The sequence below is a fragment of the Pantoea sp. MT58 genome (genome assembly GCF_014495885.1).
GTDB classification, from domain to species: Bacteria; Pseudomonadota; Gammaproteobacteria; order Enterobacterales; family Enterobacteriaceae; genus Pantoea; species Pantoea eucalypti.
Genome location: NZ_CP061084.1, coordinates 114,463 through 170,955, shown reverse-complemented (window position 1 = coordinate 170,955; position 56,493 = coordinate 114,463). Strand labels below are relative to the sequence as shown.

57 protein-coding genes, 1 pseudogene and 1 riboswitch (2 of these 59 cut by a window edge) are annotated in these 56,493 nt (G+C 51.6%); of the genes and pseudogenes, 29 read left to right on the top strand and 29 right to left on the bottom strand.

The genetic code is table 11. The annotated features are described in order from the left end of the window. The 3 genes from IAI47_RS19715 to IAI47_RS19705 form a co-directional block, all read right to left on the bottom strand. Window positions 1-47, bottom strand: the 5' end (the start) of a protein-coding gene (locus IAI47_RS19715) for a rhodanese family protein (RefSeq protein ID WP_008924603.1). 481 nt of this gene lie to the left of the window's left edge; the window shows 47 of its 528 coding nt (coding positions 1-47); it begins with the start codon at window positions 45-47; the stop codon falls past the left edge of the window. Then, window positions 44-361, bottom strand: coding sequence for a helix-turn-helix transcriptional regulator (locus IAI47_RS19710; RefSeq protein ID WP_003854984.1), 318 nt, complete (start codon window positions 359-361; stop codon window positions 44-46). The genes IAI47_RS19715 and IAI47_RS19710 overlap by 4 nt, the downstream gene beginning before the upstream one ends. A 185-nt stretch (window positions 362-546) precedes the next feature. After that, a complete protein-coding gene (locus IAI47_RS19705) occupies window positions 547-1,518 on the bottom strand; it encodes a D-2-hydroxyacid dehydrogenase family protein (RefSeq protein WP_008924602.1) in 972 nt (323 codons plus the stop codon). Between the two features lie 609 nt (window positions 1,519-2,127). Between IAI47_RS19705 and IAI47_RS19700 the strand changes: the two genes are divergently transcribed. After that, window positions 2,128-3,300 carry an EAL domain-containing protein gene (locus IAI47_RS19700; RefSeq protein ID WP_008924601.1) on the top strand — a complete coding sequence of 391 codons (1,173 nt, stop codon included), beginning with the start codon at window positions 2,128-2,130 and terminating at the stop codon, window positions 3,298-3,300. Between the two features lie 39 nt (window positions 3,301-3,339). On the opposite strand, the gene IAI47_RS19695 is transcribed toward IAI47_RS19700, so the two are convergent. Continuing rightward, a complete protein-coding gene (locus IAI47_RS19695; RefSeq protein ID WP_033742902.1) occupies window positions 3,340-3,882 on the bottom strand; it encodes a GNAT family N-acetyltransferase in 543 nt (180 codons plus the stop codon). A gap of 576 nt (window positions 3,883-4,458) precedes the next feature. Between IAI47_RS19695 and IAI47_RS19690 the strand changes: the two genes are divergently transcribed. Beyond that, window positions 4,459-4,707, top strand: coding sequence for a hypothetical protein (locus IAI47_RS19690; RefSeq protein ID WP_003854978.1), 249 nt, complete (start codon window positions 4,459-4,461; stop codon window positions 4,705-4,707). Window positions 4,708-5,069: 362 nt separating this feature from the next. Next, entirely contained in the window at window positions 5,070-5,561 is a 492-nt protein-coding gene (locus IAI47_RS19685) for a hypothetical protein (protein ID WP_223296429.1), read from the top strand. A gap of 109 nt (window positions 5,562-5,670) precedes the next feature. Here the strand turns inward: IAI47_RS19685 and IAI47_RS19680 are convergent, their stop codons facing one another. Continuing rightward, entirely contained in the window at window positions 5,671-6,090 is a 420-nt protein-coding gene (locus tag IAI47_RS19680) for a cell envelope integrity TolA C-terminal domain-containing protein (protein WP_223296428.1), read from the bottom strand. A 222-nt stretch (window positions 6,091-6,312) separates the two neighbouring features. Between IAI47_RS19680 and IAI47_RS19675 the strand changes: the two genes are divergently transcribed. Together IAI47_RS19675 and map are read left to right on the top strand one after the other, a co-directional pair. Next, entirely contained in the window at window positions 6,313-6,558 is a 246-nt protein-coding gene (locus IAI47_RS19675; RefSeq protein ID WP_003854973.1) for a ParD-like family protein, read from the top strand. Beyond that, complete coding sequence (gene map, locus IAI47_RS19670; protein WP_003854972.1) at window positions 6,555-7,340, top strand: type I methionyl aminopeptidase; 786 nt, start codon at window positions 6,555-6,557, stop codon at window positions 7,338-7,340. The genes IAI47_RS19675 and map overlap by 4 nt, the downstream gene beginning before the upstream one ends. A 36-nt stretch (window positions 7,341-7,376) precedes the next feature. Here the strand turns inward: map and IAI47_RS19665 are convergent, their stop codons facing one another. After that, window positions 7,377-8,471, bottom strand: coding sequence for a diguanylate cyclase (locus IAI47_RS19665; protein WP_008924597.1), 1,095 nt, complete (start codon window positions 8,469-8,471; stop codon window positions 7,377-7,379). Between the two features lie 188 nt (window positions 8,472-8,659). Continuing rightward, the gene (locus tag IAI47_RS19660) at window positions 8,660-8,968 is read right to left on the bottom strand and encodes a hypothetical protein (protein WP_003854970.1); all 309 of its coding nucleotides are present in this window, start codon (window positions 8,966-8,968) and stop codon (window positions 8,660-8,662) included. Window positions 8,969-9,197: 229 nt separating this feature from the next. Here IAI47_RS19660 and IAI47_RS19655 point away from each other — a divergent pair, with 229 nt between their 5' ends. Both IAI47_RS19655 and IAI47_RS19650 read left to right on the top strand, forming a co-directional pair. Further along, window positions 9,198-9,422, top strand: a complete 225-nt coding sequence (locus tag IAI47_RS19655) for a hypothetical protein (protein ID WP_003854969.1) — start codon at window positions 9,198-9,200, stop codon at window positions 9,420-9,422. A 338-nt stretch (window positions 9,423-9,760) separates the two neighbouring features. Beyond that, window positions 9,761-10,447 (top strand): hypothetical protein, encoded by a 687-nt coding sequence (locus tag IAI47_RS19650; protein WP_008924596.1) that lies wholly within the window; start codon window positions 9,761-9,763, stop codon window positions 10,445-10,447. 225 nt (window positions 10,448-10,672) lie between these two features. Here the strand turns inward: IAI47_RS19650 and IAI47_RS19645 are convergent, their stop codons facing one another. After that, window positions 10,673-11,722, bottom strand: a complete 1,050-nt coding sequence (locus IAI47_RS19645) for an NAD(P)-dependent alcohol dehydrogenase (protein ID WP_008924595.1) — start codon at window positions 11,720-11,722, stop codon at window positions 10,673-10,675. Window positions 11,723-11,832: 110 nt separating this feature from the next. On the opposite strand from IAI47_RS19645, the gene IAI47_RS19640 reads away from it, so the two are divergent. Next, window positions 11,833-12,237, top strand: coding sequence for a helix-turn-helix domain-containing protein (locus IAI47_RS19640; RefSeq protein WP_003854965.1), 405 nt, complete (start codon window positions 11,833-11,835; stop codon window positions 12,235-12,237). A 13-nt stretch (window positions 12,238-12,250) separates the two neighbouring features. Here IAI47_RS19640 and IAI47_RS19635 read toward each other — a convergent pair whose 3' ends face one another. Further along, window positions 12,251-13,072, bottom strand: a complete 822-nt coding sequence (locus tag IAI47_RS19635; RefSeq protein ID WP_140034045.1) for a Cof-type HAD-IIB family hydrolase — start codon at window positions 13,070-13,072, stop codon at window positions 12,251-12,253. Between the two features lie 254 nt (window positions 13,073-13,326). Here IAI47_RS19635 and IAI47_RS19630 point away from each other — a divergent pair, with 254 nt between their 5' ends. Next, window positions 13,327-14,592 carry a DUF1479 domain-containing protein gene (locus IAI47_RS19630; RefSeq protein WP_008924593.1) on the top strand — a complete coding sequence of 422 codons (1,266 nt, stop codon included), beginning with the start codon at window positions 13,327-13,329 and terminating at the stop codon, window positions 14,590-14,592. Between the two features lie 76 nt (window positions 14,593-14,668). Beyond that, window positions 14,669-15,418, top strand: coding sequence for a DNA-binding transcriptional regulator YciT (locus tag IAI47_RS19625; protein WP_008924592.1), 750 nt, complete (start codon window positions 14,669-14,671; stop codon window positions 15,416-15,418). On the opposite strand, the gene IAI47_RS19620 is transcribed toward IAI47_RS19625, so the two are convergent. Further along, the gene (locus IAI47_RS19620; RefSeq protein ID WP_003854958.1) at window positions 15,415-16,431 is read right to left on the bottom strand and encodes a LacI family DNA-binding transcriptional regulator; all 1,017 of its coding nucleotides are present in this window, start codon (window positions 16,429-16,431) and stop codon (window positions 15,415-15,417) included. The genes IAI47_RS19625 and IAI47_RS19620 overlap by 4 nt on opposite strands. 257 nt (window positions 16,432-16,688) lie before the next feature. Between IAI47_RS19620 and ascF the strand changes: the two genes are divergently transcribed. The 6 genes from ascF (at window position 16,689) to IAI47_RS19590 (ending at window position 23,029) form a co-directional block, all read left to right on the top strand. Beyond that, window positions 16,689-18,137, top strand: a complete 1,449-nt coding sequence (gene ascF, locus IAI47_RS19615; RefSeq protein WP_003854956.1) for a PTS cellobiose/arbutin/salicin transporter subunit IIBC — start codon at window positions 16,689-16,691, stop codon at window positions 18,135-18,137. Window positions 18,138-18,172: 35 nt separating this feature from the next. Further along, a complete protein-coding gene (locus tag IAI47_RS19610) occupies window positions 18,173-19,603 on the top strand; it encodes a 6-phospho-beta-glucosidase (RefSeq protein ID WP_008924591.1) in 1,431 nt (476 codons plus the stop codon). Window positions 19,604-19,708: 105 nt separating this feature from the next. Next, window positions 19,709-19,811, top strand: a riboswitch (TPP riboswitch). 68 nt (window positions 19,812-19,879) lie between these two features. Continuing rightward, window positions 19,880-20,581 carry a thiaminase II gene (tenA, locus tag IAI47_RS19605; protein ID WP_003854952.1) on the top strand — a complete coding sequence of 234 codons (702 nt, stop codon included), beginning with the start codon at window positions 19,880-19,882 and terminating at the stop codon, window positions 20,579-20,581. Beyond that, complete coding sequence (locus IAI47_RS19600; RefSeq protein ID WP_008924590.1) at window positions 20,578-21,318, top strand: ABC transporter ATP-binding protein; 741 nt, start codon at window positions 20,578-20,580, stop codon at window positions 21,316-21,318. The genes tenA and IAI47_RS19600 overlap by 4 nt, the downstream gene beginning before the upstream one ends. Next, window positions 21,315-22,070 (top strand): ABC transporter permease, encoded by a 756-nt coding sequence (locus IAI47_RS19595; protein ID WP_003854948.1) that lies wholly within the window; start codon window positions 21,315-21,317, stop codon window positions 22,068-22,070. Before IAI47_RS19600 ends, IAI47_RS19595 begins: the two co-directional genes overlap by 4 nt. Before the next feature lie 23 nt (window positions 22,071-22,093). Next, window positions 22,094-23,029 (top strand): ABC transporter substrate-binding protein, encoded by a 936-nt coding sequence (locus IAI47_RS19590; RefSeq protein WP_003854946.1) that lies wholly within the window; start codon window positions 22,094-22,096, stop codon window positions 23,027-23,029. Window positions 23,030-23,062: 33 nt separating this feature from the next. Here the strand turns inward: IAI47_RS19590 and IAI47_RS19585 are convergent, their stop codons facing one another. Beyond that, the gene (locus IAI47_RS19585; protein ID WP_008924588.1) at window positions 23,063-24,835 is read right to left on the bottom strand and encodes an EAL domain-containing protein; all 1,773 of its coding nucleotides are present in this window, start codon (window positions 24,833-24,835) and stop codon (window positions 23,063-23,065) included. A gap of 151 nt (window positions 24,836-24,986) precedes the next feature. Next, on the bottom strand, window positions 24,987-26,213 hold the full coding sequence (locus tag IAI47_RS19580; RefSeq protein ID WP_008924587.1) for an FAD-dependent oxidoreductase: 1,227 nt from the start codon (window positions 26,211-26,213) through the stop codon (window positions 24,987-24,989). A gap of 163 nt (window positions 26,214-26,376) precedes the next feature. Here IAI47_RS19580 and IAI47_RS19575 point away from each other — a divergent pair, with 163 nt between their 5' ends. Beyond that, window positions 26,377-26,685 (top strand): YicS family protein, encoded by a 309-nt coding sequence (locus IAI47_RS19575; RefSeq protein ID WP_008924586.1) that lies wholly within the window; start codon window positions 26,377-26,379, stop codon window positions 26,683-26,685. A gap of 93 nt (window positions 26,686-26,778) precedes the next feature. After that, a complete protein-coding gene (gene clcA / locus IAI47_RS19570; protein WP_003854938.1) occupies window positions 26,779-28,170 on the top strand; it encodes a H(+)/Cl(-) exchange transporter ClcA in 1,392 nt (463 codons plus the stop codon). 17 nt (window positions 28,171-28,187) lie between these two features. Here the strand turns inward: clcA and IAI47_RS19565 are convergent, their stop codons facing one another. Next, complete coding sequence (locus IAI47_RS19565; protein ID WP_003854933.1) at window positions 28,188-28,712, bottom strand: phenolic acid decarboxylase; 525 nt, start codon at window positions 28,710-28,712, stop codon at window positions 28,188-28,190. Window positions 28,713-29,841: 1,129 nt separating this feature from the next. Continuing rightward, window positions 29,842-30,522 carry a type 1 glutamine amidotransferase domain-containing protein gene (locus tag IAI47_RS19560; protein ID WP_187961295.1) on the bottom strand — a complete coding sequence of 227 codons (681 nt, stop codon included), beginning with the start codon at window positions 30,520-30,522 and terminating at the stop codon, window positions 29,842-29,844. Window positions 30,523-30,682: 160 nt separating this feature from the next. Between IAI47_RS19560 and IAI47_RS19555 the strand changes: the two genes are divergently transcribed. Continuing rightward, window positions 30,683-31,600 carry a LysR substrate-binding domain-containing protein gene (locus IAI47_RS19555; protein ID WP_008924584.1) on the top strand — a complete coding sequence of 306 codons (918 nt, stop codon included), beginning with the start codon at window positions 30,683-30,685 and terminating at the stop codon, window positions 31,598-31,600. 109 nt (window positions 31,601-31,709) lie between these two features. Then, window positions 31,710-31,925 (top strand): YdgH/BhsA/McbA-like domain containing protein, encoded by a 216-nt coding sequence (locus IAI47_RS19550; protein ID WP_003848189.1) that lies wholly within the window; start codon window positions 31,710-31,712, stop codon window positions 31,923-31,925. Window positions 31,926-31,988: 63 nt separating this feature from the next. Here the strand turns inward: IAI47_RS19550 and IAI47_RS19545 are convergent, their stop codons facing one another. The 4 genes and pseudogenes from IAI47_RS19545 to IAI47_RS19530 all read right to left on the bottom strand — a co-directional run bounded on the left by IAI47_RS19545 (window position 31,989) and on the right by IAI47_RS19530 (window position 34,890). Beyond that, on the bottom strand, window positions 31,989-33,191 hold the full coding sequence (locus IAI47_RS19545) for an MFS transporter (RefSeq protein WP_008924583.1): 1,203 nt from the start codon (window positions 33,189-33,191) through the stop codon (window positions 31,989-31,991). 163 nt (window positions 33,192-33,354) lie between these two features. Further along, complete coding sequence (locus IAI47_RS19540) at window positions 33,355-34,095, bottom strand: nitroreductase family protein (RefSeq protein WP_008924582.1); 741 nt, start codon at window positions 34,093-34,095, stop codon at window positions 33,355-33,357. A 380-nt stretch (window positions 34,096-34,475) separates the two neighbouring features. Then, window positions 34,476-34,727 (bottom strand): annotated as a pseudogene (locus IAI47_RS19535) (DUF4113 domain-containing protein); the annotation flags it as partial. Continuing rightward, complete coding sequence (locus IAI47_RS19530) at window positions 34,693-34,890, bottom strand: hypothetical protein (RefSeq protein ID WP_003848181.1); 198 nt, start codon at window positions 34,888-34,890, stop codon at window positions 34,693-34,695. The gene IAI47_RS19530 and the pseudogene IAI47_RS19535, both read right to left, overlap by 35 nt. A 1,211-nt stretch (window positions 34,891-36,101) precedes the next feature. Between IAI47_RS19530 and IAI47_RS19525 the strand changes: the two genes are divergently transcribed. Next, a complete protein-coding gene (locus IAI47_RS19525) occupies window positions 36,102-36,446 on the top strand; it encodes a hypothetical protein (RefSeq protein WP_008924580.1) in 345 nt (114 codons plus the stop codon). 47 nt (window positions 36,447-36,493) lie between these two features. Here IAI47_RS19525 and IAI47_RS19520 read toward each other — a convergent pair whose 3' ends face one another. Together IAI47_RS19520 and IAI47_RS19515 are read right to left on the bottom strand one after the other, a co-directional pair. Further along, on the bottom strand, window positions 36,494-36,910 hold the full coding sequence (locus IAI47_RS19520; protein ID WP_008924579.1) for a hypothetical protein: 417 nt from the start codon (window positions 36,908-36,910) through the stop codon (window positions 36,494-36,496). 29 nt (window positions 36,911-36,939) lie between these two features. Continuing rightward, window positions 36,940-38,601, bottom strand: coding sequence for a hypothetical protein (locus IAI47_RS19515; protein ID WP_008924578.1), 1,662 nt, complete (start codon window positions 38,599-38,601; stop codon window positions 36,940-36,942). Between the two features lie 1,269 nt (window positions 38,602-39,870). On the opposite strand from IAI47_RS19515, the gene IAI47_RS19510 reads away from it, so the two are divergent. The 4 genes from IAI47_RS19510 to IAI47_RS19495 all read left to right on the top strand — a co-directional run bounded on the left by IAI47_RS19510 (window position 39,871) and on the right by IAI47_RS19495 (window position 41,666). Beyond that, window positions 39,871-40,062, top strand: coding sequence for a hypothetical protein (locus tag IAI47_RS19510; protein WP_008924576.1), 192 nt, complete (start codon window positions 39,871-39,873; stop codon window positions 40,060-40,062). Between the two features lie 35 nt (window positions 40,063-40,097). Beyond that, window positions 40,098-40,391: a hypothetical protein gene (locus tag IAI47_RS19505; protein ID WP_110411916.1), complete on the top strand. Its 294-nt coding sequence runs from the start codon at window positions 40,098-40,100 to the stop codon at window positions 40,389-40,391. Between the two features lie 442 nt (window positions 40,392-40,833). Then, window positions 40,834-41,214 (top strand): hypothetical protein, encoded by a 381-nt coding sequence (locus tag IAI47_RS19500; RefSeq protein ID WP_008924575.1) that lies wholly within the window; start codon window positions 40,834-40,836, stop codon window positions 41,212-41,214. Window positions 41,215-41,348: 134 nt separating this feature from the next. Next, entirely contained in the window at window positions 41,349-41,666 is a 318-nt protein-coding gene (locus tag IAI47_RS19495) for a hypothetical protein (RefSeq protein ID WP_008924574.1), read from the top strand. Between the two features lie 1,024 nt (window positions 41,667-42,690). Here IAI47_RS19495 and IAI47_RS19485 read toward each other — a convergent pair. Both IAI47_RS19485 and IAI47_RS19480 read right to left on the bottom strand, forming a co-directional pair. Continuing rightward, on the bottom strand, window positions 42,691-44,067 hold the full coding sequence (locus IAI47_RS19485; protein ID WP_008924572.1) for a glycoside hydrolase family 10 protein: 1,377 nt from the start codon (window positions 44,065-44,067) through the stop codon (window positions 42,691-42,693). Between the two features lie 94 nt (window positions 44,068-44,161). After that, window positions 44,162-45,652 carry a PLP-dependent aminotransferase family protein gene (locus tag IAI47_RS19480; protein WP_181162234.1) on the bottom strand — a complete coding sequence of 497 codons (1,491 nt, stop codon included), beginning with the start codon at window positions 45,650-45,652 and terminating at the stop codon, window positions 44,162-44,164. Window positions 45,653-45,762: 110 nt separating this feature from the next. Between IAI47_RS19480 and gabT the strand changes: the two genes are divergently transcribed. Then, on the top strand, window positions 45,763-47,049 hold the full coding sequence (gabT, locus tag IAI47_RS19475) for a 4-aminobutyrate--2-oxoglutarate transaminase (protein WP_003848168.1): 1,287 nt from the start codon (window positions 45,763-45,765) through the stop codon (window positions 47,047-47,049). A gap of 76 nt (window positions 47,050-47,125) precedes the next feature. Then, complete coding sequence (gene gabP / locus IAI47_RS19470; protein WP_003848167.1) at window positions 47,126-48,541, top strand: GABA permease; 1,416 nt, start codon at window positions 47,126-47,128, stop codon at window positions 48,539-48,541. Window positions 48,542-48,632: 91 nt separating this feature from the next. On the opposite strand, the gene IAI47_RS19465 is transcribed toward gabP, so the two are convergent. Together IAI47_RS19465 and IAI47_RS19460 are read right to left on the bottom strand one after the other, a co-directional pair. Next, window positions 48,633-49,052, bottom strand: coding sequence for a VOC family protein (locus tag IAI47_RS19465; RefSeq protein WP_008924571.1), 420 nt, complete (start codon window positions 49,050-49,052; stop codon window positions 48,633-48,635). Between the two features lie 21 nt (window positions 49,053-49,073). Continuing rightward, window positions 49,074-49,970: a LysR family transcriptional regulator gene (locus IAI47_RS19460; RefSeq protein WP_008924570.1), complete on the bottom strand. Its 897-nt coding sequence runs from the start codon at window positions 49,968-49,970 to the stop codon at window positions 49,074-49,076. Window positions 49,971-50,116: 146 nt separating this feature from the next. Here IAI47_RS19460 and IAI47_RS19455 point away from each other — a divergent pair, with 146 nt between their 5' ends. Then, window positions 50,117-50,968 carry a Vmh family MBL fold metallo-hydrolase gene (locus IAI47_RS19455; protein ID WP_008924569.1) on the top strand — a complete coding sequence of 284 codons (852 nt, stop codon included), beginning with the start codon at window positions 50,117-50,119 and terminating at the stop codon, window positions 50,966-50,968. Between the two features lie 81 nt (window positions 50,969-51,049). Here the strand turns inward: IAI47_RS19455 and IAI47_RS19450 are convergent, their stop codons facing one another. Both IAI47_RS19450 and IAI47_RS19445 read right to left on the bottom strand, forming a co-directional pair. Continuing rightward, window positions 51,050-51,721: a hypothetical protein gene (locus IAI47_RS19450; protein ID WP_008924568.1), complete on the bottom strand. Its 672-nt coding sequence runs from the start codon at window positions 51,719-51,721 to the stop codon at window positions 51,050-51,052. A gap of 226 nt (window positions 51,722-51,947) precedes the next feature. After that, the gene (locus IAI47_RS19445; protein ID WP_008924567.1) at window positions 51,948-52,850 is read right to left on the bottom strand and encodes a LysR family transcriptional regulator; all 903 of its coding nucleotides are present in this window, start codon (window positions 52,848-52,850) and stop codon (window positions 51,948-51,950) included. Between the two features lie 97 nt (window positions 52,851-52,947). Here IAI47_RS19445 and IAI47_RS19440 point away from each other — a divergent pair, with 97 nt between their 5' ends. Continuing rightward, a complete protein-coding gene (locus IAI47_RS19440) occupies window positions 52,948-54,006 on the top strand; it encodes an SDR family oxidoreductase (protein WP_008924566.1) in 1,059 nt (352 codons plus the stop codon). A gap of 53 nt (window positions 54,007-54,059) precedes the next feature. Here IAI47_RS19440 and rluF read toward each other — a convergent pair whose 3' ends face one another. The 3 genes from rluF to IAI47_RS19425 all read right to left on the bottom strand — a co-directional run. After that, window positions 54,060-54,938: a 23S rRNA pseudouridine(2604) synthase RluF gene (gene rluF / locus IAI47_RS19435; protein ID WP_003848152.1), complete on the bottom strand. Its 879-nt coding sequence runs from the start codon at window positions 54,936-54,938 to the stop codon at window positions 54,060-54,062. 103 nt (window positions 54,939-55,041) lie between these two features. Then, window positions 55,042-55,512, bottom strand: a complete 471-nt coding sequence (locus IAI47_RS19430) for a GNAT family N-acetyltransferase (protein WP_003848151.1) — start codon at window positions 55,510-55,512, stop codon at window positions 55,042-55,044. 137 nt (window positions 55,513-55,649) lie between these two features. Then, window positions 55,650-56,493 carry the end of an autotransporter domain-containing esterase gene (locus tag IAI47_RS19425; RefSeq protein ID WP_008924565.1) on the bottom strand. The gene runs 1,130 nt beyond the window's last position, so the window shows 844 of its 1,974 coding nt (coding positions 1,131-1,974); its start codon lies beyond the right edge, outside the window; its stop codon occupies window positions 55,650-55,652.

Genomic DNA, 56,493 nt, shown 5'->3' with positions numbered 1-56,493 from the left:
GCAATCATCTCACTGGCTTGCAACGGCGATATCGATTCAGACTTCATTTTAAATCCTCCGGGCAATAGATATCTTTTAGTGTGGAGACAACTTTTTTAACCGCATCGTCTTTTATGAAATAGTTCACCCGCTGAGCCACCTTTGAAGACTCAATCAGACCATCTTCTTTCATTTTCGCCAGATGCTGTGAGGTGGCAGAAGGTGTCAGCCCACTTTGCTGGGCCAACTCCCCTGACGAGGTGCCGGGTTTTTCAATAAGGATGCAGAGGATTAAAAGGCGATTGCTGTTACTCATCGACTTCAGCAACGTTGTCGCCAGCGAAGCGCTTTCCTGCAACCGAACAAGCTGACTGTTTTTCATGTTTACTATTTTAGGATTCTCTAAATTAAGTAAATACTAAAATACAAGCAGGCGGGATGCAATGACTAATTTTTGCCGATGACTGTTGAAGAGGCCTGACGGTAAGCACACAGCCTGCAACTGAATCGTCCGGCATCAGAAATGCACGGTCAGAAAAAGCCTTTATCGCCAGATCACGGGTAAATTTATCGTTCTGATACCCCAGCATTAATCACATGTGATCTATCACCACTAAAGTAACGTACGACATTATCAAAGGCCGTTTTGAAGTAGAGCGCATAGCTGGCCTTCTCGACATAGCCCAGATGTGGCGTGCACAGCACATTTGGCATCTGCAGGTAAGGATGTTGCGCGTCGTACAACGGTTCATCGTCGTAAACATCCAGTGCCGCAAATCCGGGGCGCCCCTGTTTCAGGGCGTTTAACAATGCGCCTTTCGAAACGAGTTCAGCGCGGCTGGTATTCACAAATAACGCATCCGTTTTCATCAGTGCAAGATCGGCCGCCGTGATATTACCTTCCGTCGACGCGACCAACCTTTGATGTACGGTTACCACATCGCTGGTGGCGAAAAACTGCGCCCGACTCTCCGGCACTATCCATCCGTCAGTACGGGCTTCTTCCTGTGCGCGAAGACTTCCCCATACCTGCACTCTCATCCCAAAAACGGCTGCAAAGGAAGCGAGACGTTTTCCTATTTTCCCATAGCCAAGAATGCCGATGAGCTGATTATTGACTGCAGAGCCTATTTCTGTTTGCCATCGTCCTTCGGCCATTGCATTCACCGAAGAGACTAATTTTCTGCGTGATGCCATGATCAGCAGCCAGGTTAATTCTGCAGGCGCGACCGGGGAACCGGTCCCTTCTACAATTGCCACACCCGCCATTGTACAGGCCTCAACATCGACATTCCTCGCCAGCTTACCCGTCTGGCTGATTAATTTAAGACGCGGTGTGCGTCGCAGAAAGGCTGCATCAACCACTGTTCTTTCCCTGATGAGTATCAATGCCTCTGCTGCAGAGAGATGGTGATCAGCCATTGAATCTTTAGTGAGGTCTCCCAGAGCCGAGCAGAGGTATTTGTCGTTGTGCTGAAGAAAGTCACACTGCTGAGTAGCGAGCTGATAATCGTCTGGAATCACTATATGAATGGCCATCAATCATCCTCTTTGTGGAGTATTTTCGAAGAGCATTAACTTTAATCAAATAACGTTATGTCATACTAACGGCTTCCAGACTTTGTGCCATAGCGGATATTTAATTACATGATATGTGAGTTATTTCTGCAGGCAAGCAGATCCGTTTACCCTCATCGCGGGGCTTCCCGCATACCCTCTCAGGAACATTTCAGAACACTCGCTTTTCGAATCCGCGAGGGTTCAATGTTGTGTCCAGAGCTTATTGCATGTGGAGACGAGATTCCGTCAATGGAAGCGAAGTCATTACAGGATGTAAAGGAGGGATTGTGTCAACATCTTACAATCAGAAGGTAATGAAAAGTGAGGCCTAGCCGATAATGACAGGCATCTGGAACGTGAACTTACGTCGTCAGTTATAATTTGAAAATGATAACATCAGAATATCAACCCGTTAATAATGTTAAGCAGGATTGAACATACAACTCTTATTAAACATACATTGTTTGATGTGATCAGGCTGATAATTTAAAAGTTGAAATGGGATGCTCTCATTTTTGTTCAATTTTCATTGTTTAGAATGTATATAGTTTTTTAACCGGCTGAAAATTATGGATTTACAGGAATAAAATGAAACCTGTTGTGAAAAATGACGAGCCGCGTGAAGTTTTGCTACGGCGTATTAACAGCGGTGAGTTTCACCCGTTTTTTCAGCCTATCGTCTCACTGGAAGACCTGCGCGTGATGGGTTTTGAAATGCTCGCACGCCACATTTCCCCGCAAGGAACCGTTACGCCACCAGCAGACTTCATTCCTGCTATGGAACAAAACGGTCTGCTGGACGAGCTGATGCTCAGCCTGATAGCGCAAGGTTTCAAAACGGCAGCTGCATGGCCGGAACAGCAATTTCTGTCGATGAATGTGTCACCCTCTCAGCTCAATGGCAGAGACCTGCCTGAAATGATCAGTCAAACTGCTAATCGATTTCAGTTTGATCTGACAAGATTAAAGATTGAGATAACCGAAACTGCCCTGTTAGATGACATCATAACAGCCCGTGCAGAGGTTGAGGCCTTGTCTGATATGGGCTGTACGATTGCGATGGATGACTTTGGGACAGGCTATTCCAGTCTTTCCTGGTTAATTCAATTACCCGTCAATACTCTTAAAATTGATAGCAGCTTTATTCGCTCCATGCTGGAAAAAAAGGATAGCCGAAAAATTATCTCCAGCGTAGTTGGGCTAGGCCAAAGCCTTGATATGGATGTGATCGCCGAAGGGGTTGAAACGGATGAACAGGCTGAAATGTTACGTGGAATTGGATGCCTGTATGCGCAGGGCTATCTGTTCGGCAAGCCGGTGACCGCGGCAGAAAGCCACCTGATGCTCGCCAGGGCGCCCGAAAAAGGTTTTCTTCGCCGGGTTGTGCGTCTTTCTCTTGACCAGCGGGCGCATCAGATATCATCAATGTACGCAGTTCCTGGTACCTCCATCTGCTTTCTTAACCCGGAGTTGATGATTGTTGATGCAAGCGACACCTTTGCTGAAAGGCTTGGCTGGGCCCCACAGGATGTTATTCACAAATACATTTATGAGGTGATACCCTCTCAGGCGGACAAGTTGCTCTGGCTGCAGGAATTCCGAATAAAAGGGCTACCCTACCCGCCATATGAAGTCGTACTGCCCGACGGTTCATCCGATCTTGTCATGGTTACGCGTGTTGAAGATGAAGCAAAGGACCTGTTAGGCTTCTGCGTTTTCGGTGTCAAACTAACGGGTCGTCACGGCAATGAAGCAAAATAGATTGCTGTCAGGATTACGAATCAGACAGCACTCATCACCTTATTGTCCCCTCCTTCTATCAATCAAAAATGTTTGATGCCAGTCATCCCGGCTCAGCGTAAAAAGCATGCTTGCCGCCGCATCTGGCACATCATAGACATCGCGAATATGCCGAAGTCCGGCGTTAATCAAAACCTTTTGTGACGCCAGATGGTTTGCTCTCACCACTGCAGAGATTTCCGTGAGTTTTAACTCACTAAACCCATATCTGACTGCATATCGGGCAAACTCTGTCGCCAGCCCTTTTCCCCAGGATTCCGTCGAGAATCGATACCCCAGATTATTGATCGTGATATCGGCGAAGTTTCGGATGCTCAGCCCTCCGAAGCCTATGATTCTGTCAGGATCATCCCGAAGCGAAATAGCCCAATTGCCGAAACCCTGTGTTTCCCAGTGGCTTATTGAGCGAGACAAGACATCCCGTGCATGTTCAATATTCGGGTAAGGACCGGCTGGATTAAACACGTTCGTCGCAGGGTCACCATAAATCCTGAAAAGGTCGCCTGCATCTGCTTCGCTGACTGGACGAAGGGCTAACCGCATGACGTCTGGCTGCAAAAGAACCTCCTGTGTTCGGTAAAGAAACGGGCACAACTGATAATAAACACAGTAAAAGGTGCCGGTCACCCAGTCAATACGTCACCTGAACAACGTTGTGATAACGTGATAGCCGTTATTTCATCGTGCTTACGTCCCGGTAAGTCAAATTAACAGACGCCGCTACTGTTCACTATTAATCCTCTTTTTACCATCCGGACTTGTTTTAAGATCGCCGGCGATTAATGACTTAACTCAATCTAAAAAATATGACTAATCGGGCTGAAGATATCGTGATTTTTGTCGAAAACATAATGAGATAATAAAAACATAAAGGGAGGAGTAATAGAAGATATTGCTCCTGCATGTTCATCACGCTCTCTGGCAAGCCAGCCGGGCTTAACGCTCCTGCCTGTTTCCCAGAGCAATGCACTTTAAGTAGTCTGGCAGCACTGGAACAACGATGAACCGATATATTTCAGGAAGCAGAGACGTCCGGAACGTGACCTATAGCATGATGAAGAGCCCACAAAGACGTGACGTCCCGACGGCGTCTGTTTTCACTACTGCGGGAAATGAAAAATGAGCATCGTTTATATACCTGCCCTCATTCCCTTACTGATGAAAAAAGAGAATGAGAAAGGAAGCCCACTGACAGAGGATGAAGTCCGCCACGTCCGGGATAACGCCACGTTTATTGAAGTGCCGCGTGATGTTGCTTTCACGATGGCCGAATGCCGGGGCTATTTTGATATCAATCCTGAGCATTGCTGGTCACAATGGTGCTCCTATCGGCGTGAGAATCTGTTGCCTGCTGCTGGCAACGTGTAACTGCATCGCAGTTCGACATCTGCTTACCGCTTTTAGCAGTCGGTCTCTGGCCGCATAGCGTAATCGTTCAACAGAATGACGCATCCGTCCGAGGCGGACCTGGGCCACGACCGCCAGGCTTTCAGGTTGCTTTGGGTTTCACCCCCCTCGCAAAGGCTTTCCCGTGCAGCGGTCTGGCTGGTCAGTCGTAAACTGAGTGTTGAACACAAGGCGACGTTCGCGTCTGATTCATCGGATGGGCTGCAAGCTGAGAGGGTATAACGTTGTAGTCGTCCTTAAAAGATCAGGCTCATCCGACATACCCTTGTGATATTCTCTGCACTCTGGCGAAACCTGTCCTGTATATTATTCGCTGCGGAGGCATGATGACAGACTCAGATTCCATCAAATTAGCTATGCTGTTTCTTATTGCCTTCTGGATATATTACCTGAAAATTACACGCAGCTTTTCAGGACGATTTATCTATTTTGATAAAAGAAAAAAAGATGTCTCATTACGCCTGTCAGTTTTTGGCACACCAGGAGACACGTCCGATCTTAGCGACGTTATTATTTCACTTAAAAAGTGTTTACAGGATCTTGAAAATAAAAATTATCATAGCGTGACATTTGAATCACACCTCATTACTGCAGAGATGATAGAATCTATTCAGCGCTTTACACAGGAACAGGGTTATTCATTTCAGAACGTCATGTTCTGCTACACCTCAAAATGGCAACGCGTAGTCATTCCACTTAAAACGGCCCTCTGCCGTTTCAACCTGAAATTTGCTAATCCGACAACCACAACGTTCACTGTCGTACTTGATCGAAGCCCAGCTTCCGGCTTTGATAATATTTATATCGGTAAGTGACATTATTCCTGATTCAGCATGTGAGAGCGTAGTCTGGGTTTCAGATGCGTAACACGTAAACAGATCAGCATTGAATCCAGTGCGTTACACTCCGGATAGCTCTCATCCTTTACTGCGGAGCAAAATGGATTGTCATACTGTCCTTCTGGAATGGGCGGCCCACGGGGAAAGTATTGTTATCTACTGCCTGATTAATGGCTTCAGTAGCCGCAACGCACAGATCCGGATCGCCGCCCACCACATTTATATTTACCGGATGATCGCGTTGCGCCAGCTTAATTCTTACGTCACATGTTTTACCGCGATAAGTATCTGCATCGAAGAAGCGATGCTGTATTGATGTTGAGGCCTGGCATATCCAAAGCATCGCCTCGCGTTGTTGCGTTTGCTGAGGTGTCTGAGCTTCACACTGTGATTTAATCTCTGATGCGTCTGGAGACTTAATTCCCTTATGATTGATAGGGTTTGTCCGTGTATTGCATCCGGAAAGGACCAGTGCGAATGTTAAAACAACAATTTTTTTCATCATGGCTTCCCTGTCGATTTTCCTGATTTGTAGCATGAATAGTGCAATTGAGTAGCCACCGCCAATAGACTCTCTTCAAAGCCAATACCACGATCTCCACACCGGCAACCCGACAAAGTCTATAAAACTTGTACGGAAATTCATACAGCCATTCACGCCCTCTTTGCAAATCACATCCGCTACCGTTACTCTATACGAAACGTATACACTTCATATAAGGCTTGTATGGGTATCGTAAAAATTTCCGACCTGATGCATGAGAATCTCCGCATCGCCAGCCAGGCGATGAGCCGCTCGATCAATGCCCAGGCAGAACACTGGCTTAAGCTTGGCATGCTGGCTGAACTCTATCCGCAGCAGACTCAACACCAACTGGCGCAAATGCTGATCCGGCTTGAACTGGAAGGCAGCGCTGATATTCGCAGTATGCTCCCAAAAGAGAGCCTCATCCCACAAGGAGACGTGTCATGAACACCGTTAAAATACATACCGCAGCGGAAATTGAAATGGCGCGCGCAGCCGGACAGGCTGCTGCTCAGGTACTGGCGATGATCACGCCTCATGTGCGTCCCGGTATCACCACGGAAGAACTGGATGATATCTGCCACGACTTCATTGTGAATGAACTTAAGGTCACACCCGCGAACATTGGCTATCACGGCTATACCCGCACCACCTGCACATCGGTTAATCATGTGGTATGCCACGGTATTCCGGCCAGTAAGACGCTTAAGGATGGCGATATTGTGAATATCGATGTGGCGGTCATCAAAGATGGCTGGTACGGCGATACCAGCCGCATGTACTTTGTCGGCACCCCATCAGTCCGGGCCAAACGTCTGGTTGAGATCACCTATCAGTCGATGGTTGCGGGTATTAAAACAGTTCGTCCTGGCGCGACGCTAGGTGATGTGGGTGCAGCAATTCAGCGTGTTGCGGAAGCCGCAGGTTTCTCGGTGGTGCGTGAATATTGCGGTCACGGCGTCGGGGAGATTTACCACACCGATCCGCAGGTGTTGCACTACGGCACACCCGGTGAAGGGATGCCATTGAAAGCTGGCATGATTTTCACCATTGAACCGATGATCAACGCCGGTAAAGCAGGCACCAGCGTGCTGTCAGATGGATGGACGGTGGTCACGAAAGATCGCTCGCTTTCCGCGCAATGGGAACACACCGTCGCAGTGACTGAAGAAGGTTTTGATCTGCTGACGCCGTGGCCTGAAGGCACCGGCGACTATCCCGCAATTTAATCCCCCTGCCTGAGACACTGTCTCAGGCAGTGTTCTCTATCTGCTTCTGACTTCATCCAGCGTTTCCAGCGTGCCCGAATGCCAGACCTGTATGTTATTGCGACCGGCGCGCTTAACCTGATAAAGCGCTTCATCAGCGCATCTCAGCCATTGATGGATTGATTCCGCATCACTTGCCGGTGCAATTCCAATACTCACCGAGCACTGAAAAGTGGGAGACGCTGGCAGCCGCAGCAGCGCAATGCCCTGTTTAATCTGCTCTGCCAGCAGCGTAATGCTGGCTTCGTCTGCATCCCGCACAATGACGCATAACTCATCACCCCCGAAACGGGCAGGAATATCTTTCAGTCCGACGCTATTACGAAGCAGTGCCGAGATTTCTGCCAGTAGAAAGTCACCAGCCTCATGCCCAAAGGTGTCATTCACCTGCTTGAAATGATCAACGTCCAGCAGCATTAGCCAGGCTTTACCCTCACCTCGCTGGGTGCGCAAAAACTCACTTTCCAGACGCTGCTCAAACAGACGTCGATTTGGGATTTTCAGCCCGGGATCCATCAGTGCAATACGTTCCAGCTCGCGGTTCTTTTTGCGCAGACTCAGGGTCAGATTATGTGACACCACGCTGAGTGCCAGCAGATATCCGCTGGCCAGCGGCAAGGTCAGCCAGACGGTACGGGTACTGAAATTAAGCAGAATGGGCGCCTTTTCCACCAGCCAGGCCAGCATGAAGGTAAACAGAAAAGCCTTTATTGCGGATTTCAGCTGAACCCAGCCCCCAGCCGAATAGCGATCGGAGATCAGCACCGCCATGATAATAATTGAGGGCAACGGGCTGAGCGCCATGTTTGCAACCCAGAATCCGCCAAAGGCGGCATCCAGCGTTAAACTTTTGCGTTCAAATCCAGTGGGGTCGCGGGATCGCAACGCCAGTCGGTACGCTGCATAAGGCCAGACAAACGCATTAGTAAACAATAAGGCGCAGAGCTGCGGGCACATTCCCATCTCCATCAGGACAGAAAGAATGGGCAGAAAACAAAGAAAGGTACCAAGCTGGCGCATCATAAACATTCGCCGGACAAATCGCGTCGAACGTCGCTTCAGTTGTACATCATCGGGGGTGTAATAATTCATACGCGCACTGAAGCAGTTACAGGTCAGGTAAGTTTATCGGTAAATGAAGAAAAATTGTGAATTATTTGCAGATTATTCTTATTGCTTGTACGCGAGTTAATTAAAAGGTGTAATTAACTTACGGGACTGGAAACAGCGGTGAGAGATTGCCACGCGTCGTGAATAACGCGCGGCATCTCTGATGCAGATTATCTGCGGCCTTTAACGATTGAGGCAGACCAGTTGAAATCGCTGACTTCACTGGCGGTCAATGAAGAGGGCTTCTTTTTACGAAGCGGCTTTTTCTGCGCTTTTAGCGCCAGCGCTTTTTCCTTCTCCAGTTTACTGGTCATAACGATCTGACGTGCTTCACTATTAAATTCTTTTTCTTTCTTACTATCAGGCTCTTTACCGGTTCGTTGACGGTACTTCTCTGCCAGTCCGTTGTAGGTTTGCTCGACGGCCAGACGTTCATCAGCGTTGAACTGATCAATGGAAATCATCTTCTTATCGTTCATAGCGGCATGTCCTGTGGCGAGTTATTCAGGCAAGTGTACCGCATTTGCCGTTCGTTAATGCAGGGAATGGCATTAATCCGTCGACGTGATAGTTTCATGAGCCTTCCGGCAGGACAAATACGCCTGATCCTATTCGTAAGCCTGACTCAATCAGGTTTCTTTCTTAATATTAAACTAATGTTCATCAGGTTTAATGGTAGTGACCACGTACCGCCAGAGAGCAGAACCAATGATAAGAGAGACCGATCGCCTGTCACAGGCATTATTACGGCGGCATGGGATTGGCATTAAACAGAAACGCTTACACTTCAGAGGCAGAGATCTGCTGTTTCAGTTGCACAACGCCCGCTATGATGTTTTCAATGGTGACCGCTGTATTGCGACTGTAGAAACTAACAATATCAACGAAGCCATTAAGCAGTTTAAAGCGCTGGATAACCCTGATGAGAAATAATCCCGCCTGATTCATGACCTGTTTCAGAGGGATCACGCCGTCAGAACCGTTTGTGTTGTGATGCAGGATAATCAGGATGCTCGAAGTTTCGAGGGTTTGTAAGAAGGTATATGGCGTGCAGCACCCGATAACGCCATTGCAGCCCTGCTGCACGATCAGCCGATGCGGCTTGAAAATGAATGCCGCACAATCGTTTGCAACGGAATCAGTGGAAAGCAGCCTGTTACGCCTGTCTACCTGGTAAGCCGGAGAGTGTTCATCCGGTTCAACGCCAAATTTAGTGTTAATTAAACCGGTGCTGATTAGAATAAAGCAAACTCCCCGAATACAGGTTTCTGATGAAAATCACCATTCACAAAGAAGATGAGCTGTTTATGCAAAACTTCTTTGATGCACCCTGCCACACTCTCGAAACAGAATCGCCGCAGGCTCAAAAAATTCAGCAATCTCTTCAGCTGGCTATTCAGCAAAAAGGTGCAGAGGCCGATGGCGACTGGAAACGTAGCCTGACATTTCTGCTGCTGTTTCTCTTTCTGTATGCTGCGCTGGGTGCTTCACTGACGCTTGATCTCAGCGCCCCGGGCACGGGCCATAAAAGTATTGCCTATGCGCTGGAAGCGATTCCGGTACTTATCGCCTTCTCCGGTTTCTTCATCTCAATTCTCTATCTCTTCCTGACTCGCGCCAGTGCGCGTAAACAGCGTAATTGGGAAAAGACGATTCTGGTGCTGGAGAAATACGCCATCGGAAACCTGTTCAAGGTGACACACACCCAGGGTGGCGGCACCAGCAATTACTCCGTGCCGAATCTCTCCATTTCACTGGCGATGTTTATCTGTGTAACCTGGCTGGTGATTTATAACTATCTTACATTCACCACCAGCGGTGTATTCGGTAGTGTGATTTCGCTGTTCATCAGCACCATGGTGTATGTGATTCTGGATATTCAGTTGCTTAAGCCTTTCATCCATGTGATGGATAAAGATGAATCAGAAAAGGGTGACGCGGATAAAGAACAGGATTAACCAGGATCTTCTGCGGTGTCAGAATACCCGGCCACTGTGAGCCGGGTATTTTTTTTCCACAAACAGACCATTGTTACTGGCAGGCCTGTTTTTGCAGTGAATTCAATGAAACGCGAAACGAACACAACCTTTGTATGTTGTAACTATATGACAGCCTTATTATACCCCACTTAGCGCTGAAGAATCTCCGCCAGAAAGCCCGCTTTGATAGCGGGCCTGCCGTCATTACCAGTGAGTTTTCTGCATATCGATAACGAAACGGTATTTCACGTCACCAATCAGCATACGTTCAAAGGCTTTTTCAACGTCGTCACCGGTGATCATCTCAACGTCAGCCGTGATGTTGTGCTGACCGCAGAAGTCGAGCATCTGCTGCGTCTCCTTAATGCTGCCAATTGAGGTGCCGCTAATACTCAGGCGGCGAAACACCATTGGGGTGACATTCGGTGACTTATGCGGTTGATCGGGGATGCCGACCAGCACCAGCTGACCATTGGTTTTCAGCGCATTGAGGTAAGGATCGAGATCATGAGCCGCAGCCACACAGTCCAGAATGATATCCAGGGAGGCCTGACACGCTGCCATTTGTGCCGCGTCTCGCGAGATGACCACGTTTTTAGCACCCAGACGGCGCGCATCCGCCCCTTTCGCCGGAGAAGTGGTAAACAGAGTGACTTCTGCACCCAATGCGCTGGCGAGCTTAACCGCCATGTGTCCCAGTCCGCCAAGGCCGATAACACCTACGCGGTCGCCTGCTTTAACATTAAAATGCTGCAACGGTGACCAGACAGTCACACCTGCACACAACAGCGGTGCCACAGCGCTCAGCGCCAGATTGTCGGGTACCGTCACCACAAAATGCTTGTCGGCAATGACATGCTGCGCATACCCACCAAAGGTGGTATTGCCGGTGTATTTGTCGGTGCCGTTATAGGTTGGCGTGAAGCCCGCCTCGCAATATTGCTCTTCCTGCTGCTGGCAAAAATGGCATTCACGGCATGAATCGACCATAACACCCACGCCTACGGTATCTCCGACAGAAAAGCGTGTGACATTGTCACCTTTATCCACTACGCGTCCTACAATCTCATGACCGGGAACCAGTGGATAGCGGCTCACGCCCCATTCATTCCGTGCCATATGAAGGTCAGAATGACAGACGCCACAATAAAGGATTTCGATTTTGACATCGTCAGCCTGCACGTCACGTAACTCAATCTGACCCGCCTTTAACGGTTGATCTGACTGGGTGGCTACCAGCGCGTTAATTTTCATCTGTTGCCTCTTCTCATCTGATGGTCGTAAAGAAAGCGGCCCACTATAGACATACAGGAACCTGTTTGGTAGTAGTTACCTTTTGGTTACCATGAATGTGAGGAGAGACTGTGCCGGTCTGGGTTGAAGGAAAACTTTATTTTTATGCGGACTCACCACCACGTCGCCTGCTTGAGCTCTTTTCCGTGAAATGGAGCACGATGGTGCTGCATGCGCTTTATCACTGGCCGGAAAATCGGGCGCGCACAGGGGAACTGGAGCGCAGCCTGCAGGGAATTTCAAAGAAGATGCTGATTCAGACGCTGCGCGAGCTTGAGCAGCGCGGGCTGGTGTCGCGTCATGTCTGGCAGGTTGTCCCGCCGAAAGTGGAGTACAGCCTTACACCACTCGGCCATACCTTTGCAGAACCGATTGAGCAGATGTATGAATGGGGTCTGGAGAATCAGGCTGCGCTGGATGAAATGGAAAATCATGCGCGCAGCCATCAGGAGAGTGGCGGAGATGACCGCCAGTGATGCACGTTACGGATTAATCGAACGGGAATTCGCGCGCCAGCACGCGCGCAATCACATTTAGCGCGCCTTCGTCGTTGTTGCTCTGTGTCTGATAGTGCGCCACGGCGGCGACAGCCTCAGCAGCATTTGCCATCGAGAAGCTATAGCAGGCCTGACGCAGCATCTCAATGTCATTGGCGCTGTCACCAATCGCCAGCACTTCACAGTCACTGATGCCCCACTTTTCCTGTAGTAGCGCAATGCCGTGTGCTTTATGGCAACCGGGAATGATGAGATCGATAAAGCCAAAGCCGCTGGAGACCGGATGCATAATGTTTTCCAGCTCGCCAAGTGTGGCGTGCAGTCTTTGCAGCAGTGCATTAACGCCTTCGTGCTCCAGCTTCAGCGAGAACTTGAAAATGGTGTCGTCGATGGCATAAAGGTCATCACGCTTTTCGAGTCGGTGATAATGGTTTGCCAGTTGCGCCATCATCTCGTCTGAAGCGGATGCGTGCACATACGCACCATTGCGTCCGCAGACCACAACCGCGATGTCGGGTTCATGCGCCAGGATATCGAGGATCTTATGCACTTTCTCCTGCGCTAACTCGCCGCAGAAAATCTCTTCATTGCAGTCCGAAACCCACGCACCATTTTCTGCCACAAACGCGATTTCATCTTTAATGTCGGGAAAATAGCGCTGGAGCTGGTAATACTGATTCCCGCTCGCCACCACAAAACGAATGCCCTTCTGCTTCAGCAGCGCATACTGACGTGAAAACCGCTGGACGTTGTACTGCTTATTATCGTCCAGAAAGGTGCCATCCATATCCACCGCAATCATCTTAACCGCCATTTCGCCTGCCCCTTTACGTTCGCCGTTCTGTCCTTTCGGCTGATTGATTTGATTCATAAAGCTTACTCGCTGTGTGGATTAATGAGAATGCAAATAGTGACATTGCTAACGGATTTCAGAGCGTTCCGGTTCATCAGTTGTGTTAGCGCGCACGGTTTATGTCGTTAAAAGAATGTTAAGCTCAACGACAAATTACGAATGAAGATTATTTAAATTACATTCGAAACTCAACCATGACGATAAAGGAGCAGAATATGATCCGTGATGAAACCCTGGCTACCCCATTACCTGACGACGTCAAAACCGCTATCCGCAAAATGAAACAGCAGTTACGTCAACAAATCGGCGATGTTGATGCTCTGTTCAAACAGGTCTGCGACAACATCACCACTGCCATTGCGCAGGCAAAAACAGAGGAAGCGCAAACCGGCACGGCCTGGCCGGTCGTGCCAATGCAGGACATTACTGAAGGAAAGGTTTCAGATGAAACCCGGTTGCTGATTAAACGTCGCGGTTGTGTGGTGATTAAGCAGCATTTTGCACGAAATCAGGCTCTGGCCTGGGATAAGTCGATGCTCGACTATCTGGATCACAATCATTTTGATGAACAGTATCGTGGGCCCGGTGATGACTTTTTTGGCACCCTGGCTGCCTCCCGTCCTGAAATCTATCCCATCTACTGGTCGCAGGCGCAAATGCAGGCGCGGCAGAGCCCGGCAATGGCAGAGGCACAATCTTTTCTTAACCGGCTATGGACGTTTAATTCCCAGGGCAAGCAGTGGTTTGATCCGGATGTCAGCGTTATCTATCCCGACCGCATCCGTCGTCGCTTGCCGGGTACAACCTCTAAAGGCCTGGGTGCCCACACCGATTCAGGAGCACTTGAACGCTGGTTGCTGCCCGCTTATCAGCAGGTTTTCAGTAAGCTGTTCCACGGTGAATTTGCCGCATACGATCCCTGGGACGCGGCTCACCGTACCGAAGTTAACGAATATGATCTGCCAGGCACCACCAAATGTTCTGTGTTTCGCACCTTTCAGGGCTGGACCGCGCTCTCCGATATGATCCCCGGCCAGGGCCTGTTGCATGTGGTGCCGGTGCCGCAGGCGATGGCTTACGTTTTGCTGCGTCCGCTGCTTTCGGATGTGCCTGAAGATGAGTTGTGCGGTGTGGCGCCGGGTCGGGTATTGCCCGTGAATGAACAGTGGCATCCGCACCTGATTGCCGGGCTCTGTTCAATACCGGCTCTTGAGGCGGGTGATTCCGTGTGGTGGCACTGTGATTTGATTCACGCTGTTGCACCGGTTGAGAACCAACAAGGCTGGGGCAACGTGATGTATATCCCCGCAGCACCGATGTGTGAGAAAAACCGCGCTTATGCCCGTCGTGTTGCAGAGGCGCTGGAGCAGGGACGTTCACCGGCCGATTTCCCGCCTGAAGACTATGAAGCAGAATGGGAGCAACGTTTCATGCCGGAAGATCTCAACCTCAATGGCCGACGGTCTCTGAATTTAGCCTGACGCAACCCCGCGTCGCGCACCGGCGCGGGATAATCCCTGTTACACTGCCTCTTTTATTTAACGGCGAAGCGCGATTATGAACCCGCGACATCATCAGATCATTCAATTAGTTAATGACAGGGGCAGCGTAACTGTCAGTGAACTGGCGCAGCATACCGGAGTTTCGGAAGTGACGGTGCGCCAGGATCTGACACTGCTGGAACGTGATCGGCTGCTTCGCCGGGTTCATGGCTCTGCGCTGGCACTGGATAGCGATAACGTCGGCACCCGCATGAATACCCGTTATTCTACCAAGCAGGCGCTGGCACGACATGCGGCCAGCCTGGTGCAGGCGGGTGAGTCGGTTTTCATCGAAGGGGGCAGTACCAATGCGCTGCTGGCGCGGGCGCTGGCCGACCGTGCGGACCTTACGCTGATTACCGTCAGCCACTACATTGCCCAGCTTCTGCGGGAGGCTGCCTGTGAAGTGATTGTGCTTGGCGGATTATTGCAGAAAAGCAGTGAATCCGTTGTGGGTCCGCTGACGCGTTATTCCATTCAGCAGGTCCATTTTCACAAAGCGTTTGTTGGTGTGGATGGCTGGCATCCGGAGACGGGTTTCACCGGCCGCAATATGCTGCGCTGTGATGTGGTAGATGCAGTGCTGGCGAAAGGCGCTGAAAGCTATGCGCTGACTGACGCGTCTAAATTTGGTCAGATTCACCCCTATCCGCTCTCATCCGGCTTTCAGGTCGGGCATGTAATTACTGATGAGACACTGGATTCCGCGACGGTCGTGCAACTCAGCGAACAGGGGATCGAGGTGATACAGATCGCGACAGGTTAAGCCGACCAGGGGCCTTTAGTCACGGAGTCCCGCATCATCAGGCTGGCCGTGAAAGGCGCCTGAGTCTGCCAGTCACCCCCGTCCAGCATGGTTACCAGCCGGTTGATCGTCTCGTCGATCATTTCTGTGACCGGTAGCTTCATACTCGATAATGACGGCGTGATATAGGGTGCCAGCGGGATATCATCAAAGCCTATTACCGAGACCTGATCGGGCACTGCAATGTTGCACTCGGTCAGGCGTTTGATTGCACCAATCGCCATCTCATCATTACTCGCCACCAGCGCAGTAAATGACACGTTGCGCTCAAGGAGCGTGTCGACGGCTGCCATACCGCTCTGCGCCGTCCATTTACCCGCCACAATATGGCGGTCGTCAGCGTTAAGGCCCTTTGCCGCCAGCGCAGCACGATAACCGTTAAGGCGCTCAACGCCGGTCGGGGAATCCTGCGAACCGGTAATAAATGCGATATCGCGGTGTCCCTGGTTCAGCAGATAGCCCACGGCCGTGGCACTGCTGGCGTGCTGATCGCTGTAAATGCAGTAGCTGTGGTTGACGCGCAGCCGCCGGTTAATAACCAGAATGGGCTGTTTGTGGCTGGAGATAATCGCATCCAGCGCGTCAATGCTGAGGAAGCGCGGATAGATGATGATGCCGTCACAGCGCAGATCGAGCAGAAACTGAATGGCCGCCTCTTCCTGCCTGGCGGTGTGCTTGCCGTCCGCCAGAATCAGCTGACGGCCCTGCTGCTCCATCATGCGTGCGGAGTGGGCCATTAACTCAGTAAAGTAGCTGCCGCTGTAAAGCGTGTTGGTGATGACCAGTCCGATTGTCTGAGACGTTTTTGTCGCCAGATTGCGGGCCAGCAAATTAGGCCGATACCCGGTTTCTGCAATCGCCTTCAACACCCTTTCACGTTTTTCCTGTCCGACGTAGCCATTACCGGAGAGCACACGTGACACTGTCGCTTTTGAAACGCCCGCCTTAATTGCTACTTCCTGAATCGTTGTCATTGTGATGCTCCTTTGCTACGTCGTCCTGCAGTCTACCTAAGCCTCTCAATATTGGAAATATTTACCCGGTATGTATACGCACATCATCAAATTTAGCAGGTGATGCACTTCACAAAATAGAAATCTGCCCGATTTATACTCTTGTCGCCGAACGTAAAGACCTTCATGATTTTGTGAAACCGGTTTCCTATTTGTCTGCTTGCAGGCATTAAAAACATAAAAATTTTGACCGATTTACCCTACAGAGAAGAGCGATCATGCCCATGAACTATGCCGAGGTGTCACGCGCCATTGTCGATGCGCTTGGCGGCCTCACCAATATCGAAGCCGTCACTCACTGCATGACCCGCCTGCGTTTTGTCCTGAAGGATCAAACACAGGTCGACTATCCACGTCTTAAAGCCATCACAGGTGTCATGGGCGTGGTACACAACGATACCCAGTACCAGGTGATCATCGGGAATAACGTATCGCAGGCTTACCAGGCGGTGCTGGAACTGGGATCGCCCGGCGCAGCTTCGACTGTGCCGGTGAAACGCAAAATTACCCTGAGAAGTATTGGCGCAGGCATTCTGGATGCGCTGGTGGGCACCATGTCGCCATTGATCCCAGCCATTATTGGTGGGTCCATGGTGAAACTGCTGGCGATGATTCTTGATATGGCGGGCGTGTTTGAAAAAGGTTCATCAACGCTGGTGATCCTCAACGTCATTGGCGACGGGGCATTCTTCTTCCTGCCGATCATGGTTGCCGCCTCAGCGGCGCTGAAGTTCAAAACTAATATGTCGCTGGCGATTGCCATTGCCGGCGTTCTGGTCCATCCCAATTTTGTTGAGCTGATGGCAAAAGCGGCGCAGGGTCAGCCGGTCGAGTTCGCTTTCATACCGGTCACCGCGGTGAAATACACCTATACGGTGATCCCGGCGCTGGTGATGACGTGGATCCTGTCACACATTGAACGAGGCGTGGATCGCATCACCCCTGCGGTCACTAAAAACTTCCTGAAACCGATGCTGATTGTGCTGATTGCGGCACCCATTGCGATTGTGCTGATTGGCCCGATTGGTATCTGGATCGGCAGCGGCATCTCCGCGCTGGTCTACACCGTCCATGGCTACCTTGGCTGGCTTTCGGTTGCGATTATGGGCGCTCTCTGGCCGCTGCTGGTGATGACCGGTATGCACCGGGTTTTCACACCAACCATTATCCAGACCATTGCCGAAACCGGCAAAGAAGGCATGGTGATGCCGTCAGAGATCGGCGCCAACCTGTCGCTGGGCGGATCGTCGCTGGCGGTGGCGTTCCGCACTAAAAACCGTGAACTGCGCCAGACCGCACTGGCAGCTGCGGCATCAGCCATTATCGCAGGGATTTCAGAACCGGCGCTGTATGGCGTTGCAGTGCGCCTGAAACGCCCACTGATCGCCTGTCTGATCAGTGGTTTTATCTGTGGCGCGGTTGCGGGCATTGGCGGGCTGGCCAGCCACTCGATGGCCTCACCCGGCCTCTTTACCAGCGTACAGTTCTTCGATCCCACCAATCCCATGAGTATTGTCTGGGTCGGTGCGGTCATGGTGCTCTCGGTGGTGTTGTCATTCGTGCTGACGCTACTGTTAGGCTTCGAGGATATTCCTGAGACAGAACCCGAAAGCGCTGCGCAACCTGCGCCTGCTACCGAACGCGCTAACGCGATCAATAGCCATTAGGAAAAGGGTCAGGCTGACCCAAAAAAGAGGATTGCATGTCTGATTCAAGGTTCCCGCAAGGGTTTTTATGGGGCGGCGCGCTGGCCGCTAACCAGAGTGAAGGTGGTTTTCGTGAGGGCGGAAAGGGCTTAACCACCGTCGATATGATCCCGCATGGCCCAAACCGGATGCCGGTTAAACTGGGTCTGGAAAAACGTTTTGCCCTGCGTGACGACGAGTTCTACCCCAGTCATGACGCTATCGATTTCTATCACCGCTATCCGGAAGATATTGCGCTGATGGCCGAAATGGGGTTCAGCGTGTTCCGCACCTCAATTGCCTGGAGCCGGCTCTATCCTAACGGTGACGAACTGACGCCTAATCCGGAAGGCATTGCGTTTTATCGTGCGGTCTTCGAAGAGTGCCGGAAATACAATATTGAACCGCTGGTCACGCTTTGCCATTTTGATGTCCCGATGCATCTGGTCACGGAATATGGCTCATGGCGCAATCGCAAAATGGTCGATTTTTTTGCCCATTACGCACGAAGCTGTTTCGAGGCGTTTGATGGACTGGTGAAATACTGGCTGACCTTCAACGAGATCAATATCCTGCTGCACAGTCCGTTTTCCGGGGCTGGCCTGGTCTTTGAACCCGGCGAGAATAGAGACCAGGTAAAATATCAGGCGGCACATCATGAACTGGTTGCCAGCGCGCTGGTTACGCGAATCGCGCATGAAGTGAATCCGGTCAATCAGGTCGGCTGCATGCTGGCCGGCGGCAATTTCTATCCCTGGTCGAGCAAACCGGAAGATGTCTGGGCTGCACTGGAGAAAGACCGCGAAAACCTCTTTTTTATAGATGTGCAGGCGCGCGGTGCCTATCCGTCTTACGCTGCCCGCGTGTTCCATGAAAAAGGGGTGACGCTGGAGATCGCTGACGGTGATGCCGACATTCTGAAAAACAGCGTCGATTTTGTCTCATTCAGTTACTACGCCTCACGCTGCGCGTCGGCAGAGATGAACGAGCAGAACAGTAGCGCCGCCAACGTGGTGAAATCCCTGACCAATCCCCATGTGCCACGCAGTGACTGGGGCTGGGGCATCGATCCGCTGGGGTTACGTATCACGATGAACATGATGTATGACCGCTATCAGAAGCCTCTCTTCCTGGTGGAGAATGGCCTGGGCGCGCGCGATGAAGTCGACGCCAGTGGCGAGATTAATGACGATTACCGTATCAGCTATCTGCGTGAACATATCCGCGCGATGGGCGACGCCATTGAAGATGGTGTACCGGTGATGGGTTATACCAGCTGGGGCTGTATCGATCTGGTTGCCGCCTCGACCGGCGAAATGAGCAAGCGCTACGGTTTCGTCTACGTAGACCGCGACGATCTGGGTAACGGCACGCTGGCGCGTACGCGTAAAAAATCATTCTGGTGGTATAAGAAAGTGATTGCCAGTAATGGCGCAGATCTTGAGTGACACTGTCACTTAAAAAGCACATCTGAATGCACTGTCGCGTAGCAAACGTGCCTGAGCATAACACTGACGCATCCGTTGTGCTCAGGCACTAATTATCGTATAACGAATGTCTCCGAGGGGTGTCCTGTCATGGGCTGAGATGGCGAAAGCCGAACCCTTTGAACCTGATCTGGGTCATGCCAGCGAAGGGACGGGTCGGCAGATTTTCTGTCTCATTTCCTGCACTATCCCCTGTTCCAGACCGTATGCCCGGATCTCCCTTTTAATGGAGATCCCATGTCACATCCGCTTTTCGAGACCGGTTTCTATGGTCGTCTGCGCCAGCAGGCGGGCACGCAATGGCACGCCTATGTAAGGCACGATTTTGTGCAGCAACTCGGTCAGGGTACGCTGCCTCCTGCCGCCTTCCGTCACTATCTCACCCAGGATTATCTGTTCCTGCTCCACTTCGCCCGTGCCTGGGGTCTGCTGATCAGCAAACTCTCTGAGCCTGACGCTCTACGACGCGCTACGGCATCACTTAACGCGATTATCGGTGAACTGCCGCTGCACCTCGCTTACTGCCAGCAATGGGGCATCAGCGAGGCAACAATGGCACGCGAACCCGAAGCAGCGGAAACGCTCAATTACACCCGTTATGTGCTGGATGCCGGTCACACCGGCGATGCACTGGAGCTCATAACGGCGCTGATGCCCTGTGTTGCCGGTTACGCTGAAATCGGCCTGACTTTGCTGGATGATCCTGCGACGCGCATTGAGGGCAACCCTTACGCCGAATGGATTGAAAATTACGGCGATGAAGCCTATCTGGCCGGGGTAGGCTCGTCACTGATACTTTTTGAAACGCTGGCTCAGCAGCGCGCCGGAGAACAACGTTTTGATCGGCTGGCGGAGATTTTCACCACTGCGACCCGGCTGGAAGCGGCATTCTGGCAAATGGGGATAGATCACGCTGCCGATCTTCGGGTCAGACCATGAGCCAGCTGTGCAATGCCACACCGCCAGGTATTTCAGTTCGCCAGCTCAGCCTTACGCTGGGTCAGCAACAACTTTTCAGTCAGCTTGATCTGGAGATCGCCGGGGGTAAATTTACGGCGTTACTGGGTGCCAGCGGTGCAGGCAAAAGCAGCCTGATGCGTGTCATTGCCGGTCTTACGCCACCCAGTTCGGGACAGATTAGCGGCAGCGATGGCCTTCCGCTGACCGGACGCATCGCCTGGATGGGGCAACAGGATTTGCTCTATCCGTGGCTGACGATTGAGCAAAATGTCTGCCTGGCCAGTCGGCTGAAAGGCGAGAAAGCCGATCGCGACTGGGCGCAGTATCTGCTGGCAAGGGTTGGGCTGAGCCAGAGCGCCCGCGCGCGGCCCGCTACACTCTCCGGCGGGATGCGTCAGCGCGCTGCGCTGGCCCGCACTCTCTACACGCGTCAGCCTGTTGTGTTAATGGATGAGCCATTCTCCGCGCTGGATGCATTGACCCGTCATGAGATTCAGATGCTGGCGGCGGAGGTGCTGGTCGGTCACACGGTGCTGCTGATCACCCACGATGCCGCCGAAGCCTGTCGTCTCAGTCATCACCTGCTGGTGATCGGTGCGGCGGGAATCGAAGCCTCTCCACCACTACAGGGCCTGCCGCCAAGGGCAGCCGAGGACGCCGGCTTAATACGAAGTCAGGCCGCACTGTTGAAACAGCTAAGCGGAATAGCCAGATGAGCACACGTTTCGTACGTTTGCGTCGTGGAATTACGCTGTTTGCCGGTCTGATTGCAGCATGGTGGCTGGCCACGCTGACCTGTATTCCCGCCTTTCTGCTGCCCTCGCCCGCTGCAGTCGCTATTGCGCTGTGGCAGAACGCTGACTATCTCAGCTATCACACTCTGATTACCCTGACCGAGATCCTCAGCGGCATGGCGCTCGGCGTGCTGCTGGGTGGTGTGCTGGCGCTGGGCATGACCTATTCACCGTGGTTACAGCGCTGGATGATGCCGCTGGTGATCACCAGCCAGGCGATTCCGGTATTTGCGCTGGCTCCGCTGCTGGTTCTCTGGTTTGGCTTTGGCATGAGCGCCAAAGTCGCGATGGCCGTGCTGGTGATCTTCTTCCCGGTAACCTCCAGCTTTTTTGATGGCCTGCGCCGCGTTACGCCCGGCTACCTTGACCTGGCTCGCACTATGGGCGCTTCCCCTTCAGCACAACTGCGCCATGTCAGGCTGCCAGCGGCGCTGCCTGCGCTGGGTTCAGGGTTACGGATGGCGGCGGCCGTCGCGCCGATAGGGGCAATTATCGGCGAATGGGTCGGCTCAGCGGAAGGGCTGGGTTTCGTGATGCTGAATGCCAATGCCCGGATGCAGAGCGACCTCTGTTTCGCTGCCCTGTTCATTCTGGTGCTGATGACCCTCGCCCTGTGGCTGACTATCGATCGCCTGCTGCGCCGCCTGATTAGCTGGGCTCCTGAGACAATTTGATGACCCTTAAAATGAGAAATCCCATGACTAAACTGCCCCTGTTAACCCTGCTCTTCAGCGCCACCTTAACCACTCAGGTTCAGGCGATGGAAAAACTGACGCTGGTACTCGACTGGTATATCAATCCCGATCACGCGCCAATTATGGTGGCGCAGCAGACCGGCGCGTTTGCCGCTGAAGGACTGGAGGTAAATATCGTGCCGCCTTCCGATCCGGCCCTGCCGCCACGTCTGGTCGCGGCAAAGCAGGCGGACTTAGCCATTACCTATCAGCCTCAGCTGCATTTCTTCGCCGATCAGGGATTGCCACTGATGCGGGTCGGCACGTTGATTGACACGCCACTGAACACACTGATGACGTTAGACAAAACGGTAAAAAAACCGGCGGATTTAAAAGGTAAACGCATCGGCTATTCAGTGAGTGGTATTGAACAGGCGACGCTGGCGACCATGCTGGCCCATGACGGCGTCAAAGCCGATCAGGTCAAATTGATTAACGTTAATTTTCAGCTCACCAGTGCCCTGATGACCGGCCAGGTAGATGCGGTTATCGGCGGCTATCGCAATATTGAAGCGCTGGAGTTGAAACTTGCCGGCAAAGAACCCGTGGTGCTTAACGTCGAGGATTATGGTGTTCCCGCTTATGACGAGCTGATTATCGTCGCCAACCGTGACGAGGCGCACTCGGAGAAGATTCAGAAGTTTCTGCGGGCATTGAAGAAGGGAAATGCGGAGCTGCAGGCGCATCCTGAGGAGAACTGGCTGATCTTTGCCCGCGAGCATCCTGAGCTGAATACACCGCTAAACCATCAGGCATGGCGTGCCACGCTGCCGCTGTTCGCCGCCGATCCGGCAAAACTGGATCGTGCACGCTATCAGGCTTATGAGCAATTTCTGTTTGATAACAAGCTGATTAAAGGCATCACGCCGGTTCAGCGCTACGCTATCGGCAGTGAGTGATAAGCGCCCGCAGCGAGCGCTGCGGGCAGGTTATTAATGAGACTTCTGAAACAACCAGTGTTCAATGTCACTGGCGGGCAGAGGTTTTGAGAAGAAGTAACCCTGAATCTGATCGCAACCGTAGGTTTTCAGTAATCCCAGCGTCGCTTCCGTTTCGACGCCTTCAGCCAGCACGGTATAATTCAGCTCTTTCAGCATCTGGATAATGCATCTGACGATGATTTTCGATGCGTCATCCTCACCCATACGCGAGATCAGTGACCGGTCAATTTTAATCACATCCAGCGGGATATCCTGCAAATAGCTAATGTTGCTGTAACCGGTGCCGAAATCATCCAGTGAGATCACAAAACCGTGAGATTTCAGCGCTTCCAGCCCTTTTATCGCCACATCACTTTTGGTGATCAGTTCATTCTCCAGACACTCAATGCCCAGGATAGCGTTAGGCAACTGAGCGGCCGCGAGTTTAGCCACCAGCTCATCGGCAAAATCGGGCCTGGCGAAATCGCGCTCACTGGCGTTGATTGAGACCGGAATCAGATCATATTCGCGATTCCAGCGCGCCAGTTGTTCAACGGTGTGATCGATAACCCAGTTGGTCAGATCGGAAATCAGGTTGGTTTTACCCGCTAACGGAATAAATTCGGATGGAAAGAGCTCACCTCGCTCAGGATGATTCCAGCGAATCAGCGCCTCCAGCCCGACCGTCTTACCAGTTCTGAGGCACACTTTAGGCTGCCAGGCCAGATAGAGCTCTTCATCTTTATTCAGCGCCTGAGCCAGATCGTTCATGATCATAAAATCATCGGTGCGCCGCGAGTCGTAACTCTCGTCAAACGACATTGCATTGATGTTTTCATCAATGGCCTCATGCAGCGCGCTCACGGCCTGACGTATCGTTTCATTCGCATTCATCTGGCCCGGAACAAACTCTGTTTCGCCAGTAAAGACATTCAGATCGAGCGTAATGTTTTCCGCCAGGTCGGCCTTCATGCCTTTAAACAGGTCGGGCATATTGTGTGCTGTAAACCGATCCGAATAGGGCTGAACGATGGCGAAACGGCCAGGTGCAAACGAATAGAGTGTTTCATTCTCCGGCAGATTGAGCCGGTTTGCGACATCCTGCGCCATCTGCTTCAGGAGTTTTTCCATCGGCGCAACGCCTACCGCGCGCGTAAGTTCATAAGCGCGAATGATATCGAGACAGTCGATAAGAATCAGGCGAAAACGGCTATGAGGCGCGGTCAGGGTCAGCTGATGAATATCACGAATCAGGCGGGGACGATTCGGCAGATGCGTAATAACGTCGGCAAAACCCGCGTTATTCCAGGCATCCAGAAAAGAGGAAACCAGCGTAGCCAGTGAGCGCAGCGTGACGAGTTTGTCATCCGCAAAGGGATGTGGCTGCGTATCAGTTACACAGAGTGTGCCCAGCACGGCACCGTCGAGGTTCTGCAGCGAAACGCCGGCATAAAAGCGAATATGCGGGTCGCCTTTAACAAACGGGTGAGTAACAAAGCGCTCATCCAGTAAGGTGTCATACACGACCAGGTGCCCTTCACCATCAATAACATGGCGGCAGAGAGACTCATCGCGGGTCGATTGCTTAAGATCAAAGTTACGAGACGCTTTAATATACTGATTGTGGTCGTCAACAATCGAAATAAAACTGCCTGAAATACCCAGCACCTGGCTGGCGAGATTAACAAATCTCTCCAGCACTTTGTCCCGTGCTTCATCTGGTGACAAAAGTGCCTTAATTGCACTAAGACGTTTTACGTCGCTGCCGTTTTGCTCGTTATGCACTGAAACCTCTCTTATGCAGGCGCAAAAATCGAAATAATTTAGCTTACAAATGCTCAATTAACGCCCAATTATCAGATAAATAACGGCTCAATCTGACAGTACTTTCACAGCGAAACAGTGTCGCACGATATATGATCGCTGTCGAAACCATTTAACGCTCTTCTTTCACGCGCGCAACCTGTGGCGACTCCGGCCTGAAGCCAAGACCAATAAGGCGTCCCAGCACGAAACGCAAGAATGGCAGGCGACGGATAATCGCAGGAATCTTGCTACTGCCCGAGGGTTTTCTATTTGCTTTGTTGCGGCTCATTTTAATCTGAAGAAACTGCGTGGCGACGGTAGGGAACTGACGTCGTTTCTGCACATTTTCCAGATCGCGCAGTTGCAGTTCACCCCGCTTCAGGGATTCCGTCAGGAGGTTGGCCGTCGCAACTGCATCCTGAATCGCCAGATTTACACCCACCCCGCCAATTGGCGACATGGCATGAGCCGCATCACCAATACAGAGCACGCCGGGTCTGGCCCACTTATCCAGCCGGTCAATACGTATCGACAGCAGCTTAAACGCCTCCCAGCTCTCGATTTCTGCCATGCGCGTCGCTTCAAAAGGTGATAGTGCCACAACCTCTGCTTTAAACGCGTCGAGTCCGGCAGCCTGTTTCGCTTCAAACTCTCCTTTCGGAATAGTCAGCCCGCACTGCCAGTAATCACCGCGATCGATAACGATAAAGTTCTGACGGGGTCCTTTATGTCCCATCCCAATGTCGGGATCCTGTGGCTGCTTACTTAAGCGGAACCATATAACATCGCGCGCTGCGCCAAATTCCTGTCCCGTCAGCCCGGCCGCTTCGCGCACACGGGAATGGCGGCCATCGGCACCGACCACCAGTTTACATGTGATATGCAGCTGCTGATTCCCACGAGAAGCCGTCACGCCACTGACCGTGCCATTCTCATATTTCAGCGACTCAAACGACGTTGATTGCAGCAGACTGAAGCCGGGATAGCGGATGCTCTGTTCTGCCATGTAGTTCAGGAAATCCCACTGAGGCATAAAGGCAATAAAGCGACACTGAACCGGCAAACGTGAGAAATCAGCCATTGTAATGCTCTCTCCTGCTATCTCCGCCTCCAGCTTTTCAGCACGCTGATGCGGTAGCCTCAGGAAAGCGTCCAGGAGTTCGAGCTGATGCATAATTTCCAGCGTCGAGGGGTGGATGGTATCACCACGAAAATCGTGCAGAAAATCGGCGTGCTTTTCGATCACTATGACACGCAGTCCCGCGCGGGCAAAAAGATAGCCCAGCATTAATCCCGCAGGACCACCACCCACAATACAGCAGTCAGTGGTGAGAATTTCAGTGGAATGTGGCTGCATATCAGCTCCCTGTTGCGCCAGTATTGCTATGATTATTGCGTCAGCCGTGGCGATATGACCGCCACCGGTTGATGGTGCTGTGCTCAGACTAATCACTCAATGCGATTTATTCCAATCGAAGCTGCTGAACGGCCATTATTGATTCAGCAGTGAGGAGATCATCATGAACGTGATCCGCAATACGCTTTTTATTCTGCCGCTGTTAAGCCCACTGGTTGTGGTCGCCGCGCCGTATGACACCCTGAAGTTTGCTCTGCGGCAGCAGCAAATAACGGATGATCTGCGCCAGAAGTGTCAGATATTGCCCGCCGTATCTGATGAAAAATTGCGGCAGACGTTTATCAACGATAAACAGAACATGGAACAGAATCAGGCAACATTAAAAGCAGCGGTGCAGGCCCTGAAAAATCAGGACAATCCAGCCTATCGCGAACGCGTGGCACAAGTGGTTTGTCCACCACAAACCGAGTAACACTTTTCCTCAGGCGAAATTGATCCTGGCGTTTGTTTTCACTTTACCACTCAGTAAACTGGCACGCTGGTTTGTTTAAACAAGAATGTCTTAATGAACGAAGAATCACCGCAGCCGGTTTATGTTCCTCGCTCCATTGCAGCGCGTAGCCGGATGTTCCGCGCCCTTCTCTATCGTGATAAAACGCCGCTGGCGATGCTGTTTTGTGCTGCGCTGGTCGGTTCGCTGGTTGGCCTGGCAGGCGTGGCATTTGCACGCGCCGTTGAAACCATCCAGCAGTGGCGTGCCGACACGCTGACTTCAGGGCAGTTACAAGGCTGGATACTCTACGCCACTGCCTTTGCCATCTCGGCTCTGCTGGCGATGGTCGGCTATTTTCTCGTCAGACGTTATGCTCCCGAAGCGGGTGGCTCGGGCATTCCTGAAATTGAAGGGGCGCTTGAAGAGCTAAGACCTGTGCGGTGGTGGCGGGTCATTCCCGTGAAATTCTTTGGCGGCATGGGCACGCTGGGTGCCGGAATGGTGCTGGGCCGGGAAGGCCCAACGGTACAGCTGGGCGGGAACATAGGACGCATGGTCATTGATATTCTGGGAATGCGCAGTAATGAAGCCCGACATACGCTGCTGGCTACCGGTGCGGCCGCCGGTCTGGCTGCTGCTTTCAATGCACCGCTGGCGGGCATCCTGTTTATCATCGAGGAGATGCGCCCGCAGTTTCGTTATAACCTGATTTCGATTAAAGCCGTGTTTACCGGCGTCATTATGGCGAGCATCGTGTTTCGCTATTTCAACGGCGAACAGGCAGTCATCTCCGTTGGCAAGCTGGCTGATGCGCCAGTGCAGACGCTGTGGCTCTATCTGATACTGGGTATGGTTATCGGTATGGTCGGCGTCTTATTTAACCGTCTGATATTCATCACGCAGGATCTTTTTGCCCGCTTTTACGCGGGTAAAACGGCACGTGTGGTACTGGCAGGCGCATTGCTGGGCGGGGGTTGCGGCATTCTGGCTCTTCTGTTCGCTCCAGGCGCAGGCGGCGGTTCTGAACTGATTCCCCAGGCGGTTCATGGTCTCTTCCCGTTCACCCTGCTGTTGGTTATCTTCCTGGTCAGGCTGATAACGACTCTGCTCTGTTTTGGGTCAGGTGCACCCGGCGGTATCTTTGCCCCGATGCTGGCATTAGGGACACTACTCGGTACAGCATTTGGGGTGGCAATGACGGATCTGTTTCCGTTTTACCATCTTGATGCGGGTACTTTTGCTATCGCAGGGATGGGCGCACTGTTCGCGGCTTCGGTAAGAGCACCACTCACCGGCATTGTGCTGGTACTGGAAATGACAGATAACTATCAGCTGATATTGCCGATGATCATTACCTGTCTGGGCGCTACGCTACTGGCACAGTTCCTGGGAGGAAAACCACTCTACTCATCTATTCTGGCCCGCACGCTGGCGCGTCAGGCAGACGCTACCCGCTCGCAGTGAGCGGGTAGACGGCTTAGTTACTTATTATCAAAATAATCAGACGGCATCTGTCCAGGTGCCTGATTGATTACGCTATCGTTATCAGGCCCTTCGTTTTTCATGTAAGTCACTTTCGCAAACTCAGGAATAATTACGTACGGATAGGCCGGACCTTCATCGCGGAAGCGGTGCATATCATCGATAAAGTCATTCTGATAGCAGATGGTTTTCTCCGGATGCTGGCCTTCCCCCGCAATCCATTGTGGGAAGAAGATCGTTCCATGAAGCAGAGTGCGATTCAAATCAAACAACAGACTGACGCAGGTGCCGGTAGGTTCATGCCAGTCAACTTTGTAGATGCCTGGCGCAAATTGCACCGCGTGCATTTTCTGGTTGGTTACCCACCGACCACCTACCAATCCCTGATGGATACGGTAGTCACAGGTAGTTTCATTGCGAGCATACCACTCATATTTCCAGCCATTATCATAGGTATAAACAAAATGCGTGCCAATGAACTCAGACAGATCGCTGGCGATATTCTCTGGAGATTCTCCTGACATGTTAACCTCTGTTAAAAAAGCGCATTTGAAATGCACGGATGAATGTCAAAAACAGGCTTTAGCACAATAGGTCAGTGAATTTAGACTATGGCGCAGATTCTTTTTTTTGCCATATGCTGCCAGAAATATTTCTGATAAATAAAAAATCGGGGACCGTTTTTTATTTATTTGATAAAACCGCAAGTGAATTGAATTCATCCAGACATAAAGCAGAGCCTCTCAAACCTGTCATACATTGTTGAAGATAAATGAATTGACGGGTCGTCGTCATTAGTCTGAAAGACTGTGTACATCTGAGTCTTAAAATCGGGGGCTGATATCAGAGGCACTAAATGATAAAAGCCCTGACTGAAATAGCCAGGGCTTTTAAGGTACGACAGATTTAACGTTTACCATTAACTAACTTAATTGAAAGGTACTGCTTCGATACTACTATTTATGAACAGATCCTGCGGATAATAATGATCACGAAAGAAAAATGTCATTACCATTAGCGGTTTTCACCACCTGATAGTCTTTCAGGAGACAAAGACAGGTCAGGCCCGTATAAATCTGTACACCCCCATCGCGATATATACTCTTTGATGCGTTGCCTTACTTTCATTACGACGTTTAAACCGCAATCGTATCCTGTCGTAACGTAACGTTCAGAACTACGAGGCCTTACATCATCGCGACGCGATACTGCAAACTACATATTACAACACCTTAAAACTTACTTCGACTCCATTTAACAGGGTTATCATTAACTAATGTTTAGTTTCAAAGAACAATGTTTAACAGAACCGCCGACGATGTTAAACCAATATTCGTCGACACCTTTTACGCTTAACACCACAGGTTTCTGGTGTATCAGGGCTGCTTCATGCCGCTGATGAGTTCTACTTTACGCATATAAAAAACGATGTCAACACTGTTATTAAAGACATGTTTATATCTGCAGTAGAAGGGTTTACTAATTATTTAATCTCTGCACAAGCCCGCAGATTTCCTCTAAAGGTTAAGAATAATTGAAGCCTAATCTATTCGATATAAATAATTCAGCAGGTCACTATTTATTTTCCACGCACGGCGGTAATAAAAAAGGCGCCCGCAGGCGCCCCTCAACCAGTGTATGCCAAAACCTGCTTTATTTTTTCAGGTTTGCCAGCAACACTTTTGCGGTCTCAGCCGATGAACCCGGATTCTGACCAGTAATCAGAAGGCCATCCTGAACCGTGTAGGACTGCCAGTCATCGCCACGTGAGTAGATACCGCCATTCTGTTTTAATGCATCTTCTACCAGGAACGGTACTACGTCCGTCAGGCCAACGCCCTCTTCTTCACTGTTTGTGAAGCCAGTAACTTTTTTGCCTTTAACCAGAGGCGTGCCATCCGCATTTTTCACATCACGCAGGACACCGGGAGCATGACAAACCAGTGCAACCGGTTTGCCAGCCTGCAGCGTTTGTTCGATCAATGAAATGGAGTGTTTGTCATTTGCCAGATCCCACAACGGTCCATGACCGCCAGGATAGAAGACGGCATCAAATGCATCCTGGTTCACCGTATCAAGTCTGACAGTCGAAGCCAGCGCAGCCTGAGCAGCAGAATCAGCATGGAAGCGACGGGTCTCATCGGTCTGAGAATCGGGCTCATCACTTTTTGGATCAAGTGGCGGCTGTCCGCCTTTTGACGACGCCAGCGTAATGTCAGCACCCGCATCAAGAAAGGCATAGTAAGGCGCGGCAAGTTCTTCCAGCCAGAAACCGGTCTTCTTGCCAGTGGTACCCAACTCATCATGCGAGGTCAAAACCATTAAAATTTTCATTTACGCTCCATATAACAGTCAGTCGGTTTCAGGTGTAAGAATATTCAAAATCTGCGTGTAAGCCGCCAGTCACGGCGTGACCCATTAATCATGGCGGGCTTAAGAATATTTATGAAATTTATCTCTTCAATTTCAGCTATTCACATAGCATTATAGCTCAATGAAATACGATTTGAATTTACTGCCAGTTTTGCTGGTCATGATGGAAGAGCGTAACGTTACTCGCGCAGCAGAACGACTGGGTATCACCCAGCCGGCGCTATCTAATGCATTGAACCGGCTTCGTGAGACACTCAACGATCCGCTATTTATTCGTGAACGTTATGGGATGCGCCCGACGCCAAAAGCCGAACAGCTGGCTCAGGTGGTTGGATCGGCGTTGTCATCCATCGATAAAGTGATTCTGGGCCAGCAGGATTTTGATCCCCTGCATGCCACACGGCTATTTACTCTCGCACCGAATAGCTACGTTGAATTCATCATGATGCCTGCCATTGTGGCTCGCCTGCGGACTTCAGCACCTAATGTCAGGCTTCGCCTCACCCCTTTTGGCAATGACGTCACCGAAACCGGCGTAATTTCCGGCAACACCGATATGGTGCTGGGTCGAATCGTTGATCCTCCCGATAATCTGGTGGTGCAGCACCTGATGAATGAGAGTCTGGCCTGTGTATTACGCGCAGATCATCCGTTTGCAGGCGATAGCTTCAGTGCCGAACAGTATGAGCAGCTTAAACACGTCAATGTTCTGCCACCTGGACGTATGCGTGCAGGATTGTATCAGGCGCTTGAACAGCGCGGTCTGCGTCGTCAGGTTGCCGTATCCGTGACACATTTTCTCGCCGTGCCAGAAATGATTGCAGTCACAGACTATTGCGCCACCCTGCCACGTCTGATCTGTCAGCACCTTTCCCGGGATCCGCGACTCAAAATTGTTCCCGCACCTGTCGATCTCGGCACGTTTCCTGTGGAAATGGGCTGGCATACACGTTATCGCAGCGATCCAGCCCATCGCTGGTTAAGGACGTTAATCATGGAAACGGCACGGGAGCTTTCTGACTCACAGACAAACAATTAGCATGATCACCATTGCCGCACTAATAGTTAATAACGATATGATAACCTGAGTTAGTATTATTCCCATCGGAGGCAGACACCCTCCCCATTCATCACTCAGGAATATGACCATGAAAAACGTAAAAGCACTCTCTATCGCCGCTATCGCTGCACTCTCAATGATCTCGTTTGGCAGCTTTGCTGAGACTGTTTCTGTGACCTCATCCACACTGGATGGCGCAGAATCTAAAATCGCTGCTCAGGCTCAGGAACAGGGCGCGCAGTACAAAATTACGGAAGCGAACACCAATAACCGTGTTCACATGACCGCAGAACTGTATAAATAACGGATGGTCGCAAACGGATTTGCCAGGAGAGGCTGCCCAACGGGCAGCCTTTTTTGTGCCCGATCAGGCAAGACGGGTGGCGTGTGAACTGCCGGTACGCCACCATAAAATCAGCGCGGCCAGCGCTATCGCTCCGAGTACCGCAAACGCCGTGCTATAGGAATAACGTGCGGCGATCATGCCGGTCATGGCAGGACTCAACGCAGCACCTACACCCTGCATCAGCATAATGACGCTCTGTCCGGCGTTAACATGCCCCGTGCCGCGCATCAACGTAACAATGTAGCCAGGCACCGCCACACCGAGAATTCCAGCCGCAATACCATCCAGCACCTGAACCGGAATAACAAAAATCGGCTCGGCAAAACCTGCCGCAATCACCGCGCGCAGCGGTAAAATCATCAGCGCAACCATAATGAAAAGACGATAACCCTGCGTTTCAACGCGCTTTGACACCCACAGCGCAACCGGGATCATTACCAGTTGTGAAATCACCACCGTTGCCGCCGCATACAGCCCCGGACTTACTGCCGCCTGGCCCCCAGCCGAAGCAACGCGCATGCTCAGCATTGGCAGCAACGCGGCATTGGCAAGATGAAACAGCAGTAACGTCACGCCAGCTATCATGAGCGCGGGTTTACGTATCAGCATCGATAAGTTGAGCGCAGGCTGTCGCTCTTCCTGTTTTTCATACCCACGCGCCACATCGTTATCGATTTCGTCACCGCGAATCGCCAGCGTCGCGAAGGCCGCGAAAACCGCCATCACGGTCATCAGAATAAAAACCGCCCCCATTCCCCAGTACCACGCGGAGAAACCCGCCAGTAAGGCAGCAATGGTATTACCGCCATGGTTAAAGGCTTCGTTGCGTCCCATCTGATGGTTAAAACCACGCTGACCGGTCAGACCCAGGGTAATTCCCGCAACGGTCGGGCCGATGAAGGCCGCCGCAATACCTGCCACGATTTGTGAGACCATCGCCGTCCATGTCTGATTGCTGTACCACAGCAGCAGCGTGGCAACGGTGATGACAAGGCAGCCCAGCAGCACAATCATTTTTTTATGGCGGGTTGCATCGGCAGCGATGCCCGCAGGCAGGGTGGCAAGTAATCCGGCTATTCCGCCACAGGTCATCACCAGACCAATTTCGTCTGGTCGCCAGTGTCGTTCCGTTAAAAATATCCCCAGAAAGGGCCCCAGACCATCGCGGACATCGGCCAGAAAAAAGCTCATTAAACAGAGCGCATAAAGTGAACGCTGAGACATGTAATTTCCCTGGAAAGTAAGTGTTAAAGGCAGTTGCGCTTCGGTTAACAGGGAAATTATGTGTTACAACCTGGAAAGTCACATTTCGTTATAGTAACAAAATGAAAAAGGCCACCCGCAACGGTGTGCGAGTGGCCCTGCGTTTCACTCAACAAAGAGTTAATTATTTATCTGTGCCGAAACCCTGCTTCAGCAGTGCGGGCAGTACAGCCGGGAAATAGATGTTCTTGTAATAACCGCTGACGCTCTCGCTCCAGCTCTCACCGTCATCACGTCCGATGTTTTTCCAGTGCTGAACCATTTCTTCATTATAAGCCGCAATCTGCTGCTCCAGACCCTGAGTCTGGTAGGTCTCATCGTGGCGGAAAGTGGCCAGCGGCAGACGTGGTTTCTGGTGAGCGGGCTGGTCAACGTGACCGATTACCACGCCGGCAACCGGGAAGGTCATCGGTGGAAGATTGAGCAGTGAGATCATTGCCTGCGGATCGCGACGGATACCACCAATCGGCACAATGCCCAGACCTTCTGCACGTGCCGCGGCCATCACTGACCCCAGCGCAATGCCGATATCGGTTGAACCCGATACGATACTCTCAATACTCTGATGAGCGATCTGCTGCTGATCGACAGCGGCCATGCCGACCGCTGATTTATGCATATCCAGCACAAAGGTGATAAACACGGGTGCTTTGGCGATCCACGGCTGACCGCCCGCGATGGCAGCGATCTCGGCACGACGTCCGGCATCACGGGTAATGACAACAGAAACCTGCTGCGAGTTTACTGATGTTGGTGCGCGGTAAGCGGTACTAATTATACGATCCAGTACCGCTTCATCGACAGGTTGCTCAGTGAAACTGCGTTCACTTTTATGACTTGTAAAAATATCAATCAGTTCGCTCATGGTTCCTCCCATATAAAGCGCAACTATAACAGCACAGCGCATACATGCTTGGTAATTCGAGGGTTTTTGGGCGGGCTTTTGTAACTGATTTTTATCATGTACATGTCTATGTACACTTTTGAAATCTATGGCGAAGTCACCAGATTTAGATTGTAAACCTTACGTATCATTTGCCGTTTCAATCGTGGCAGTAACGTTTCCCGGCAAAATGATCCCCTTACGCCCCGGTCCGTCGACTGTCTCATGATGCGCGATAATTGGACCAGTGAACCAGGCATGACAGAGGGCGAAAGCCACAAACAGATTGAGCCACCCTGTTTTGGCAGTAATAAACTATTGCGTATCTCCATGCCACCACACGTGAAAATGCGAAATAATCATCACACTACCGGCAGGTCCGAAACCCTTGTGATATATGCCGGTGAAAGCATATCCCGCTTCATTGACCAGGATTTCTGGATACCCTGCCCTGCAAAAAAAAGACTGGCCTTGCCGCTCTGGTTGAGCCCATCAATCACCCGCATCAGAGCTTCGCTATTCGCCTGCGGCTGATATTCGTCAAACAGACTTAGCTGAGCCACCCCCTGGCTGAAGAAGTCACCAAGCATCACGCCCGCTTTCATATGCCGGTGTCGTGTGTGTCTCTATCCACTTATTCGCAGAGTTAAGTGTGTAATGCCAGTTCATCTGGCCAGGCTCTTTTACAAAGTCGAGTGTGCTGATGGTGAATCGGCCTTCAGCATCGCGCTTAATCGCCTGCCTGAAAGCCATCATGATTTCGTAGTCGCGTGGCATGATAATTCCCCCTTTGATTAATACTGTATGGATAAACAGTAATTGCAGTTGGCAGGTTTGATCAAGGCGAAGCTTACAACAGATTTGTAAAGGGTCTGATGGCGCTGAATTTTTATCTGACGGTCGTTATGAGGCCATCCTAAAGGCATGATATCCGAAGCTGACTTTGCAACCTGAGTCAATCGAAATAAATTGTTGAACGTCTATTTCCTAATAATGGCGTTATGTGTATCCTCCGTGTTATCAGCCAGGGCTGATAGATGGTTTGCCCCAATTGAACAACTTTACGCCCGTGTAACGCGGGTTTTTTTATGCCTTCCGTTAAATTGCCGCTCCAATGATAGCTTACCAACGCAAAACCCACCCCGCAGAATAAATAGATGGCTTGCAGGTTATTTATTCCGTCGCAAATTTTACTACTGCTTTAGTCTGCAAAGAGCGAGAAGCGGACAATTTACCTTACCCATAAATTTTTTCTCTGCGCATTTACAAAATCATTAGAGGTGATTCGGCGGGAGTAATCGTTTTGTATGGCCGCTTTTTGGAAAAGCCGTCATTTGCAGCGAATCCAAAAGTATTCATTCAGCCTGCTGTTGATCGGCTTTGGTATAATCGTTTCAATTAGCCATGTATGACATAAGTCTTTTGAAAGCGCATGATTGCAGTCTGTAAGAGCAACAAAACTTCACTTCGGAAACGCTCGCTTTTGATTTAGAGCGGACATTCATAGTTCCTGAAAGATTCAGTTAATATGAACCGCATTTGATAATCTCCCGTCATCATGATTACAAAAAATATTGCGACACTTTCCAGAAAGACGGGGCCAGCCTGGAATTAAATTTAATAAATAACCATAAAAATCAACGCTGTAAAAGCTTTTTCACTAAGCTTTCCAAAAAATACCGTTAACATTTTGTATGCATTTCTTTCAAAACGTCGCCATATTGTCAACTAATTACTCTTTGTGTGTAATCTTTTTGTTAATACTATTTACGCGAATATGAGGACTTGACTATGAAATCAGTTATCCAAGAGAAGATACTTACTTTAATTTTTTGCGTTGCGATTACAGCTGTAATTGTTAAGTTCATTTCGAAAAGTGCTTTTTACGTTTCACATCCTTCTTTATCCATTTCATTAATAGTTGCTGTAGCAGTAATTATCTCAAACGTGATAGTAACAAATTTAGTTTCAAAAAGAGGATAAATGACATGCTTAGAGAACTGACCGAAAATGAAAGTAATATCGTCTCTGGCGGTAATGCTAACTCAGGTTACGAAGGCTCAAACTGCACCAACGCCGCGATTGAAGGGGGTGTTAACGGTGCAACGGGTGGTGCTGTGGCCGGTGCTATCCGTGGCGGTGTCACGGGCCTCGCTGGCGGCCCTGGAGGGGTAGTAGCAGGCGCGGGTGCCGGGGCTGCTGAAGGGGCTGTTTATGGCGGAGTTCCAGGTGCTATTGGAGGGTATGTAGGTTGCCAGAATAGCGGCTATGCTAACAATGGTGGAAACAGTAGCAATCTCGGCGTAGATTCCAGCGATAACAGCGTGAACTGACAGTGCCATTGGTAGCAGGTTACGAAAGACTGAACCCTAACAGTCTACTATTGTATTTTCGATACTTCAGCTTTAGCCCATTTAACCGCATCATCAGCAAAGTATTGATTACCAGTTAAATAATCAACTACAAGCCCTCCTGCAAGACTTGCAATACAGGATGCCGTCGCTAAGGCAGAGACCCACTCAAGTTCATATCTGCCTGTTGATAAAACAATTGCTAAATCCGGAACGAAGGTAGCATTTAACTCATTAAGTTCACCATCATTATCCACTACATGTACATAATACTCGAAACCTGAAATTGAACCATTAACAGGGCAAGGTAAGAAGCCGCTGAACGTTAAAGGATCAAATTCATCATCCAGTACGCAGGGAAACCCTGCATGAATGATTGAATCCCTAAGAAGAGAAGTAGGAGGGAAGTTTTTTTTAGCTATGTAAATACCGATATCGCGTGACAAGTCTTACTCCTTCTTAGTCAAGTTCTGGCCTATAACAATACATGGAAAACCAGATAATCAGCATCGTTATCCAGCCCCTGTGTGAAGGTGTCCAGCATGCCGCCATCCCTGCCCATCACCAGCTGCAGGTTCTCCCACTTTTTCTGAAAGTCGATTTTCTTACCGTTATAGGTGCCGCCGACCACACCATAAGCGTCATTCAGTCCCCGTACGATGCCATAGGCGTCGGTACGGTGATGGATAGTCTCAAGCTGTTTGTCAATAAGATTAAACATCTTGCCGCCAGTCCGCCCAAATATCAGGGCATTCTCACGCTGCTTCTGTTCTTCTGTGCAATGATTACGGCGATAGATGGGCAGGATGACGTTTTCATAGTATTCAACCGGCGACTGGCTGAAGAGCTGAGCATTGATAAGCGGGTTGCCACGGAAGCGCTTTATGCCTTCCAGGCCGTTGAGCTCAATTTTGCTGGCATCCCATATACCCATTTTCATGAGGTCATGCGTGACCTGATTAGGTAATTTGATAATGCCGTTTAACCGGTTGTAAGCGGTCATCAGCGCATCACCCGCTGAGCTGCCCTTAAGCTCGCCGATAATCGGCTCAAGCTCGGCAAACAACGCTTTATTGCTCAGACCGAACGCAGCAGTGCCGGCTTTGGCCATAAACTGACGGTACTGGGTGAAATCGACATTGCCCCCGGAGGACTGGATTGCGCGGAAGGCAGCGTCAATGAGTCGGTTAATCCGCTCAGGGCTTTTCAGGCCGCCCGCGGTCTCAGTAAAGCGCAGCATATCCATCTGCTTCGCAACCGTGGCTTCGCGCTGGTGCTCATCCAGAACGCGTGAGGCGAATGTGACACGCGCCAGCACGGGGGCAGCCAGTTTCGCCGCGCGCAGCTGCTCATCCACAGACTTCATGCCGGATTCGCTGAATACGCCCTGCGCCTCCACCAGATACTTCAGCATGTCAGTAGCCGATGAGCCACGGACCCACGTGGTTTCGGCAAAATGCATTGCTTCCTCTGTGGTCGCCTGACTCATGCCGAACTGTCTGAACTTCTCAGTCATGGTCTGGTACCGGGCAGCCTCGTCAACAAAACCCTTCAGCATGCTGAAGCCCAGATAGCCGGTGGCCAGATTGGTCATACCGGCTGAATATGAGCCTCCACCTGGTGGCCGGCCATTACCACCGCCGTGGCCAGAGCCACCCCATCCACCAGGAGGGACGCCGTTATTCCAGCCATGCCACCAGCGACTGTTTCCTGCAGGAGGAGGCAGCGCAGGTCCTCCGCCATGGTTCCCATATCCACTGCTGCCCCCTGCAGCCGCGGCACCAGCAGCAGCCCGAACGGGCAACGTTATGGCTGCACCGTAGCTGCCCGCCAGCAGTGGCACATTACGGGAGGCCCGGTTGATGCGCTGTGTCTGGTAGGCAATCTCGCGGATGGCACCGGCATACTCACGCGCGCCGCGTGACGCACCAGAGAACATATTATTGAGGGAGCGATTGAGTGCCCGCAGCGCAGATGTCGCCTCGCGTGCCGCACTGGTCAGTGCTTTAATGTTCCTGGTGATGGTGAGGAACTTCTTGTTCAGTTCAATCGCATCACGGCTCACCTGCAGCAGGTTGCGCGTAATCTGGTCATCCAGCGCCAGCCGCACGGCTACACGGTAAGCCTTAACATCCATAGGAACCTCAATTTACGGGCATAAAAAACCTGCCGGAGCGGGTCGGGTTTTAAGAAAATAACATCAAAATTCGGTGCGACAGGGACTCTATAAGAGCCTCATACCACTCCTTCACTGTTGGATCGAATTGCAAAAACCATAGACTGAAGTAAACCCCTCCAACACCAGCGAGCATATGCAAGCTAAGATTGAACCAGTATGCGTGAGGCCGGTCAGCCCTCTTGATAAGCTCGCATCTGGACGTGCCTTTGAAAGTCTTGGTGTAGACACCAGTTCGGTAATAACTGATTGCTTGCATAACCATTACAAGCCCAGTGACAAAAATTGCAATTACAGTGAACCAATAGCCGTAATCCATGCCAAATAATTCCTTTTATAACTAAGTCTTTAATTGAACCAGCCAGCTATCTGCGTTTAATTATCATACGCATTTTTCGGCTCTGCATTTCCGTTTTATCTGCCAGAACCAGACACTTTACACCATCGATTCCGGCTCATCATTTGAGCATTCACAAATTCCAGTCACTGCGAAAAGACCTGTTTTTTTATCAGGATTCCTATTCCAAAACTTAAGCGTATATTGCCAATGGGGTCTTCCCATATGGCAAGGTTTAAAAATCATAAATGAAAAAAACAATCGTGGCTCTAATCACTCTGGCTCTCCTGGCACCATCTGTCAGCTTTGCACGCGGTGGTCATTACGCTGGTGGGCATGGCTCTTCTCACAAGTATGGTACGTATAAAAACGCTCGTACGGGCAATCATTATGAGAAGCGACACTGATTAATAGTATGGAATCCGTACTCAAAGCCCACTCCGCTGGGCTTTTTTGATTATGCTGAAAGAGTGAATATGCAAAAGAAAAGTTAAAGTTTGCAGCCAGTGTGCCGATAATCAATAACATGCCTGAGTGACTCTTGTGAATGATGATCATGTCAGTTGATACTATTTACCGGCACTTTTAAAAAGCCTGGGCTGAAACGCCACATTGAACACTTAGTGATGCTCAACTCCGTTTAATAGCTGAAAACTGCCGCCGGGACGAAATAGCTGCAATTCACTTTGTCATAAAACTGTGCAATGCCGATCTTGCTACATGCCCTGACTAGGATGTTGAAAAGCAATACCTGCTTCACAAAAACATTCACACATTATAGCGCCTGCTTGCTCAGATTGATTTGCTGCGCAAGCAATAAGCGGTGTTCATTCCCAGTGAATGATTAGGCCGGCAGTCGATACCATAAGTATGTAACTCAAGGAGAACGCTCAATGGAAAAACCAAACCCTCTCGCAGCCCTATCATTGATCATCTGGTTTCTGATGTTTATCCCATGCTTCCGCATGGCTCAGAAAGCTGGTTTCGGATGGAAGATGGCGCTGTTGCTTTCCTTCCCAGGTATCCATTTCATCATGCTCTACGTTTTAGCTTACAAGAAGTGGCCAAGTCTTCCACGCGCATGATAGAAGCACCAATTAATCTAAATGGATTTTAAGTAATGAAAAGATTAACGCCAGCTTTAACTTTTATTTCAATGATGATTACTTCTTTGACTGTTATTGGTGCAGAAAAAAGCACTGATAAAGTTGGTGCTTCAGGTAAATGCCTTGGCTACTTATCTATGTTTAATGAGGAAGATCTCAAGGCTAAATCAACCCGAACTCAAGATCTTCTTGATTTATACAGGTCATCTTTGTCTGAGGCCATGCAGACGTCTTCAATCAACGGGGAGCAGGTCATACCTGCTGATATTTACACACTAAGTATAGATGCATCAGCATTTGTTTCTTAATAAAGCCTCTGCCGGTACCATTATGTCCTCAATGGTACCGGACCAATCGTTCATACCAATGTAAACTGCTTAGTCTCATAAGAAAGAAAAACGTTTGCTGCCCCCGTCCGAACTCCTTTTCTGGTTAAATTCTGGCTGGCAAAATCGCACAACTCGGAGCCTGTGGTGGCCTGAGCGTAAGACCTGCAGCAGCTTTTTAATCGCGGGCACGGACAGGTATTTAAACGACATCAGGCCTGATACTGGTCACACTCATGGTGGCGGAAATGATGGACATTTTTAACAGGCAAGGGCGCGGTCGGAATAAGACCGGTTATGACTGATTCAGCTGACAGATGAGCCGGACTTTTTGCTACCTGATATCAGCCAGAATGCATGGCAGGTGCACATTAAGCTTCATGGTTTTATAATGATTTTTTAATGCTACGAATGGGGATATTGCATGCTTAAATCCGCGCTTTTTCTCGCTGCCCTGCTCTCTCCTTTTGCCTCTGTCGCCGGGCCCGGTAGTTTTATATTTGAAGTAAATGGTACAAAGGAAACATACTCACCAGGATGTATAAAATCAATAAGTTACGTGCCGAATGATGAGGTTGATTCTGAAAATGTTGATTTCACACTAAGAAATGAGTGTGGAAAAAAACTCTTTGTCAACACAAAGCAGAACATTGGTAAGAAGTTGTCTATTTATTACAAAGGCAATCTGCTTTCCAGCGCTACTATTGTCTCTGTACTCAGGAATACTTTCAGAATATCCAGTAAAGAGATGCCGCGCATAGTTCTGATGCAGCTTCTTTATGACTATGGGGTTAAGCGTAATTAGTGGAAATGTAGGGGAATGAAGTATAGACGAACGCGACAGGATTAACTTAGATTCAGACGTGTAGTAAGTATTACACGAGTGTTGGGCTGTAGTATCCGGGTGGCACTTGCACAATCTATCAAAGGAGAAAAACAGTGAGATGGCTTTTCTTATCCGGAATGTTACTTTCCATGATGGTAATAGCGGATGACCGGTCGTTCGAAACGCCAGAAGTAAAATGCCTGAATGAACACACTATCCCATTCATTAAGTCGGAAGTTCCGCCAAAAGAAATCGTTGATGAGGCCTATGTTACCTGTAAGCCAGAACTGGATGAGTGGAAGAAGTCGCAGGAGCCATTACCTGATGAAATGAAGCAGCACATGCGCAAAGAGCTTTATGACTTCTACATTAGGATGATTGGAAAAAGACGAAATTACGAAACAGGTAAATCATCAAAGGCTGCTCACTGAGACACTTTTTAACGTCTGCGCGGCTAAATTTTCGGGGTTATCAGAAGATGAACTTCCCTGGAAAACCAGACTCTGTATAACAGAAGGAGTAATGAAAATAGCCTACAAACCGAGAACATGTCCTTTCTGCAACTATCCGGGCCCCCAAAAAGAGCCGGATCGGAAATGGTCCTGCAGAAAGTGCGGCCTTGAATGGAAGCAGGAGCAGGATAATCGCGATAAAGAAAAACAATGAATCCCGCCCTGCGGGGTTTTTTATTATCTGAAGACGGGTTCAGATATTCCCGGTACCGGTACGCCGCAGCCGTCTGACGTTTCGCACATGCGACATCCTGCACTATCACGAAGATTGCGCCCGCATCGAGAGTCACCCTCACCGTAACTCGTATCCACCATAACAAGTCAGTGCGGCGCAGATCATTTAAGTTCCAGTACGTCTGACCACATACTGACTGGCGCATTCTCATGGGGAACACAGCATGGTTGTGGAAAAAGGTGCAGTTCAAATGATCGCAATGCCTGCTGATAATCACTCTTGTTTTCGACGACCTATTTTCCCGCCACGAACTGATCACGTATTCGATGGGCATAGGTGCCGATATCGACACGTTCATCCTGCCCATTCCAGCGATAACGGTATTGAATCATCATTCGGCCTTTACGTGATATCCGGACAGATAATCCGTCGCGATCCGTTTTCACCTGAACTTTTTCATATTCCTTGCCCGGCATTGAACTCAGGGCAGCATCTGAGAGTGCTATAGATTCTTTGGAGGTTGGGAATTATGTACATCATTATGTACACGTAAAAAGAGTAAGTGAAGAGAAACACCTGGAATACTGCGGAATACAAAAACTCATCAATTACCTGTTTTTTATGCGATTCGCCAGCTATCACGTGAATATACGGAATAGCCGGGAATCGAAAGAAAACAGATGGAATAGAAACTGTTATATAGCGCAGGAATAGCAGTCAGTCACAGGGAAAAACTTAACCGCACTGGTCATGCTGATGTGGCCTTTTTCAGCCTCCCCAGCGGCTTTTAAGATAGCTCACCGCCTGCTGAGTCTGTGGCTGATTCAGATAGTTCTCTCTGAACAGAATGGTGCCGTTGATATTTGGGTTCGATTCATTGAGATTGAGCTGTTTTTTCAGCTCTGGCACACCACCCTGAAGCGTCCAGTCAGGCTCAATTTTTGAAGGTTCCCCCACTTTGTAGAGCGCCAGACCAATATAGAGCCGGGTTTTAGTGGGTTTCACCACCTCTGCCCACCAGTTTGCCAGCACGTCGTAACGGGCAGCCTGACGGGAAAATGGCCAGTACAGCTGGGGCGCAATGTAATCCAGCAAACCCTGCTGAACCCAGCGGCGGGTATCCGCAAAGGCTTCGTCATAAGCCGCCGCGCCGCGGGTATCGGAACCGGCGGGATCGTGTGAAAGATTGCGCCAGACGCCCGCCGGGCTGACACCAAACTCAACCTCCGGCTTCAGCTGCTTAATGGTGCGAGATACCTGCTCAATCAGCTGCTGCGTATTGTGACGCCGCCAGTCTGCTTTGCTGGCAAAACCCTGGCCATAACGGCTGAAGGTCTGATTATCATTGAGCAGCGAACCCGCAGATTCGGAATAGAAGTAGTCATCGAACTGCACACCGTCGATGGGATAGCGCGCGACAACCTCGGCCACAATGCTGGTAATCCAGTCACGCACCTCAGGAATACCCGGATCGAGCACATAGCGATCGCCAGCGGTGCGGATCCAGTCGCGATGCAATACAAAAACACTGGCCGGATTAAGTGACAGTGTGCGGTTCAGTTCGCTCACGGTAGAGGGTTTAGTGTTCACCGATACCCGGTAAGGGTTGAACCAGGCATGGACTTTGATACCGCGCTTATGTGCCTCATCCAGCATAAACTGCAGCGGATCATAGCCAGGATCGTCACCGATTTTGCCGGTCAGCATATCGGACCAGGGCAGGATTTTTGAGGGCCAGAGCGCGGTAGCATCGGGCTTGACCTGGAAAAAGACCGTGTTAATCCCCAGGCTTTTCAGCTTATCCAGCTTGTCGGTCAGTGATTGCTGCTGCAGGCGAATACGCTCTGCCGCCGGACGGCTGCCATTCACCGACGCTACCGGTGGCCAGTCAAGACGCGATACCGTGGCTAACCAGACGCCCCGTACCGGTTCATGCACCTCAGGACGGTCTGGCTTGCCTGCAGGTAGCGGCTGTTTTGTTACGGGCGGAAAAGGCGTCACCAGCGATTTCGGCGGCTCAGATGCGCAACTGACCAGCAACAACGCCGCAGCGAGCGCGGCGCCTCGCTTAACAGCGGTTCTGGCCTGTGCAGAAAAGAGATTAAAGACGATGATGAACTCCAGTATTGTCTGGTCGGGACGCAAAGAGATGTATTCTCGGTGAGTCTGATTAAATGTCAATGCGTTAGCACAGCGGCAACGGTAAAATCGCCGCCATTAAAATCAGGCCCTGAACCCGCTAGCGCTGTGGAGTGAATTCAATACCGGCAGACGCCAGACAGGCTTTAAGGGTGCCAAACGCATCCTGACACTGCCGCTCATTAACACAGGCGTAGCCCAGCAGTAATCCACGCTCCTCCTGTGGGTGCATATAATATTGCGAAAGCGGCCTCACCTTGACCCCGCGCTTAAGTGCCTCTGCGGCTATCGCCACGTCATCAGCACCGGCTGGCAGCGGCATCACCAGATGCAAACCTGCTTCATGGTTGAATGCCGGTAAAAAAGCAGGCCCCAGATAGCGCTCGATAAGCCGGCAGAGGAACTGTCGGCGCTGACGATAAAGCAGCCGCATGCGGCGGATATGCTCCATGTAATGACCCAGCCGGATAAACTCCGCCAGCGCCCGCTGAATCAAAAGATGCCCACCGCGATAGAGCTCCGCCGCCGCAATGCGCAATGGCTGCGCCAGCGGTTTCGGCACCACCAGATAGCCGATACGCAGCGCGGGATAGAGCGTTTTGCTGAACGTACCCATGTAAATAACCGGTGCATCTGCTTCCAGACCCTGCAGTGAAGGGTGTGGCTGTCCCGAAAATCGAAATTCACTGTCGTAATCATCTTCAACAATCCAGCTCTGATGACGGCGTGCCAGAGAGAGCAATGCCTGACGACGGGCCAGACTGAGATGAACGCCCAGTGGATACTGGTGCGACGGGGTCACAAACACCATTTTGGGTGGCGGCCCGCTGTCCGGCACCAGGCCCTGCTCGTCCACGGGCATCGCGCGAATTTTCAGGCCATTCATACGCAACAGATTCCGTGTTCCCCAGTAGCCCGGCTCCTCCATCCAGACCCGATCGCCCGGATCGCAGAGCACCCGCGTCACCAGATCAACCGCCTGATGAACGCCTTCCGTAATCAGAATCTGATCAGCATCGGCTCGCACTGATCGTGCAACCCTCAGATAATCCACCAGCGCATGGCGCAAATCGGGACAGCCACCGCCGCTGCTGTAAACCAGACGGTGAACGTCAGGTTCGCGGTTCAGTCGCGCCTGAATCTGACTGAATAGCTTATGGGGGAATTCAGTGACATCCGGTGCGCCAGGAACAAATGCGCCCCATTGATAAGGTGATGCGGTTGCATGACCGAGTAGCGTGGCGCCCCGCTTTGACAGCGTCGCCGGTCGTTGCGCCTTCACAGCCTGAAGATCGGCAATCGCATCGCTCTGCAGACAGTTTTCCGGCAGCGTCTCGGCAATCCAGGTGCCGCTGCCGGTTCGCGCCGTGACATAACCCTGCGCCATCAGGCTCTCATAGACATGCATAACGGTATTCCGCGACACGCCCAGTTCCCGCGCCAGATCGCGTGTTGGCGGCAAACGGCTTCCGCGCGGGAATACCTCTTCAATGATCGCGGCCTGCATACAATTCAGCAGTCGCTGATGTAATGAGCCCGTTCTTAGAAACTGTAACCGTGCTAATAGATGATCTGCGTACAACAGTCGCAATTGGCTCCACCTTTCCTCTCACAATTGGCTCTGGCAACTCACCGCGCCTCAGGCATAAATAAACGTGTTTGTCGGGAATTGTAAACACGCATATTAACGAGGTGGAATAAATGAGCGAAAAAAATAACCTGATGCAGCAGCGCAAAGCACAGGCTCTTCCCAAAGGTATCGGTACGCTATGCGACTGGTACGTTGCCCGGGCAGAGAACGCCACCTTATGGGATCAGGACGGTAACAGCTGGATCGACTTTGCGGGCGGCATCGCAGTGCTGAACACCGGCCACCGCCATCCACGCATTGAACAGGCGATTGCCGAACAGTTAACAAAGTTTACTCATACGGCCTTCCAGATCACGCCTTATGAAAGTTATGTCGCACTGGCCGAGCGCATTAATCAGCGGGTGCCAATCGCTGGGCCGGCGAAAACCGCCTTCTTCACAACCGGCGCGGAAGCCGTAGAAAATGCGGTGAAAGTGGCGCGTGCCTTTACCCGCCGTCACGGCATCATCACCTTTGGTAACGCGTTCCATGGCCGTACCTTTATGACCATGGCGATGACCGGGAAAGTGGCGCCTTATAAACGCGATTTCGGCCCGATGCCGCCGTCGGTGTTTCATGCACGCTATCCCAGCGCGGTTCAGGGAATCAGCATTGAGGCCGCGCTGACCAGCCTCGACGAAATTTTCACTCAGGACATTGCACCGCATGACGTCGCCGCAATCGTGCTGGAGCCGGTACAGGGCGAAGGTGGTTTCCATGCGGCACCGGCAGAGTTTATGGTGCAGCTGCGCGAACTGGCTGACCGTCACGGCATTCTGCTGATTGCAGATGAAGTGCAGAGCGGATTTGCCCGCACCGGCAAGCTATTTGCCATGGAACACTATCCGGTGAAGGCCGATATCATCACGATGGCCAAAAGCCTGGCTGGCGGGATGCCGCTCTCTGCCATCGCAGGTCGTGCAGAAGTCATGGATGCGCCTGCGCCTGGTGGGCTGGGCGGAACCTATGCCGGAAACCCGCTGGCTATCGCTTCAGCGCACGCGGTTCTGGATGTGATTGAAGAGGAGCAGCTCTGTCAGCGTGCCGTTGAACTCGGTGCCCGGCTTGAAGCTGAGCTGCAGGAGCACCAGCGCAAGCATCCGGATATTGCTGACGTGCGTGCGCTGGGTTCGATGGTAGCCATGGAGTTTTATCAGGCCAGCACCGCGCAGGCCGTTCAGAAGATGGCAATGGAACAGGGCCTGCTGCTGCTGACCTGTGGAGCCAAAGGCAATGTCATCCGCTTCCTTTACCCGCTCACCATTCCGGATGCCCAGTTCAGCCAGGCGCTGACCATTCTCTCCACGGTGATCAATCACTGTGTCGCATCTGCCGGACATCCCGTCGTCCCAGCCTGATTTCGCTGGCGCGTTAACGCAAGTTTATCCCCGTTCGTCCGGTCTCACAGGCCGGACGCCGTCTGGAGACGTTTACATGACGATGACTCAGAATGCGAATGAAGATTCGCTCGCCCAAAACCTGAAACCGCGCCACGTGCGTATGCTCTCAATTGCTGGTGTGATTGGCGCAGGACTGTTTGTTGGCTCCGGCCACGCAATTTCTGAAGCGGGCCCGGCGGTCCTGATCTCTTACGCAGCGGCGGGTGCCCTGGTCGTATTGATCATGCGAATGCTGGCTGAGATGGCTGTTGCCTCGCCCGACTCCGGCTCGTTCTCAACCTATGCAGATAAAGCTCTCGGACGCTGGGCCGGTTTTACCATCGGCTGGCTTTACTGGTGGTTCTGGGTGCTGGTAATTCCGCTGGAGGCCAATGCGGCAGGCACCATTCTGCATGCCTGGTTCCCCGATATCGCCATCTGGCAGTTCACTTTCGCCATTACATTACTGCTAACCATCACCAACCTGCTCAGCGTGAAAAATTATGGCGAGTTCGAATTCTGGTTTGCCCTGATCAAGGTCGTTGCCATCATCCTGTTCCTGGGCGTGGCGGGTGCGGCAGTATTTGGTTTGCTGCCGGACAGTAACACCAGTGGCCTGTCGCATCTTTATGACACACATGGTTTTATGCCGAATGGTATCGGCGCCGTTGTCGCGGCCATTCTGACCACCATGTTCTCATTTATGGGCACAGAAATTGTCACGATAGCGGCTGCCGAGTCGAAGAATCCTGGCAAGCAGATCACCCAGGCAACCAATTCGGTTATCTGGCGTATCGCGCTGTTCTACCTGCTCTCCATTTTCTTTGTGGTGGCGCTGGTACCGTGGAACACGCCAGGACTGGTTGAACAGGGTTCATGGCAGACGGCATTACAGGCGATGAACATTCCGCACGCACGATTGATTGTCGATCTGGTGGTGCTGATGGCGGTGTGCAGCTGTCTCAACTCCGCACTCTATACCTCTTCACGTATGCTTTACTCGCTGTCACGCCGTAAAGATGCGCCTGCCGCTGCTTCACGCACCAATCGCAGTGGCACACCCTGGGTTGCCGTACTGCTCTCTACGGCGGCTGCGTTTCTGGCGGTCATCGCGAATTATCTGGCGCCCAGCGCCGTGTTTGAATTTTTGCTGGCGACATCAGGCGCGATTGCACTGCTGGTCTATCTGGTGATTGCTGCGTCACATCTGGTGTTGCGCAAAAAACGTGAGAAAGCGGGAGAAGTCCTGAGCTACCGCATGTGGCTATTCCCGGGCCTGACCTGGGTCACTATTCTCTTTATTGTGACAGTGCTGATTATTATGTTGTGTGATCCGAAACATCAGTCTGAGCTTCTGGCAACCGGCGGGTTAACGCTGGTGATTATCGCCACCAGCCTGGTTCTGCGTCGTAAAAAAGAGGTTCGCCAGCGAACGAAATACTTTACTCAGCGTTCTTCCGACCCCTCATAATCTCTGGTAATTCTTAAACAGTAAATGATGCCCACCTTTCACAGCAAAGGTGGGCATTTCTGCTTTTATATGCAGAATAAAATCTGAAAGCTTATTCCAGATACTGGCTGAAGCGCAGCAGATACCCATCCGGATCCTGTACCAAAAACTCCCTCTGACAGGCAATCGTCTCGCCAGTGTCATAATGGTTATCCCGCATCTCACGAAACAGTGGCACGGCATGCTGCTGCAAACGCGTTAATACAGCGTCAATGTCGTCCACCTCGATCTGGAAATTAATGCCCCGGCCAAGCGGCCAGTGCAGCCCGGCGGTGTTCCAGCCCTGCGGATGGAACTGCTCAATCATCAATTGTGCTTCTCCATAGCAAAGGTATGCGAAGTCAGGCTGCTGACGCTGAATCCTTACCTCAAAGCCCAGCACCACAGTGTAAAAGTGCATCGAAGCGGCGAAGTCAGTGACGGTGAGTTCTGGCACCATGCGATTCCAGTACATATTGTTGTTATCACTCATAAAGGCATCCGTTTTTGTCTGTTACGATCGCTGTTCATTCTCACCGCCAATACTTCTTTGCAGTTCATCCAGCATCAGCCGCAGGGCGGCAGACTGATGCTCGCGCGACAGATACAGTCCCCAGATGCCAATGCGCCGGGGCTCATAATCGGGCAGTAAGCTCACCAGCTTACCCGCTTCCAGTGCGCGCCGGGCTTCCTGCTCAGGTACCATTGCTATCCCACAATGTGCAATGGCTGCATCACACAACAGTAGTGAGATGCCAGCACTGAAGTTTCCCTTAACAGCAGCCGTGATTTTCTCTCCATCCGCCGCCGTGAAATGCCAGCTTTGTCCGGCGAACTGGCTGTAGTAAAGACAGTTATGCCGCGTCAGATCATCCGGGGTTTGCGGTATGCCATGCTTCTGCAGATATTCCGGTGAGGCGCAGAGCACAGAGCGACATTCCCCGAGGCGGCGCGCGATAGCGCCCGGCTCTGGCGCATCCGTAATACGAATCGCGAGATCGATACGCTCACTGATCAGACTCACGGGCTGATTATTAATGTCCAGCTCAATGCGCAGTGCAGGATAGCGTGCCAGAAAGTCAGGGATCACCGGCCCGACAAGATGCAGCGCCGTGAAGTGGGCGCAGGCGATGCGAAGCGTTCCCGCCGGCACGCCCTGCGTGGTCTCCTGCTGGATCGCTTCTGAGAGCAGGGCCAGCTGACGGGTCTTTTGCAGGGTCGCCTCACCGGCAGGCGTCAGGGTCAGCCGACGCGAAGAGCGATGCAGCAGACGTGTTCCCGCCCACCTTTCCATCTCCTCCAGATATCGGCTGACCATCGGACGAGAGATCCCCAGCGCACGTGAGGCGGCACTCAGGCTACCCAGTTCACAGATTCGGTTGAAAACAGCGGCTGCCGTCACTCTGTCCATCTCGTTCACCTGTTCGGATTATGAAACTCAGCATCTCTGATTGCGGGAATTCTATCAGATGGCGAGAGGCGTAGAATAGCGCCATCGACACTGAACAACGCCCGATGCAGATGCCTGAAGCGGGCCTTTACTTCTGAGGATTCACAATGAAAACCACACTGTTACCTGTGATGTTAATTCTGGCTTCGGCTTCCGCTAACGCCGCCACTCTGCAACTGGAAACCTATAATCCGCAGGAGAAAGGCATTTTCCCTGTCTCTTCCACACTGGTTTCCGGGCCAACCGAAGCAATTCTTTTTGATGCACAGTTCAGCACCCAGGACGGTGAGAAACTGGTGGAGATGATTAAAAAGAGCGGTAAAAAGCTGAAGGAAGTGGTGATCACCTCTGGCGATCCTGATTTTTACTTTGGTCTGGAACCGATTGTTAAGGCCTGGCCGGATGTGAAAGTGGTTGCCGCGCCTGCGGTCGTGAAGCATATCCAGCAGACGCATGATGCCAAACTGAAATACTGGGGTCCTCAGATGAAGCAGGGCGCGCCGGATAAAGTGTTTGTTCCTGAAGTGACTCAACAGACACGCTTTAGCGTCGACGGCGAGGTGCTGGAACTGCGTCATCCTGAGCAGTACGCTGCCTACGTATGGATCCCTTCTGTGCGCACCATTCTGGGCGGTACGGGCCTTGCTTCCGGTATTCATGTCTGGACCGCTGACACCCAGACCGTTAAGAGCCGTGCAGAATGGCGTCATATCCTGACAGAAATGAAGACGCTGAACGCAACGAATGTCATTCCTGGTCACTACCTCGGGGCACGTCCTGAGGGTTCCCAGGCTGTGGATTTCACACTGAATTACCTGAAGAGTTTTGAAACGGCATTGTCACAGCACAAAACCTCAGCTGGCGTGATTGCCGCCATGAATACGGCCTGGCCGAAACTGGCTGAGCCGGCATCACTGGAACTCAGCGCCAAAGTAAATACTGGCGAAATGAAGTGGTAAATCTGTAACGGGTCAGTTAACCGCAGCGTGCGCAGCCGTTTAGCGGTTAACGCCCTGGAATAAAGCAGAGAGGTCCAGGCGCTAATTCTTTGTGAGATAGCGCCTGTCATCACGCGCCTGCAACCGCGCTTCCGCCGGAGTCGGGAAGATATAGTGAAACAGATCGCGGTAAAAACTCAGATGCTTCAGTAATCCTTCCTGAATAGCCCGGCTGATGTCCTTGATCAGGAACGCCTGGGTTGTATTGAAGTTAGCGATACTGAAAAAGGTTTTGTCATAGACGTTCACCACCCCTTCCCATTTCATCACCTTCTCATCCGGAGATATCCCTTCTGAGGCAACAAACATGCCTTTATGGGATTTCACGCCCTGTTTACTGATATAGGTAGTTAACGCGTCATAGCCACGCTTATTGCGCCAGCGACAGAATTCATACGGCACATCGTAATGCGGCAGCACAAAGTCAGGCGTGCGAAAATGTTCATCCCCAATCAATCCATCCAGCGTGACGGTGAAATGCAGAAAATCCTGGAGGAAATCGAACTGGCGGGTTTTGGTCAGAGTAACATTGATGGTGAAGTGACCCGCCTGTACAAACCAGTAATTGGTGAAGCCGGTGACCAGAATACAGAATGCCTGCCAGTCACTGAGTTTTCGATCTCCCGCCAGTCCCCTGAAACGGCTGATCATCATCCGCGATTTTGGGTGCTGATACGCTTTCAGCAGCGGATCGTTCATACCCTTCAGTAACATCAGGCACACTCCTTGATAGATTGCGCTTATCCTGCCACGCCCTGATCAGGGTGAAAAGTGTCGTTGTTCTGAAACAGTCTGAACTGATCGTCACTATGATGTGAGCCCGGTGCTTCTGGTAGCCGGAAGGCTCAACAAATAATCAGTCCATGTCTATCACCATCCCACTCAGGTGACAGGCTATCCTTAGGTTGGGGGCAGAACTTATTCTCTTTTCTTAATGCTGTTAACTGATGCTCTGGCCTGCTTCACGTATCAACTCACTCACTTCCGCCACCAGCTTACGAACCTTATCAGGGATAAAACGGGCGTCCGGGAAAACGGCATAAAGATAGCGGTCAGGAAGTCGCCAGTCCGGTAAAACCCGTACCAGCCTGCCGGATGCCAGCGCGTCTGCGCCAATCAGCAGCTGTAATCCGCCGATCCCCAGTCCCGCCTCAAGGGCCTGCATTAACGCCTCACTGTTGTTAGAACGAAACACGCTTTTCACGGGAACAGACACACTTGTCATCCCGGACACCAGCTGCAGCGGCGCATCAGGCGAAATACCGCTAAAACGTATGTGAGGATGCCGCTGTAAGTCATCGGGCGTTTCCGGCATACCGTTTTGCGCTATCCACTCAGGGGAAGCCACCAGTATGGTTTCAACCGTGATCAGCGAACGAGCCGCCAGCGTGGCGGGCGGTGACTCGCTAAGGCGGATCGCCACATCAACGCCCTCCGCAATGAGATCTGAAAGACGATCCTCAAGCGCGATATTCAGCTGCAGCGCAGGATGCGCCTGCTGAAAGGCGATCAGATGCGGCATCAACCGGTGCCCTATGCCGCTCGGCAGCTGAATATGCAGTTTGCCGTGAAGCGGCTGCGTGCCAGGCCGTAATTGCTGTTCAAGTTCCTCCATCGCACTGAGCAGTTGCCTGACCTGCTGCAGATAGTGCTGACCCTGCTCCGTGAGCGCCATTTTTCTCGTTGTTCGATGTAGCAGCACTACGCCCAAGGCCTCCTCAAGTGCAGCGATCTGCTGGCTCACCGCCGACTGCTTCATGCCATTTTGCCGTGCCGCCGCTGAGAAGGATCCCGCTTCCGCTACACGGACGAAGGTCTGAATCGCAGTCAGTTTGTTCTGCATTTATTTATTTTCCTGATAAGTGATATCGGGTTCAGGGGATTTAATCAGAATAACGCGCAGGTGAGAATGCGGCTTCTCTCTTAACAGGGTAATGATCATGAAAATGACGCAGGATAAAAAGGTTGCGCTGGTAGCAGGGGCCAGCGGGATTATCGGCCAGCAACTCAGCCAGGCGCTGGTGGCCGATCAATGGCAGGTGACCGCGCTGACGCATCAGTCAGACCTGGCGATAAGCGGAACCGAGGTTATCGCGGTGGATTTGCGCGACGTGCAGCAGAGCCATGAACGGCTGGCCTCACTGACTGATGTGACCCATATCTTTTACAGCGCATGGCTGAATGCCGCCGACTGGGAGTCGATGGTCGGTCCAAATCTCGCCATGCTGCAAAATCTGGTGCAAACCCTTGAAAATATCGCTCCGCTTGAGCATGTCAGCCTGATGCAGGGATACAAAGTGTATGGCGCCCATCTCGGACGATTTAAGACGCCGGCGCGGGAAAGCGATCCCGGCGTGCCCGGTGCCGAATTCAACGCCGCTCAGTTGAACTGGCTGAGCGCACAACAGCAGGGTAAAGCCTGGCACTGGAGCGCACCACGGCCCGGCGTGGTCGGCAGTGACCGGTCAGGCAACGTCATGAATCTGGCGCTGAGTCTGGCAATCTATGCTTCAATCTGTCGTGCAGCTCAGCTGCCTTTACGCTTCCCGGGTTCGCTGGAAACCTGGAACAGTATGGTGGATTTTACCGATGCGGCATTGCTGGCTGACGCCACGATCTGGGCAGCGCGCAACGCTGACGCACGCAATCAGGCGTTTAATATTAACAACGGCGATCTCTGGCGCTGGAGCGAGCTGTGGCCTGTCATTGCAGAATGGTTTGCGCTGGATATCGCGCCGCCCGTTTCACTCTCTTTCCGCCAGATGTTCAGGGAATATCGTACGCTGTGGCGAGACATCGCTGCAGATAACACACTCGTCGAGGCCGATATTCTGGCGCTGAGTGACGGGACTTTCGCTGATTTTGTCTTTGGCTGGAATTACGACATGTTTGGCGACGGCAGCAAGCTGCGTCGGGCAGGTTTTAACGGTTATCGTGCAACGGATGAGATGTTCTGCGATCTGTTTGCCCACTTCCGGTCATCGCGAATGATTCCGTGATAAAACGGTAAAGCGCAGAGAGCGGGAATATCGCTCTCTGCCTCAGGAAGATTTTAGCGCCCTTTCTTCTTACGTCCCGGCTGCACAAAGCGCTTGCGTGAAGCACCATTCGCATCGGCTTTTTCAGCCGGTTTAGCGGCACGCTTCTGTGGCTTACTCGCGGCGGCAGCTTTCGCCGGGGCTTTGGCTTTCTTCGCCGGTTTGTCTTCTGACGAGGAGTTCTCCAGCAGTTTAAACAGCTCTACGAGTTCGTCGTCGGTGAGATCGCGCCATTCACCCAGCGGTAACCCTTTGAGATTGACGTTCATGATGCGGGTACGCTCAAGCTTCGTCACTTCAAAGCCGAAATGCTTACACATACGACGGATCTGGCGATTCAGCCCCTGAACCAGGGTAATGCGGAAGACAAACGGGGCTTCCTTTTTCACTTTGCATTTTTTGGTCACCGTGCCCAACATCGGCACGCCTGCGCTCATCCCGGCAATAAATTCATCGGTGATCGGCTTGTCGACAGTCACGACATACTCTTTTTCGTGATTGTTACCGGCCCGCAGTATCTTGTTGACCAGATCGCCATGATTGGTGAGGAAAATCAGGCCCTGAGAATCTTTATCGAGTCGGCCAATCGGGAAGACGCGCTTGCTGTGATTGACGAAGTCGCTGATGTTATCGCGCTCGCCTTCTTCCATCGTGGTGATGATCCCGACGGGCTTGTTCAGGGCAATCAGCACCAAATCGTCTTCGTCGCGCGGCTCGATCAGCTGACCATTCACTTTCACCACATCGCCTGCAAATACCTGCGCGCCCACAGAGGCGCGTTTGCCGTTAATGAAAACGTTGCCCTGCTCGATATAACGATCGGCGTCACGACGAGAGCAGATGCCGCTCTCGCTGATGTATTTATTGAGACGAGTTGATGAGTCAGTCAGCATGATTCCTCCAAAAAACGCGGACTATACCTTACCGGCGGGGGCTTGCGAAGCCTTTGTACGGGAAACTTTTGCCACTTTTTGCCCGCCTGGCCGTGGTCCGCATTTACAGGTCAATCGACATCTCCATACAACGCAACGCGCAGCCCGCCAGCTTTGACGGATAAAGACTTTCTCCCAGCGGCCGGAAACCATGCTGCTCATAAAAGCTCACGGCGTTTGGCGTCGACTCAAGCGTTAAGCGGCGATATCCACGCTGCAGCGCCTCCGCTTTGATAGTGTCAATGATCCGGCCCGCCATTCCCTGTCCGGCAAAGCCTGGCAGCGTAAAAATGGCTTCGACACTGGCGGCAGCGAGATCAAGCGATCCTGTCGCCACCGGCACGCCGTCCGGGCCATCAATCACGAAGAAGGGATTCACGCGAATCATCGCAGGAAAGCTGGCGGGCATGCGGTCCGGCGTCCAGGCGGCAAGGACATCGGGAGGATAAACGTGCTGGCAGCCGTGGCGAATAGCCAGATTACGGATATTCCATAACGTGTGCGCCTCTTCGGGCGATGCCTGTCTGACAATCATGATGCCCTCCGGCTCCTGAACAGAGCCGTTACGTTAGCACACCGCGATGCGGGGATCTCCAATCCCTGACAGGTTCAGATGTCGTCAGCCATTACCTCTTTGCGTAATGACAGACGACAGAGTTTAAAGCAGAGCAGTTAAAAGCGGGCGTTAAGTCCGACGTTCCATGTCACCTGATGCGTGTCGCTGTTGCCTGCCACTGCTGAGACGCCCGCAAAGGCATTGACCGATGCGCCAATCGGCACACTCGCCCCGACCGCCATATCGATCCAGTTATCGTCACGCGAGCCGCTGTTGCGGGTAAAGGCGGTGCGTGTCGATTTCAGTCCGGCGGTGACGGCAGAGTCGGTATCACCAAACTGGTGGTTATAGCTGACCTGCGCCCAGGGATTGATTAACAAATCCTTACTGTCGATACGCCAGCCGACGGAGCCGATTTGGGAATGCAGTGTCTGGTCGCCAAAGCGCATAGAAGTACTGCTGTTCCCCTCTTCTTTATACCCATCGACCTGGGTGTAATCCAGCGCATAGCTTGCCATCGGGCCGGTGGAGACATAGCGACCCAGCGGCAAATCCCAGCCGGTCTGTACCCGCATTCCCAGCACTTTGCCATCACTGCTGCCCTTTTCAGTACGTGTCGCGGGTCCCAGCCTGATCTGACGCTCAATATCATCAAAGTTGAGATCGGCATAATGGGCATCCGCATTAATCCATCCGCCATCGAGATAATTGAACTGACTCCAGAGCGCCACCAGATTGCCGCGTAAACGGTAATCAAAGCGCGACGAAGGATCCTGGCGTTGCGAGGTGGCGGAAAGCATCGCGCCGGCCTGCCAGTGATCGGTCAGCTGATAGCCCACACCTACGGTGCCAGTGGCGCTGGTGGCATCGCCATCAAGCAGGCTGTCACCGCGAAAATCTCGCTGTTGCCCGGCATAACCGCCGAACACAGTAAACTCGCCAGCGCTGGCGGGCTGCTGA

Bases quoted from the DNA above. Each gene is read 5' to 3' on its own strand.
- IAI47_RS19610 (WP_008924591.1), top strand. From the start codon at position 18,173: ATGTCTGATTCAAGGTTCCCGCAAGGGTTTTTATGGGGCGGCGCGCTG.
- gabP (WP_003848167.1), top strand. From the start codon at position 47,126: ATGACGATGACTCAGAATGCGAATGAAGATTCGCTCGCCCAAAACCTG.
- IAI47_RS19625 (WP_008924592.1), top strand. From the start codon at position 14,669: ATGAACCCGCGACATCATCAGATCATTCAATTAGTTAATGACAGGGGC.
- IAI47_RS19665 (WP_008924597.1), bottom strand. From the start codon at position 8,471: ATGAATTATTACACCCCCGATGATGTACAACTGAAGCGACGTTCGACG.
- IAI47_RS19560 (WP_187961295.1), bottom strand. From the start codon at position 30,522: ATGAAAATTTTAATGGTTTTGACCTCGCATGATGAGTTGGGTACCACT.
- rluF (WP_003848152.1), bottom strand. From the start codon at position 54,938: ATGCTGACTGACTCATCAACTCGTCTCAATAAATACATCAGCGAGAGC.
- map (WP_003854972.1), top strand. From the start codon at position 6,555: ATGAACACCGTTAAAATACATACCGCAGCGGAAATTGAAATGGCGCGC.
- IAI47_RS19565 (WP_003854933.1), bottom strand. From the start codon at position 28,712: ATGTCAGGAGAATCTCCAGAGAATATCGCCAGCGATCTGTCTGAGTTC.
- IAI47_RS19645 (WP_008924595.1), bottom strand. From the start codon at position 11,722: ATGAAAATTAACGCGCTGGTAGCCACCCAGTCAGATCAACCGTTAAAG.
- IAI47_RS19530 (WP_003848181.1), bottom strand. From the start codon at position 34,890: ATGCCACGCGACTACGAAATCATGATGGCTTTCAGGCAGGCGATTAAG.
- tenA (WP_003854952.1), top strand. From the start codon at position 19,880: ATGTCACATCCGCTTTTCGAGACCGGTTTCTATGGTCGTCTGCGCCAG.
- IAI47_RS19710 (WP_003854984.1), bottom strand. From the start codon at position 361: ATGAAAAACAGTCAGCTTGTTCGGTTGCAGGAAAGCGCTTCGCTGGCG.
- clcA (WP_003854938.1), top strand. From the start codon at position 26,779: ATGAACGAAGAATCACCGCAGCCGGTTTATGTTCCTCGCTCCATTGCA.
- IAI47_RS19550 (WP_003848189.1), top strand. From the start codon at position 31,710: ATGAAAAACGTAAAAGCACTCTCTATCGCCGCTATCGCTGCACTCTCA.
- ascF (WP_003854956.1), top strand. From the start codon at position 16,689: ATGCCCATGAACTATGCCGAGGTGTCACGCGCCATTGTCGATGCGCTT.
- IAI47_RS19445 (WP_008924567.1), bottom strand. From the start codon at position 52,850: ATGCAGAACAAACTGACTGCGATTCAGACCTTCGTCCGTGTAGCGGAA.
- IAI47_RS19675 (WP_003854973.1), top strand. From the start codon at position 6,313: ATGGGTATCGTAAAAATTTCCGACCTGATGCATGAGAATCTCCGCATC.
- IAI47_RS19510 (WP_008924576.1), top strand. From the start codon at position 39,871: ATGGAAAAACCAAACCCTCTCGCAGCCCTATCATTGATCATCTGGTTT.
- IAI47_RS19440 (WP_008924566.1), top strand. From the start codon at position 52,948: ATGAAAATGACGCAGGATAAAAAGGTTGCGCTGGTAGCAGGGGCCAGC.
- IAI47_RS19575 (WP_008924586.1), top strand. From the start codon at position 26,377: ATGAACGTGATCCGCAATACGCTTTTTATTCTGCCGCTGTTAAGCCCA.
- IAI47_RS19430 (WP_003848151.1), bottom strand. From the start codon at position 55,512: ATGATTGTCAGACAGGCATCGCCCGAAGAGGCGCACACGTTATGGAAT.
- IAI47_RS19450 (WP_008924568.1), bottom strand. From the start codon at position 51,721: ATGTTACTGAAGGGTATGAACGATCCGCTGCTGAAAGCGTATCAGCAC.
- IAI47_RS19705 (WP_008924602.1), bottom strand. From the start codon at position 1,518: ATGGCCATTCATATAGTGATTCCAGACGATTATCAGCTCGCTACTCAG.
- IAI47_RS19515 (WP_008924578.1), bottom strand. From the start codon at position 38,601: ATGGATGTTAAGGCTTACCGTGTAGCCGTGCGGCTGGCGCTGGATGAC.
- IAI47_RS19700 (WP_008924601.1), top strand. From the start codon at position 2,128: ATGAAACCTGTTGTGAAAAATGACGAGCCGCGTGAAGTTTTGCTACGG.
- IAI47_RS19545 (WP_008924583.1), bottom strand. From the start codon at position 33,191: ATGTCTCAGCGTTCACTTTATGCGCTCTGTTTAATGAGCTTTTTTCTG.
- IAI47_RS19630 (WP_008924593.1), top strand. From the start codon at position 13,327: ATGATCCGTGATGAAACCCTGGCTACCCCATTACCTGACGACGTCAAA.
- IAI47_RS19580 (WP_008924587.1), bottom strand. From the start codon at position 26,213: ATGCAGCCACATTCCACTGAAATTCTCACCACTGACTGCTGTATTGTG.
- IAI47_RS19540 (WP_008924582.1), bottom strand. From the start codon at position 34,095: ATGAGCGAACTGATTGATATTTTTACAAGTCATAAAAGTGAACGCAGT.
- IAI47_RS19620 (WP_003854958.1), bottom strand. From the start codon at position 16,431: ATGACAACGATTCAGGAAGTAGCAATTAAGGCGGGCGTTTCAAAAGCG.
- IAI47_RS19505 (WP_110411916.1), top strand. From the start codon at position 40,098: ATGAAAAGATTAACGCCAGCTTTAACTTTTATTTCAATGATGATTACT.
- IAI47_RS19500 (WP_008924575.1), top strand. From the start codon at position 40,834: ATGCTTAAATCCGCGCTTTTTCTCGCTGCCCTGCTCTCTCCTTTTGCC.
- IAI47_RS19680 (WP_223296428.1), bottom strand. From the start codon at position 6,090: ATGATGAAAAAAATTGTTGTTTTAACATTCGCACTGGTCCTTTCCGGA.
- IAI47_RS19590 (WP_003854946.1), top strand. From the start codon at position 22,094: ATGACTAAACTGCCCCTGTTAACCCTGCTCTTCAGCGCCACCTTAACC.
- IAI47_RS19650 (WP_008924596.1), top strand. From the start codon at position 9,761: ATGAAAATCACCATTCACAAAGAAGATGAGCTGTTTATGCAAAACTTC.
- IAI47_RS19525 (WP_008924580.1), top strand. From the start codon at position 36,102: ATGCTTAGAGAACTGACCGAAAATGAAAGTAATATCGTCTCTGGCGGT.
- IAI47_RS19695 (WP_033742902.1), bottom strand. From the start codon at position 3,882: ATGCGGTTAGCCCTTCGTCCAGTCAGCGAAGCAGATGCAGGCGACCTT.
- IAI47_RS19660 (WP_003854970.1), bottom strand. From the start codon at position 8,968: ATGAACGATAAGAAGATGATTTCCATTGATCAGTTCAACGCTGATGAA.
- IAI47_RS19595 (WP_003854948.1), top strand. From the start codon at position 21,315: ATGAGCACACGTTTCGTACGTTTGCGTCGTGGAATTACGCTGTTTGCC.
- IAI47_RS19465 (WP_008924571.1), bottom strand. From the start codon at position 49,052: ATGAGTGATAACAACAATATGTACTGGAATCGCATGGTGCCAGAACTC.
- IAI47_RS19555 (WP_008924584.1), top strand. From the start codon at position 30,683: ATGAAATACGATTTGAATTTACTGCCAGTTTTGCTGGTCATGATGGAA.
- IAI47_RS19690 (WP_003854978.1), top strand. From the start codon at position 4,459: ATGAGCATCGTTTATATACCTGCCCTCATTCCCTTACTGATGAAAAAA.
- IAI47_RS19635 (WP_140034045.1), bottom strand. From the start codon at position 13,072: ATGGCGGTTAAGATGATTGCGGTGGATATGGATGGCACCTTTCTGGAC.
- IAI47_RS19685 (WP_223296429.1), top strand. From the start codon at position 5,070: ATGATGACAGACTCAGATTCCATCAAATTAGCTATGCTGTTTCTTATT.
- gabT (WP_003848168.1), top strand. From the start codon at position 45,763: ATGAGCGAAAAAAATAACCTGATGCAGCAGCGCAAAGCACAGGCTCTT.
- IAI47_RS19460 (WP_008924570.1), bottom strand. From the start codon at position 49,970: ATGGACAGAGTGACGGCAGCCGCTGTTTTCAACCGAATCTGTGAACTG.
- IAI47_RS19600 (WP_008924590.1), top strand. From the start codon at position 20,578: ATGAGCCAGCTGTGCAATGCCACACCGCCAGGTATTTCAGTTCGCCAG.
- IAI47_RS19455 (WP_008924569.1), top strand. From the start codon at position 50,117: ATGAAAACCACACTGTTACCTGTGATGTTAATTCTGGCTTCGGCTTCC.
- IAI47_RS19655 (WP_003854969.1), top strand. From the start codon at position 9,198: ATGATAAGAGAGACCGATCGCCTGTCACAGGCATTATTACGGCGGCAT.